The sequence below is a fragment of the Klebsiella variicola genome, from assembly GCF_000828055.2.
GTDB classification, from domain to species: Bacteria; Pseudomonadota; Gammaproteobacteria; order Enterobacterales; family Enterobacteriaceae; genus Klebsiella; species Klebsiella variicola.
Map to the genome: position 1 here is coordinate 3,240,758 of NZ_CP010523.2, position 56,402 is coordinate 3,297,159.

Here is a 56,402-nt window from a genome sequence, read left to right on the forward strand (position 1 = left end):
TTCTACTGTGTAACGATAAGCCTGGAATAAATAGTGTTATTTTTCAAGCCGAACAGCGAAATCATGTCTGATTGTGTTATTGCGTAAACAGGATTGACGCGCCGCTGCCGACCGGCGGTTTCTCCCGCGCAGTGGCATCTATAATGAAATCCTATGTCATTGATTGCCTTCTTTTCCGGCAGTCAAAACCCCGGTCCTTGTCGTTTCAGCGGCAAAGAGGTAGCTTTAAGCCAACAGCTTGCCAAACAGATTCACTTTCGGAGGGCGCGATGACGCTACAACAAGAGATTATTCAGGCGCTGGGCGCAAAGCCGCAGATTGATGTCGCCGGCGAGATCCGCCGCAGCGTCGATTTCCTGAAGTCCTACCTGCAGACCTACCCGTTTATTAAATCGCTGGTGCTGGGTATCAGCGGCGGCCAGGACTCCACCCTGACGGGGAAACTGTGCCAGATGGCGATTAATGAACTGCGTGCCGAAACGGGCGACAGCAGCCTGCAGTTTATTGCCGTTCGGTTGCCCTATGGCGTGCAGGCGGATGAGCAGGACTGCCAGGACGCCATCGCCTTTATCCAGCCTGACCGGGTGCTGACGGTGAATATCAAAGCCTCGGTACTGGCCAGTGAACAGGCGCTCCGCGAAGCGGGGATCGAACTGAGCGACTTTGTTCGCGGTAACGAAAAAGCCCGTGAGCGGATGAAGGCCCAGTACAGCATCGCCGGAATGACCAAAGGGGTGGTGGTCGGCACCGACCATGCGGCGGAAGCGATTACCGGCTTCTTCACCAAATATGGCGACGGCGGCACCGACATCAACCCAATTTTCCGCCTGAACAAACGTCAGGGCAAACAGCTGCTGGCCCATCTCGGCTGCCCGGAACATCTGTATAAGAAGCTGCCGACCGCCGACCTGGAAGACGATCGCCCCTCCCTGCCGGATGAAGTGGCCCTGGGTGTCACCTACGAGAACATCGACGATTATCTGGAAGGCAAAACGCTGGATCCTAGTATCGCCAAAACGATCGAAGGCTGGTATCTGAAAACCGAACACAAGCGTCGGCCACCGATCACCGTCTTTGACGATTTCTGGAAAAAATAGTCCCTCCCCGCCCCGGCCCGCGCCGGGGTTATTTTTTGCGCTTTTCGCCGCAAAAACCGCCTGCTATACTGGATAGATAGACAGTATCAGGAGTTATTGTGGCCAGAAAGCAATCTGCCCCGCGTCTGGAGTTTGAAGCGGCGGCGATCTATGAATATCCCGAACATCTTCGCCCGTGGCTGGAGGCGCTGCCAAAGCTGCCGGGCGTCTATCAGTTTCACGGCGACAGCGACACAATGCCGCTCTATATCGGTAAGAGCGTCAACCTTCGCAGCCGTGTGTTATCTCACCTGCGCACGCCCGAAGAGGCCGCGATGCTGCGTCAGTCGCGGCGTATCACCTGGCAGCGCACCGCAGGCGAGCTGGGAGCGCTGCTGCTGGAGGCGCGGCTGATTAAAGAGCAGCAGCCGCTGTTTAACAAGCGGCTACGGCGTAACAAGCAGCTCTGCGCCTGGCGACTTGCGGACCACCGGCCGCAGATTGTCTATGCCCGCGAGGTTGATTTCTCGCACCAGCAGCATCTCTATGGCCTGTTCGCCAACCGGCGGGCGGCGCTGCAGATGCTGCAGAGCCTTGCCGACGAACAGCGCCTCTGTTATGGCCTGCTTGGTCTGGAACCGCTCAGCCGCGGCCGCGCCTGCTTTCGCTCCGCGCTGGGCCGCTGCGCCGGCGCCTGCTGTGGAAAGGAGAGCGTGGAGGCGCACAGCGAGCGCCTGCTGGCGCAGATGAGTAAACTGCAGCTGGTGTGCTGGCCGTGGGCGGGGCCAGTGGCGCTGGAGGAGCGCGGCCCGGATATGACGCAGTATCACGTCATTCATAACTGGCTGTGGCTGGGCGCCGTCGACTCGCTCGACCAGGCCGCGGAGTTGACCCGTCTGCCCGCCGGATTCGACCAGGATGGTTACAAGATCCTCTGTAAGCCCCTGCTCAGCGGCAACTACCCGCTGCACCCGCTTGGCTGAGAAACCACCAATAAAAAAACCGCCGGCCCTGCCCAACGCCTGATGGCATTATTGGGCAAGACCGGCGGTCTTGATTCAGTTCGCTACATTATTCAGCAGGTGCAGGCATTTTACCTGCCGGCGCGTTGCGTTCTGTCAGATGCTTCTCAAAATTAGCATTGAACTGTTTTTTCTGCTCTGGAGTCAGAATGTTGTAGATCTTGTTCTGCGTTTCCAGGCGGGACAGCGCCATCGCTTTATGCTGCGCTTCCATCTTATCGATCTGCGCTTCCGCTTTCGCCTTATCGAAGGTGTCGCTGGCGATCAGATCGTGCATCGCGCGGCGTTCGTCGAGGGACGGACGCTTCATGTTCTCACGCTGGCTCTTCATGATGTCGCGGATCTGTTGTTTCTGCGCATCGGTCAGGTTCAGGCCTTTAAACATCATGTCATGCTGACCCGGGCCGCCTTTATGATGCATCATCATCGGCTTGCTGTCGCTCGGCGCGGTGGTGGTGTCGGCGGCGTGTGCCAGGTTAGCCGCGCCCAGAGCCAGAGTAGAGGCAACAAACAGTGCAGTGAGTTTCTTCATCATTCAATCCTTACTTTACGTTATTCTTACGGCGCGTTGCCGTGTTGACGAGATTAACTTTACGACGTTAATCGTCAATTAGTCAGAGCAAGAGTAAAACAATGAAAGTGTAAAAAACAGTTTCTCGCCAATTATGGAGAAAATAAGGAATTTAGCCGAAGAATTGCAATAAAAAATAAATAACCCACTGTTTTGCAGAGAAATTATGGAGAGTATAAAGGAGGGGAGATTAAAAACAAAGCATTTTACCAGGAATAATCTGCAAATTTACACTGGCGCACGAAAAAATAAGATGGTGAAAAAAGACGCGCGAAATAAAGCAGGCCGCCCGGCGGACGGCTTGCCCTCAGGATAATTTCTCCAGCATCAGGCCGGCGCGCAGTCCCTTAGCCACTGTCGGATTGGGAAACAGGACATACTCCGGCTCAGGCCCCACCACATACCGCGTCTCGCCCTCCTCCGCCAGCAGCGTGCCGGGTTCGAAGGGGGTGAAGTTCAGCGTCTGATCCGCCATATGCAAGTGGAAATCATCGCTATGGCGGGTGATCTGCTGTACCACCCGGTAGCGCAGCGGCGCCGGGGCGTCGGCAATGGCCAGATCCCCCACCAGCAGCCGGGAAAGCGCGCCTTCGGCGGCGGCAAACTGCGTCAGATCGTTTTCACCCAACGGCAGCGCTTTGCCCAGCTCAAGGGTGCAGGCCAGCGCCGCGAACCGTTCGCAGCTGAAGTGGGTAAAGGTCCCGCCTGGCTGACGATGAAACACCAGCGCCTCCAGCCCGGCGCCGCCCAGCCAGTGAAGAAAATCCTCCTCCCACGGCGTATCGCGGGCCGGGAGCACGCCGAAGCGCGGATGTAGCGAGCCGCGGATCGCGGTATGCAGATCGAGGTGCCAACGAGGACCATCGTGGTCGCGATAGAAGCGGGCCACCGCCTGCTCCAGCCGCTGCGCCCGCTGCGTCTCCTCACTGAGCGGAAACTGCCGCCAGCGCTCGCCAAACATCCGGTTCATATCGCTGTGCAGATAGCGCTTATTCGCCCGCAGCGCCGGTGGGTTGCCAACGATCACCAGCAACCGCCAGCGCAGCGGGAGTGCCTCCCGGACCAGTCGCTGCACCAGGTGGTCGACTATCTCCACCGGTGCCGTTTCGTTGCCATGAATGGCGCAGGAGAGTACCAGCCCGCGCTCGCAGCGCGCATGCGGCGTCAGCTCGAGGATCCCCTCTCCCAACCAGTGCCAGCGAAAGTGCGCCGTCTCGCCGTGAAAATGGTGGGGCAAACGCCCCGCCAGGGTTAATGCCAAAAAATGTTCCACCGCGCCCCCTTATTGCTGAAATGGATAAACCGAACCGAGCTGCAGGATCTGGGTCAACCGATCCAGCGCGTCACGCCCTTCCCGCAGCAGTTGCGGGTCGGCGAGGTCGGCCTGGGTAAGGCGATCGCGATAGTAGCGATCCACCCAGTCATTGAGGGTGGCAAACAGCGTATCGTTCATCAGGACGTGCGGATTGACCGCCTGATACTCCTCGGCCGTCAACACCACCCGCAGGCGCAGGCACGCCGGACCGCCGCCGTTGGCCATACTCTCGCGCAGATCGAACACCTGTAGCGCGGCGATGGGGTTGTCCCCGGCCAGCAGCTCATTGAGGTATTCCCAGACGCCGGCATGCTCCTGCGCTTCGTGGGGCAGGAGCAGCGCCATGCTGCCATCCGCCCTGCTCAGCAGCTGGCTGTTGAACAGATAGGTGGCAACCGCCTCTGCCACCGTGACCCGACTGGCGGGGACCACCAGCGGCGTAAAACCCGGCACCCGCTGCGCCAGCTGCTGGAGAAGCGCGGTCTGGTCGGCAAAGGCCTGCTCATGGCAGAACAGGACCTGACGGTTGCTCACCGCGATAACATCGTTATGAAAAACCCCCGTGTCGATCGCCGTCGGATGCTGGCGGGCGAAGATCAACTGACGGGGATTGACCTGATTGAGGCGCGCTACCGCCTGGCTGGCCTCAAGGGTTTGCCGCGCCGGATAGCGACGCGGGGCCTCCTCGCTCCCCCGGCGGCGGCCATAGACAAAGAGCTGGACGCCGGGGGCGCCATACTCGCCGCCGAGACGGTTATGGTTCGCCGCCCCTTCGTCGCCAAACCAGGCCGAGGCGGGCAGCGCCGGGTGGATGGCAAATCGCGTGCGGTCGGGGAATATCGCCTGCAGCAGCGCCTCTGTGGTCGGTGCTTCGCTGGCGCGGTGGAATTTATCCTGCAGATTCGCCACCGTCAGGTGCACCAGGCCATCCAGCGAATCGGCGGAGGGACAGACCGTCGCCGCGTTCGCCACCCACATTGCCGAGGCCGAACTCACCGCCGACAGCAGATCCGGATCCTGCTGCGCCGCCCGGGCCACCACCTGCTCATCGCTGCCGCTAAAGCCCAGCTGCCTCAGGAGTGGCACATTGGGCCGCTCCTGAGGCGGGATCACTGCCTGCGGGTAGCCGGCGTCGGCGAGGGCTTTCATTTTTTTCAGCCCTTGCTTTGCCGCCAGCTGCGGGTTCGACACCCGGTGGCGGTGCCGGGTGGAAGCCTCGTTGCCAAAGGAGAGCCCGGCGTAGTGATGGGTCAGCCCGGGCAGACCGTCAAAGTTGACTTCGCGGGCGGTCATGACGCCTCCCCGGCCAGAAAGTCGAGCCCCGGGTTCAGGCTGGCGGGCAGCGTCAGGGTCGGCGATTCAAGGCTGGCCATCGGCCAGGCGCAATAATCGGCGGCATACCAGGCCCCCGGACGATGGTTACCGGACGCCCCGGTGCCGCCGAACGGCGCGGTACTCGCCGCCCCGGTCAGCGGTTTGTTCCAGTTGACTATCCCTGCCCGCGCCTCGAGCAGCAGTCGATCAAACTTCTCCCGTTCCGGAGAGATTAACCCACAGGAGAGGCCGAAGCGGGTGGCGTTGGCTAAGGCAATCGCCTCCTCGAACGTGTCGTAGCGCCAGACGCCAAGCAGCGGGCCAAACACCTCTTCATCTTCAACATTGGCCATGTCGCTCATGTCGACAATCCCCGGCGTTAGCAGCGACGTTCCGGCCTGCAATAAACGTGGCTCCAGCAGCGTGACCGCGCCAGCGGCGACCCGCTGCAGCCAGGCCTGATGCACTTTCTGCGCGGCCGGTTCAGAGATAAGCCCGCCGAGAAACGGCTGCGGCTCGGCGTCCCACGCCGCCGGGATCAGCCGCTGGCTCACCGTCACCAGCCGGGAGAGGAAGGCATCGCCCGCCTCGCCGCGCCGGACCAGCAGACGGCGGGCGCAGGTGCAGCGCTGGCCGGCGGTAATAAAGGCGGACTGGATGGTCAGATGCACCGCGGCATCCACGTCCCGCGGATCGTCGACGATCAGCGGGTTATTGCCGCCCATCTCCAGCGCGAGGATCTTCTGCGGCTGCCCGGCCAGCTGGCGATGCAGATGAAAACCGGTGGTTGAGCTGCCGGTAAACAGCAGCCCGTCGATATCCGCCTGACCGCTGAGCGCCTCGCCGGTTTCCCGACCGCCCTGCACCAGGTTGAGCACCCCGGCGGGCAGGCCGGCCTGCTGCCATAGTTTCACCACCGCTTCGCCGCTGCACGGGGTGAGTTCGCTGGGTTTAAAGACCACAGTATTGCCCGCCAGCAGCGCCGGTACGATGTGCCCGTTCGGCAGATGGCCGGGAAAGTTATAGGGGCCAAACACCGCCAGCACGCCGTGCGGCCGGTGACGCAGCGTGGCGGCGCCGTCGGGCAGATCGCTGTGCTGTTCGCCGGTGCGGACGTGGTAGGCCTTCACCGAGATCGCCACCTTGTTGATCATCGCCGTCACTTCCCCGGCCGCCTCCCAGCGCGGCTTTCCGGTCTCGGCGCCGATCATCGCCGTCAGCTCAGCCTTACTGGCCTCCAGCAGGGCGGCAAACTTTTCAACGATCGCCTGACGGTCGGCAAACGGCAGCCGCGCCCAGGCCGGGAACGCCTGGCGGGCAGCCGCCACCGCCTCAGCAACCTGCCCGGCATCCGCCGCTTCGCCCTGCCACACAACCTTCAGGTTAACCGGATCCTGTTTACTGAAACCTGGCCCACGACCGGGCCGCCACTCGCCATTAATCCACAGACTCATGCGGTTTTCTCCTCAGGGATCAGGCGCACCATGCGTACCTGGTCGCCGGCATGACACTTCAGCATATCCAGTTCGCGGGCGCTGAGGGTCAGGGTGTCGCCATCCGGGTCGGCATGCACCAGCAGAGCGCGGAACTGGTGATACTGTTCATTCGCCACCAGGCACAGCGGCCAGTCACCGGGTGGGGTTTCACCGGCCTCGGTGGTCACCAGACGGCTTTTGCGGATCGCCCGCACACTGTCGATGTCGCACTCCAGAGTCGGGCCGCCGTCGAAAATATCGATGTAGTTCAGGTAGCGGAACCCCTCTTTCTCCAGCACCGTCCGGGCCGGGGCGGTCTGCGGATGAACCTTGCCGATCACTGCCTGCGCCTCAGGGGAAAGGAAATCGATATACAGCGGATGCTTGGGCATCAGGGCGGCAATGAAAGCCTTCTGTCCGGTACCGCACAGGTAGTCGGCGCGGGAAAACTCCATGGCGAAAAAGCGTTTGCCCAGGCTCTCCCAGAACGGCGAGTAGCCCTGCTCGTCAATCACCCCGCGCATCTCGGCGACCACCTTCTCATTGAAGCGCTCGCGAAAGGCGGCCATAAATAAGAAGCGCGATTTCGACAGCAGATAGCCATTGCCCTCTTTGCGCCACTGCGGGTCGAGGAACAGGGTACACAGCTCACTGCTGCCGGTATGGTCGTTGCTGAGAAACAGCGTCGGCAACGCCTGATAGACGTTGAGCTCCTTCGAGGCATGGACCTGGGTGCCGACCCGGTAGTTATACCAGGGATCGTTGAGCCCCACCGCCACCTCGATCGCGCAGATGCCCACCACCGCGCCGCTTTCGCTCTCCTCCAGCACAAAGACATAGCCCTGCTCGCTTTTCGGTAGCTCGCCGCGCCAGGTCTGCTGCGAGCGGGCGATCCGCGCCGCGAGGGTCGCTTCATCCACCGGCAGCGAGGTCAGCCCGCCGCCGGTCTCCGCTGCCAGCTTCAGCAGCCCGGGCAAATCGCCCGGCTCCACCGGTCGAATAACCATCATGATGAGACTCCTGCCACGAAACGCGCGCAGGCCCGCTCGACGCGATCCAGCCCGCTATTCACCTCTTCTTCACTGACGTTCAGCGCCGGCGCAAAACGCACCACATTAGCGCCGGCGATCAGGATCATCACCCCCTCTTCCGCCGCCAGGTTGCTGAGCGTTTTCGCCTTCCCGGCCCAGGCGTCGTTCAGTACGCAGCCGAGCAGCAGTCCCAGGCCGCGGATCTCCTTGAACAGATCATAGCGGGCGTTGATCGCCTGCAGACGCTCGCAAAACCACTGGTGGCGCTGTCTGACGCCGGAGAGGACTTCCGGGGTGTTGACGATCGACAGCAGCTCGCCGGCCACCGCCCCGGCCAGCGGGTTGCCGCCGTAGGTGGTGCCGTGGGTACCGACGGTCATCACGCTGGCGCAGGCCTCTGTCGCCAGCAGCGCGCCGATAGGGAAACCGCCGCCCAGCGCTTTGGCGGTGGTCAGCACATCGGGCGTCACGCCGTAGTGCATATAGGCATACAGCTCGCCGGTGCGCCCGACCCCGGTCTGCACTTCATCGAAAATCAGCAGAGCGTTGTGCTGGTCGCAAAGCTGGCGCAGGCCGCGTAAAAATTCGCCGCTGGCCGGCACCACGCCCCCTTCGCCCTGCACCGGCTCGACGATCACCGCGCAGGTCTGGTCATTGATTAAGGCCTTTGCCGACTCGAGATCGTTAAACACCGCATGCTGGATCTGCGGCGGCAGCGGGGCAAAATCCCGGGAGTAGGCCGGCTGACCGCCTGCCGAGACGGTGAACAGCGTCCGCCCGTGGAAAGCGTTCTGAAAGGCGACGATGCCGCTTTTCTCACTGCCAAAGCGATCGTGGGCATATTTACGCGCCAGCTTGAGCGCCGCCTCATTGGCCTCAGCGCCGGAGTTACAGAAGAAGACCCGGTCGGCGAAGGTGGCATCGATAAGCATTTTGGCCAGACGCAGGATCGGCTCATTGGTGTAGCCGTTGCCGGTATGCCAGAATTTGCTGGCCTGGTCAGTCAGGGCTTGCACCAGACGCGGATGGGCGTGCCCCAGCGCGTTCACGGCGATGCCGCCGGCAAAATCGATATACTCTTTGCCCTGCTGATCCCACAGCCGCGACCCGGCGCCCCGCACCGGAATAAACGCCGCTGGCGCGTAGACCGGCATCATCCATTCATCAAAGTGGTTACGCGTAATTGACTGAGACATATCGACCTCTTCCGGTAAATTAAAAGTAGCAATAATGTTAATAAATATGAGTTATTACGCTGTAAATGTAGATTGCACGGTTCGTGCCAGCCAGCGATAAAAATGCATAAACCGGTTGAGATAACGCAGAATCAATGAGTTACAGCCGAACGCTATTCACATAAAATGCATATTTAGTGAATAAGTATCCGATAAAGGGGGATAAACAGTGATTAAAGAAGATAAGTTATGCAACGGTAAGATATAATTCTGTAATTGTGATCCTCTGCGAAATTTATCGTAGATATTTGCCCTTTTTTGGCGCGGCATGCCCGTAAAAGGGGCAACTACGGCACGCTCATGCGCAGCGATTGGCAGAATGACGCATCCGATGGCAGCCAGCCAGGCGAATTTCTGCTACCATCCCTGCACTATTCACCTTGCACAGTGGCAGCGACTATGAAATTCGTCTCTTTTAATATCAACGGCCTGCGCGCCCGCCCACACCAACTGGCCGCCATCGTCGAAAAACACCAGCCGGACGTGATTGGCCTGCAGGAAACCAAAGTTCACGACGATATGTTCCCTCTCGAAGAGGTCGCCAAACTCGGCTATAACGTCTTTTATCATGGACAAAAAGGCCATTATGGCGTCGCGCTGCTGACCAAAGACACGCCGATTGCCGTCCGCCGCGGTTTCCCGGACGATGGCGAAGAGGCTCAGCGCCGCATCATCATGGCGGAGATCCCGTCGCCTTTCGGCAACGTCACGGTGATTAACGGTTATTTCCCACAGGGTGAAAGCCGCGATCATGAAACCAAATTCCCGGCCAAAGCGGCGTTCTATCAGAATCTGCAGAACTATCTGGAGACCGAACTCAACAAAGAGAATCCGGTGCTGATCATGGGCGATATGAACATCAGTCCCACCGATCTCGATATCGGTATTGGTGAAGAGAACCGCAAACGCTGGCTGCGTACCGGCAAATGTTCCTTCCTGCCGGAAGAGCGGGAGTGGATGGATCGCCTGCTGGGCTGGGGCCTGGTGGATACCTGGCGTCAGGCTAATCCGGACAATCAGGAGCACTTCTCGTGGTTCGATTACCGCTCCAAAGGCTTCGACGATAACCGCGGGCTGCGCATCGACCTGCTGCTGGCCAGCCAGCCTCTGGCCCAGCGCTGCGTGGAGACCGGAATCGATTATGAGATCCGCGGAATGGAAAAACCGTCCGACCACGCGCCGGTGTGGGCCACCTTCCGGCCATAATTTACGCCCTTCTCTCGCCTCCCGCCGCGCGGGGGGCAGAATTTCCTGAGCAAAATCAACAAAGCGACGGTAAACCATTGTGACCGTCGTCGGAACAGGATACTGTCGCGCGCACTTTTTGACGTCCACCGCGTCCAGGCTGTACAGGAGACCCCCTCATGAAAAAGAAGCCATCATCCGGCCATTGGTAAAGGGCTGGTACTTCTCGCGCTGGCGACCACGCTGGCCGTTATCAGCCACCGCGCTGGTCTCCACGATCTGCTGACTCACCTGCATCTGTTGCAGGAGACCCTCCGCCATCATGGCGCCTGGAGCTATCTGGTCTATGTTGCGCTATTTATCACTGCCACCCTGTGTCTGATCCCCGGCAGCCTGCTGGTGATCGCCGGCGGGATGCTCTTCGGCCCGCTGACAGGCTCCCTGCTCTCGTTTGCCGCCGCCACCCTCGCCTCCGCGCTGTCGTTTTTAATCGCCCGCTGGCTTGGGCGCGATCTGCTGCAGCGCTATGTGGGCCATACCGCCGTCTTTCAGGCGATTGAGCGCGGTATCGCCCGCAGCGGCTGCGATTTCCTGATCCTCACCCGCCTGGTGCCGCTCTTTCCCTACAACATTCAGAATTACGCCTACGGACTGACGGCGATCCCTTTCTGGCCCTTTACCCTGATCTCCGCCGTGACCACCCTGCCGGGCCTGGTCATCTATTCGGTAATGGCCAGCGAGCTGGCCCGCGAGGGCGTAACTCTCGCCTTCGCGCTCAAACTGAGCCTCGCCGGCGGGCTGCTGTTTGCCCTGGTGCAGATGGGCAAACGGTTTGCCCGCGCCCGCCGTGTGGCAACACCCGGCGAGGAGGTGCGTCATGACCCAACCTGATCGCCGTCACCTGCGCCGCGCCCGGCTGGCCCTTGCCGTGGTGGCCGTCGCAGGGCTGGCCGCCTGGTGGTGGTTCCCCGGCGGGCGTGCCTTTCTGCAGCAGAGTCTGACGGCGTTAGCCTCCCTGGATCCGCAGCAGGTCAGAGGGTTTATCGCCGCCTGGGGGCCGCAGGCCGCGCTGGTCTCATTTGCGCTGATGATCCTCCAGGCGATCGTCGCTCCGCTGCCGGCTTTCCTGATTACCCTGGCGAACGCCGCCCTGTTCGGCGCCTTCTGGGGCGGTGCGCTGTCGTGGTTCAGCGCCATGGTCGGGGCCGGGCTCTGCTTCTGCATCGCCAGAGCGCTGGGGCGCGAAGTGGTGGAAAAACTCACCGGCCGCGCGGTGCTGCGCAGCGTCGACGGCTATTTCACTCGCTTTGGCCCGCAGACGATCCTGGTCTGCCGCCTGCTGCCGTTTGTGCCGTTTGACCCGGTCAGCTATGCCGCCGGACTAACCTCGCTGCGCTTCTGGCCCTTTATGCTGGCCACCGGCGTGGGCCAGCTGCCGGCGACTATCGTCTATTCCTGGGCCGGGAGTCTGCTCACCGGGGGCACCTTCTGGCTGGCCACCGGGCTTTCGCTGCTCTTTGCCCTGGCGGTGGTCATCTCTATCGCCAAAAATATTTACCGTGAACGTCATAAGAGATCGTCGCCATGAGCTTACCCCCGCTGGATTCTGTCCCCCTGATCCTTCGTCCGCAGGCCTGGCTGCACCGCCGGCATTACGGCCAGGTGCTAAGCCCCATTCGCTGGTGGGGACGGATCCCGTGGCTGTTTTACCTGGTTTCTCTGTTCGTGGGCTACATTGAACGCCGCCGCTCGCCGCTGGATCCGGTGCTGCGGTCGCTGGTCAGCGCCCGCATCGCCCAACTGTGCCACTGTGAATTCTGTATCGATATCACCAGCATGACCCTCGCGGCGCGGAGCGGCAGCCAGGACAAGCTCCTGGCGGTCGCCGACTGGCGCAGCAGTACGCTGTTCAGCGAAAAAGAGCGTCTGGCGCTGGCCTATGCCGAAGCCGCCACCCAGACGCCGCCGGAGGTGGATGATGCCCTGCGCAGCGCGATGGCCGCGCATTTTGACGCCAGGGCGCTCACCGAGCTGACCGCCCTGATCGGCCTGCAAAATTTATCAGCGCGGTTCAATGCCGCGATGGCGATCCCGGCCCAGGGGTTGTGTCAGATGCCCACCTCTTCCCCGCAGAATAAGGAGTAACGATGCGCCGTTTGCGTGATTTCAGCCTCTGTCTGTGCCTGCTGCTGCTCTGGCCGCTGGCGGTTAATGCCAACGACAGCTGGCGGCAGATCCAGACGGAAGCCCGCGGGCAGACCGTCTGGTTTAACGCCTGGGGCGGGGACCCGGCCGTCAACCGCTATCTGGCGTGGGTCAGCGAGGAGGTCAAACGCCACTACGCGATCGACCTGCGTATTGTCCCCATCGCCGACGCCGCCGACGCAGTGAAACGCATCCAGAGAGAGGCGCAGGCCGGCCGTCGCCGGGGCGGGTCGGTGGATCTGCTGTGGATCAACGGCGAAAACTTTCGCACGCTTAAGCAGGCCAACCTGCTGCTCACCGGCTGGGCCGAATCGCTGCCCAACTGGCGCTTTGTCGATCTGCAAAAGCCGGTTCGGGAGGACTTTTCTGTCGCCACCGACGGTACGGAGTCGCCGTGGGGCAGCGCCCAGCTGACGTTTATCGCCCGCCGCGGGCAAACGCCGCAGCCACCCACCAGCCCGCAGGCGCTGCTGGCCTTCGCCAGAGCCCATCCCGGCAGCGTGACCTACCCGCGGCCGCCGGACTTCACCGGCACCGCCCTGCTGGAGCAACTGCTGATCGCCCTCACCGACCAGCCGGCCGCCCTGCGCCAGCCGCCGCAGACGGCGACCTTCGCGGCGGTCACCGCCCCGCTGTGGCGCTATCTCGATGCGCTGCACCCGGCCCTGTGGCGGGCGGGCAAGGATTTCCCGGCGTCGCCGGCACGGATGGATACCATGCTCAACAATGGCACCCTCCGCTTATCACTCACGTTTAACCCGCTGCACGCCCGGCAGAAAGCCGCCAGCGGCGAATTACCGACGGACAGCTACAGCTTCGGCTTCACCGCGGGGACCCTCGGCAACGTCCATTTCGTTACCATCCCGGCTAACGCCCGCGCCGTCGCTGGAGCCAAAGTGGTGGCCAATTTCCTGCTCTCGTCTGAAGCGCAGCTGCGCAAGGCCGATGCCGCCGTCTGGGGCGATCCGAGCGTACTGGACCCGCAGCGTCTGCCTGACGGCCAGCGTCAGGCGCTGGCGGCTACCGTGCCGCAGGATCTACCGCCGGTGCTTGCCGAGCCGCACGCGGCATGGGTTGACGCGCTGGAGCAGGAATGGCTGCGCCGCTACGGTACCCACTGATCCTGCTGGCCTGGGGGACGATGGCGGCGATCTATCTGCCGTTGCTCCCCGCCGCCGGGGAACTGGTGGGCGCTGCGCGCTCCCCGGCCCACTGGCGGGCGCTGTTCGCCGACCCGCAGCTGGGCCAGGCGCTGGCCGCCACGCTCGTCTCGACGCTGCTGTCCGTCGGCGGCGCGCTGCTGATCGCCCTGACCGTCGTCGCTGCCCTCTGGCCCTCGCTCCGCTGGCGGCGACTGGCTTCCCGTCTGCCGCTGCTGCTGGCGGTACCCCATCTTGCCCTGGCGACGGCGGCGCTGCTGCTGTTCGCCGAAGGGGGTTGGATCTGGCAGTGGCTGCCGCTTCTGACGCCGCCGGTCGACCGGTATGGCATCGGGCTTGGCCTGACGATGGCCCTGAAAGAGAGCGCCTTTGTGCTGTGGGTGATCTATGGCCTGCTGGGGGAGAAACGCCTCGCCGACCAGGCGACCGCGCTGAAGAGCCTCGGCTACGGCCGCTGGCAGTGCCTGCGCTGGCTGGTGCTGCCCGCCCTGCTGCCCGCCCTCGGCATGGTGCTGCTGGCCGCCACCGCCTGGAGTCTGTCGGCGGTCGATGTCGCCCTGGTGCTGGGGCCCGGCAATCCGCCCACTCTCGCCGTGCTGGCGTGGCAGTGGTTAAGCCAGGGCGATGACCTGCAGCAGGCCAAAGGGGCGCTGGCCAGCCTGTTACTGATGACGATCCTCGGCGGGCTGGCGCTGGTGGCCTGGGGAGGGTGGCGGATACAGCGCCAGTACCAGCCCAATCTGCGCGGTATTCGTCACCCTCATCCTCATGCCCTGCCCGGCCGCCTGCTGGCGGCGCTGCTGCCGCTGAGCGGTCTGCTGGGCGCGCTATTGCTGGCGGGGCTGGCGCGCTCAGCGCCACCGCAGATGGATGCCCTCGGCAACAGCCTTGGCCTGGCGCTGGTGGCCTGCGCCCTCGGCGCGGCTGTCTGCCTGCTGTGGCTGGCCTGCGGCCCGACGCGGGGAGATGGCTGGGTCTGGCTGCCGCTGGTCCTCCCGGCCCTGCCGCTGGCCGCTGGCCAGTACCGGCTGGCGCTGTACGCCTGGCTAGACGGCGAATGGTGGACCGTCCTGTGGGGCCATCTGCTGTGGGTGGTGCCATGGATGCTGTTTATTTTGCGCCCGGCCTGGCGCCAGCGCGATCCGCGGATGGCGGTAATCGCCCGCACGCTCGGCTGGGGGCCCACGCGTATTTTCTGGCTGCTGACCCTGCCCTCGCTGACCCGCCCGCTGCTGACCGCGCTGGCGGTGGGCTTTTCCGTGAGCATCGCGCAGTATCTGCCGACGCTATGGCTGGGGGCAGGCCGTATCCCGACGCTCACCAGTCAGGCGGTGGCGCTCAGCAGCGGCGGCGAGGTGCAGACGCTCGCCGCCCAGGCGCTGTGGCAATTACTGCTGCCGGCGGTATGCTTTACCCTGACGGCCCTTCTCGCCTGGCTGGCGGGCCGCTATCGACGAGGACTTCGCTAGTGCTAACCGTAAACCATCTGACCCTGAGCGTGAAACGTCAGCCGCTGCTGCGGGAGGTGGCCTTTTCGGTGGCGCCTGGAGAAGTGCTGACGCTGATGGGCCCCTCCGGTAGCGGAAAATCGACGCTGTTTGCCTGGATGATTGGCGCCCTGGCCGGCGACTTCCGCGCCGAGGGCGAGCTGTGGCTCAATGGACGTCGCTGCGATACGCTGCCGACGGAGCATCGACGCATCGGCATCCTGTTTCAGGACCCGTTACTGTTCGACCATTTCAGCGTCGGGCAAAATTTACAGCTGGCGCTGCCGGAGAGTGTGCGCGGCGAGGCGCGAAAAGCCGCAGTGGAGCAAGCGCTCAGCCGCGCCGGGCTGCATGGCTTCGCCCCACGCGACCCGGCCACGCTCTCCGGCGGGCAGCGGGCGCGGGTGAGCCTGCTGCGCGCCCTGCTGGCGCGCCCCGAGGCGCTGCTGCTCGATGAACCCTTCAGCCGTCTGGATGCCACCCTGCGCGCCGCGTTCCGCCGCTGGGTTTTTGAGGAACTGGCCCGCCAGGCCATTCCGGCGATCCTGGTGACCCACGATCGCGAGGACGGTCCGCCGGCGGGACGCTGCCTGGCGATGGAGACCTGGCAATGAAGAGCAATAGCGTGCAAACCTGCGTTACCGCAAAGAAATCGGCGCCTGGCGAGCGGAGAATACGCCCTCCACTTTTTACCGTCGGGCATTTCGATGAAACGTGTTTCTCAATTGACCGCACTCGCCCTGCTTATGGGGCTTGCTGCTTCCACCACCTGCGCCGCTGAAACCATGCCAGCGCTCACACTCTCCCACCTGCAACAGCAGCACGGCGTGGCCATTGACACCCGCCTGAGCGCTTATTACAACGGCTGGCCTCAGCGCGCCAACGGCCCCGAAGGTCATGAGCCGCAGGCCCTGAATCTTTCCGCCCGCTGGCTCGGCGCCATGAGCGACGATCAGCTCCGCGCCTGGGCTAAGCAGCACCAGATCCAGCCGGATACCCCCGTCGCGCTGTACGGCAACCCGGAAGATAATGCCAGCGTCGCGGCGCGGCTGAAACAAGCGGGCTTCACCCGGCTCAGTACCCTGAGCGATGCGCTGAGCCAGACCGACCGCCTGCAAAAGCTGCCGCACTTTGAACAGCTGGTCTACCCCCAGTGGCTGCACGACCTGCAGCAGGGAAAACGCGTAGCCGCCGCCCCGACCGGCGACTGGAAAGTGTTCGAAGCCGCCTGGGGAGCGTCGAAACTCTATCTGCTGAGCCATATCCCTGGCGCGGGCTATATCGATACCAATGAGGTGGAAAGTGAACCGCTGTGGAATAAAGTGTCCGACGCACAGCTGAAAGCGATGCTGGCGAAGCACGGCATCCGGCATGACACCACGGTGATCCTCTACGGTCGCGACGTCTACGCCGCAGCGCGGGTGGCGCAGATCATGCTGTACGCCGGGGTCAAAGACGTGCGCCTGCTTGACGGCGGCTGGCAGACCTGGTCCGACGCCGGGCTGCCGGTCGAGCGCGGCATGCCGCCGGCGCAGCAGCCGGCGCAGGACTTCGGCGCGCCGATCCCCGGCCAGCCGCAGCTGATGCTGGATACCGAACAAGCCCGCGGGCTGCTGCATCGTCAGGACGCCTCGCTGGTCAGCGTCCGCTCGTGGCCGGAGTTTATCGGCACCACCAGCGGCTACAGCTATATCAAGCCGAAGGGTGACATCGCCGGCGCCCGCTGGGGCCACGCCGGGAGCGACTCCACGCACATGGAAGACTTCCATAACCCGGACGGCACCATGCGCAGCGCTGACGATATCGCTACCCTGTGGCGCCAGTGGAACATTCTGCCGAGCCAGCAGGTGGCGTTCTATTGCGGGACCGGCTGGCGGGCCTCGGAAACCTTTATGTATGCCCGCGCCATGGGCTGGCCGCACGTCGCGGTGTACGACGGCGGCTGGTACGAATGGAGCAGCAACCCGCACAATCCGGTCGCCCGCGGAGCGCGCGGCCCGGAAAGCAGTCAGTAACTCGCCCCGCCTCAGCGCGTCGCCCCTTTTCGGCGACGCGCGATACCCCGTTTACGCTGTGGTCGTTACCCGCTTTAAGGTCTGGTAGCCACTGCAGATGCGCGTCGCCGTCGTCAGCCAGCACAGCGCGCCAAACAGCCACGCCAGCCAGGCGAAATGCGCCGGAAACAGGCAGCCGAGGACAAACAACAGGATGGTCTCCGTCCCCTCCGTCAGGCCCCCAAGATAGTACAGCGATTTATGGGCGTAGCCGGGATTGGCGATCTGATGCCTGGCCGCCAGTGCGGCAAAAGCGAGAAAGCTGCTGCCGGTGCCGATAAAGGCAAACAGCAGCCAGGCCCCCGCCAGGGCATTGTTCAGCGGATCCGCCAGAATAAAGCCGAACGGCACCAGGGCGTAGAAGAGAAAATCCAGTGCGATATCGAGAAAGCCCCCCGCGTCCGTGAGCCCGCGCCGCCGCGCCAGGGCGCCGTCCAGACCATCCAGCAGGCGGTTGAGGAGAATAGCGACCAGCGCCGCGCTATACCACCCCAGCGCCAGAAAGGGTAGAGCCAGCACGCCGATGGCAAAACCGAGGAGCGTCAGCCCGTCCGGTGAAATACCCGGGCGGTCAAGCGCGCCGGCGACAGCATTAAGCAGGGGTTTGAGGCGCGGATGCAGGTGGCTATCAAGCACGGAGGTCTCCAGCAGGGTTGGCGGTTGTCAGTCAAGGTCTATGGCGGTGATAATAGGCCAGATTCGTCTTATTCACCTTGATGCTTATGCTAAAAATGATTGATGTTGTCGCAGCCATTATTGAACAGGATGGCCAGATTCTGCTGGCGCAGCGTCCGCCCCACGCCGACCAGCCGGGGATGTGGGAGTTCGCTGGCGGCAAAGTGGAGCCTGGTGAAAGCCAGCCGCAGGCGCTGGCCCGCGAGCTACAGGAGGAGATGGGCATCATCGCCCACCCGGCATGCTATATCGCCAGCCATCAGCGGGAAGTCTCCGGCCGCCAGATCCATCTGCACGCCTGGTGGGTGCCGCACTTTCAGGGCATACCGCTGGCCCACTATCACACTCAGCTGCGCTGGTGCCTGCCCGCTGACGCCTTAACCCTCGATCTCGCCCCGGCCGATATTCCTCTGCTGCATGCCTTTATCGCCCAGCGCCCGACCCTTTCCGGCCGCTGATCCGCCCGCCGCCTCGTCATCGTTTTTAGTTATGACGGGCGGACAATTATAAATTTTGTTGTCGGCTTAATTTTTCCTTGCTTGCCTAAGGATTAGCGGTGTTATAGTCGGAAAATCGGTTTTTTCAAGGACCGAATCATAATAAATACATGCAACCACAACCATAAGGGGAACTTATATCTATGGATCAGACGTGCACTCTGGAAGGCTTTCTCACCCGCGTTCAACAGCGCGATCCTCATCAAACCGAATTTGCTCAAGCCGTCCGGGAGGTGATGACCACCCTGTGGCCTTTCCTTGAGGAAAATCCGCGCTATCGTCAGCTTGCTTTGCTGGAACGTCTGGTGGAACCGGAGCGCGTGATCCAGTTCCGCGTGGTGTGGGTGGACGACCGCAATCAGGTCCAGGTCAACCGCGCGTGGCGCGTGCAGTTCAACTCGGCCATCGGCCCGTATAAAGGCGGGATGCGTTTCCACCCGTCGGTTAACCTGTCGATTCTCAAATTCCTTGGCTTCGAGCAGACCTTCAAAAACGCCCTGACCACCCTGCCGATGGGCGGCGGAAAAGGCGGCAGCGATTTCGATCCTAAAGGCAAGAGCGATGGCGAAGTGATGCGCTTCTGCCAGGCGCTGATGACCGAGCTCTATCGCCACCTTGGCCCGGATACCGACGTACCGGCGGGCGATATCGGCGTCGGCGGCCGCGAAGTCGGCTTTATGGCCGGGATGATGCGCAAGCTCTCCAACAACAGCGCCTGCGTCTTCACTGGTAAAGGCCTCTCCTTTGGCGGCAGCCTGATCCGTCCGGAAGCCACCGGTTACGGTCTGATCTACTTCACCGAAGCGATGCTCAAACGTCACGGCCTCGGCTTCGAAGGCGCTCGCGTGGCGGTTTCCGGCTCCGGCAACGTCGCGCAATACGCCATTGAGAAAGCGATGGAGCTTGGCGCGCGGGTGGTCACCGCCTCCGACTCCAACGGCACCGTCGTTGACGAAGCGGGCTTCACCAAAGAAAAACTGGCCCGTCTGATCGACATTAAAGAGCGTGCCCATGGCCGCGTGGCCGACTACGCCCGCGAATTTGGCCTCACCTATCTTGAAGGCCAGCAGCCGTGGTCAGTGCCGGTGGATATCGCCCTGCCTTGCGCGACCCAGAACGAACTGGACGTCGATGCCGCCCGCCAGCTGATTGCCAATGGCGTGAAGGCCGTGGCGGAAGGCGCCAACATGCCGACCACCATCGCCGCAACCGACCTGTTCCTGGAAGCTGACGTGCTGTTTGCCCCGGGCAAAGCGGCCAACGCCGGCGGCGTGGCGACTTCCGGTCTGGAGATGGCGCAGAACGCCGCGCGCATGGGCTGGAAAGCGGAAAAAGTGGATGCCCGTTTGCATCACATCATGCTGGATATCCACCACGCTTGCGTGCAGTACGGCGGCGAAGCGAAGCAGACAAACTACGTGCGCGGTGCGAATATCGCCGGTTTCGTGAAAGTCGCGGATGCCATGCTGGCCCAGGGCGTGATTTAACTTCCCCTGACTCCATCCCGGCGGCTGCCCGCCGGGATGCGTCTCACGACGTCATCGTGATCACCACTTTCCCCAGATGCTGACCACTGTCCAGACAAGCATGGGCCTCGGCAACCTCCGCCATCGGGTAGCTGGCGTAGATCATCGGCTTGCATTTCCCTGCCTCAAGCAGCGGCCAGACGTGGCGCCGCAGCGCCTCGGTAATCTCCTGTTTCTCCGCCGCCGTCCGGCCGCGCATGGTTGAGCCGGTGACGGTGGCTCGTTTGAGCATCAGGGTCTGAATATCAACCTCATGAGCGATTCGTCCGCCCATAAAGCCGATGATCACCAGCCGTCCATCCTTTTTCAGTAGTCCAAGGTTGCGGTTAAAGTAAGGGCCGCCAACGATATCCAGAACGACATCCACGCCTTCATCGTGGGTCAGCTGGCCGATTTTTTCCGCAAAATCATCGGTTTTGTAGTTAATCGCCGTAGCATAGGGACGTAGGGCAGCGATTTTTTCGTCCTGGCCAACGGTGGCATAGACGGTCATCCCCAGCGCGTGGCACAGCAGGACCGCGGTGGTGCCAATCCCGCTGGCGCCGCCGTGGATCAGGATGCTTTCGCCAGGCTGCAGCTTACCCAGCTGGAAGACATTCGCCCAGACGGTGAAGAACGTTTCCGGAATGGCGGCCGCTTCGCTAAAGCTGAGGCCCGCCGGGATCGGCAGCGTCTGGCCTGCCGGCACGGCGCAGTATTCGGCATAGCCGCCGCCGTTGGTGAGCGCACAAACGCGATCGCCGGGCGCAAACGCTGTGACCTGCGCGCCGACCTCAACCACAACGCCCGCCACCTCCAGGCCAGGTACGGGGGTGACGCCCTTGGGCATAGGGTACAGCCCCTGGCGCTGCAGGATATCCGGCCGGTTGACGCCGGCGGCCTTCACCTCAATGAGCACCTCATTCTCCCCAATAGCAGGGATTTCTCCTTCGCGGATCTGCAATACCTCCGGGCCGCCCGGTTGGCTAATAGCGATATATTTCACGGGTCCTCCTTATCGCCGGTGAGAGAAATGAGCAACATTATCGGCAAGCGCGAAGACGCATTCAGGGGGGAAAGTCGTCAAGCCCTGCCCGGCTGTTTAGTGTAGACCATTGACCTGGCTGGCGGAGAAGCGGTGGCCGCGGGGATTCGCATCCTCGCGACCACCGGCGGGTTACTGCGGCGGCGGCGCAGCATCGTCTGCCGCTTTTTTCCCTTTCGGCTTGCCTTTACCTTTAGTGAACGGTTTTTTCGCCCCGGCTGGCGCGGCCAGGCCGCGGAACTGACGCACCGGCGTGCTCCGCGCCTGATCGATCAGCTGGAACAGCGTCCCCACCAGCGGCTGCATAAAGTCCTGATAGCGGCACTGCTTTTCGCTGATCTGCGTCAGGACCGATTCCCAGTGGGCGGTCATATCCGGACGCGCGGCCATCTCCGGCAGGGAGTGAATCAGCGCCCGGCCAGCGTCCGAGGAGTGGATATAACGCCCCTTTTTGGTCAGGAAACCGCGCTTGAACAGCAGCTCGATAATCCCGGCGCGGGTCGCTTCTGTGCCGAGACCGTCGGTGGCGCGGAGGATCTTCTTCAGATCTTTATCCTGCACGAAACGGGCAATCCCGGTCATCGCCGACAGCAGCGTGGCGTCGGTAAAGTGGCGCGGCGGCTGCGTCTGACGCTCCACCACTTCGCCCTTCTCGCACAGCAGTTCATCGTCTTTGGCCACCACCGGCAGCGGCGTGCCGTCGTTCTCTTCATCGCGCTCTTTGCTGCCCAGCAGCGTCCGCCAGCCAGCCTCTGCCAGAAAACGCGCCTTGGCGACAAACTTGCCGTTGGCGATCTCGAGGTCAATCTGGCATTTGCGGAACACCGCGTCCGGGCAGAACTGCATCAGATACTGCCGGGCGATCAGGTGGTAGACCTTCGCTTCGTTATCGGTGAGCTTGACCTGGCTGCTGCGGGCGGTCGGGATAATCGCATGGTGCGCATCGACCTTTTTATCATCCCAGCAGCGGTTGCGGATCTCCGGATCCATTACCGGCTGCGGCAGCAGGTCCGCCGCATGGACGGCAATCGCATTCAGCACCGCATGACGGCCGGCGAAGTGCTCTTCCGGCAGGTAGCGGCTATCCGAACGCGGGTAGGTAATGAGCTTGTGGGTTTCGTACAGCTTCTGGCAGATATCCAGCACGTTTTGCGCGCTGAAGCCGAAACGTTTGGCCGCCTCAATCTGTAGCGCCGACAGCGAGAACGGCAGCGGCGCGGGTTCGGAATCGCGCTTATCGTTATAGCCGGTCACCAGCGCCGGCTGGCCTTCGATGCGCTTAACCACGTGCTCAGCCAGTGGACGATGCAGCAGACGCCCTTCTTCATCCTGATAAGGTTCGCAGGCTTCGCTTGGCACCCAGGTGGCGACAAAACGTTCCTCCTGCGGCGTGACGATATGCGCCTTCACGTCGAAGAAGTCTTTGGCGACGAAGTTTTCAATCTCTTCATCACGGCGAACCACCAGGCCAAGTACCGGGGTCTGCACCCGCCCCACGGACAGTACCCCCTGATAGCCGGCGTTACGCCCCAGCAGAGTATAGGCGCGGGTCATATTGATGCCGTACAGCCAGTCGGCACGCGCCCGCGCCAGCGCCGACACGCAGAGCGGCACGAACTCGCTGTTGGCGCGCAGGCGATTGATCGCCCGCTCCACCGCCTGCGGGTTGAGATCGTTAATCAGACAGCGCTGCACCTGCTGACGCTTCTCCGGCGCCAGCTGCAGGTAATCGAGTACTTCGTCCACCAGCAGCTGCCCCTCACGGTCGGGGTCGCCGGCATGGATCACTTCCTGCGCCTCGCCAAGCAGACGCTTGATCACATTGAGCTGTTTGGTGACCGAGGGTTTGGGTTGTAGCTGCCATTTCTCCGGCACAATCGGCAGGTCGGTGAGATTCCAGCGGGCATAGCGGCTGTCATAGACGTCCGGCTGCGCCTGCTCCAGCAGATGGCCGATACACCAGGTGACCACCTGCCCGTTGCCGCACTCAATATAGCCATCGCCTTTGCGGTGCGGTTTAGGCAACACATCGGCGATAGCCCGACCGAGACTCGGTTTTTCCGCAATAAACAACCGCATCGAATCAACGGATCTCGATCATGGGTCGTCCGCCGCGGGCGGTGACCAGCTCGCCGATGGCGGCCAGCTTAATGCCGAACTCCGCCGCAGCGGCCTGGACTTCGGCTTCCGCTTCCGGAGTCACCGCCAGCAGCAGGCCGCCGGAGGTCTGCGGATCGCACAGCAGGTCCCGCCACTCCGCCGGCATCTCACCCATCAGATGGCCGTAGCTGGCAAAGTTGCGCCCGGTGCCGCCCGGCACCGCGCCGGCGGCAATATAGCCTTCCACCCCCGGCAGTTTTGGGATATCGGCATAGCGCAGCTGCGCCTGCACGCCGGCCCCGCGGCACACCTCGCTGAGATGGCCGAGCAGGCCAAAGCCGGTGACGTCGGTCATCGCCTTCACTCCGTCGATGGCGGCAAACGCGGCGCCGGCGAGGTTCATCTGGCACATGGTTTCCGTCGCCAGTCCCTGATGCTCTGGCTTGAGCAGCGATTTTTTCTCCGCGGTGGTCAGCACACCGATCCCCAGCGGTTTGGTGAGATACAGTTTGCAGCCCGCCTGCGCAGTGCTGTTTTTCTTGATGCGCTCGGTGGGCACCACGCCGGTGACCGCCAGACCGAAGATCGGCTCCGGAGCGTCAATGGAATGGCCGCCTGCCAGCGCGATCCCGGCCTGCTGGCAGGCAAAGCGCCCGCCCTCGACCACTTCACGGGCAATTTCCGGCGCCAGGGTGTTGATCGGCCAGCCAAGGATGGCAATCGCCATAATCGGTTTCCCGCCCATGGCGAAAATATCGCTGATGGCGTTGGTGGCGGCGATGCGGCCAAAGTCGAACGGATTATCGACGATCGGCATAAAGAAATCGGTGGTGCTAACGATTGACGTGCCGTTACCAAGATCGTAGACGGCGGCATCGTCGCTGGTTTCGTTGCCGACAAGCAGGTTCGGATCGACAAACTTCGCCTGCTCGCTATGCAGGATGGTTTCCAGCACCTTCGGGGAAATTTTACAACCACAACCGGCTCCGTGGCTGTATTGCGTTAAACGAATGGCTTGCTCGCTCATGGACATCTCCTGTCATTGCAATCCCGCTATGTTAGCGCCCAAACGCCAGGGTGGTAAGTACGACAGTCTGAAATCGCGTATGGTTGCTCATTAAGCAGACAAAAAGCCGTTTTTGCGAGACACGGCAATTTTTTCCCGACCATTTTCACTTTTACTTAAAGATGACAGAAATGTGACAACACAGAACTGTCTTCTCTGGAATGATTATGACGTAAGGAAATTCTAATGAAAAAGCGTGTTCTTGCTCTTTGCCTGGCCAGTTTCTTCTCCGTTAACGCCTTTGCTCTGGTTCCCCCCGGGAACGATGTCACCACCAAGCCCGATCTCTACTATCTGACCAATGCCCAGGCCATCGACAGCCTGGCGCTGTTGCCGCCGCCGCCGGCGGTGGGCAGTATCGCGTTCTTAAACGATCAGGCGATGTATGAGCAGGGGCGTCTGCTGCGCAATACCGAGCGCGGGAAGCTGGCGGCAGAGGATGCCAACCTCAGCGCGGGCGGCGTGGCCAATGCCTTCTCCAGCGCCTTTGGTTCCCCAATCACCGAGAAAGACGCGCCTCAGCTCCACAAACTGCTGACCAATATGATTGAAGACGCCGGCGATCTGGCGACCCGCGGCGCGAAAGAGAAATACATGCGCATTCGCCCGTTTGCGTTCTATGGCGTCTCCACCTGCAACACCACCGAGCAGGACAAGCTGTCGAAAAACGGCTCTTACCCGTCCGGGCATACCTCTATCGGCTGGGCCACCGCCCTGGTGCTGGCGGAGATCAACCCGCAGCGGCAAAATGAAATTTTGAAGCGCGGCTATGAGCTCGGCGAGAGCCGGGTGATCTGCGGCTATCACTGGCAGAGCGATGTCGATGCGGCGCGCATCGTCGGCTCCGCGGTGGTCGCTACGCTGCACACCAACCCGGCCTTCCAGCAGCAGTTGCAGAAAGCCAAAGACGAATTCGCCAAAACGCAGAAGTAACGTCATCGCCGTCGAACTCCCGGATGCGGCGCCTGGCGCGCCTTGTCCGGGCTACAAAAACCGCGATTGATTCGAATGGTAGGGGTTGTAGGCCGGGTCAGGCGCAAGCCGCCACCCGGCATAGATGCGGCTCCGAGCCTGCTGCCATCGCCCGGCGGCGCTGCGCTTGCGCGGCCAGCCGGACGGTTCCCTCTCCCTCCGGGAGAGGGCCAGGGTGAGGGGAAGCACTGCAGTGTGGTTGTTTATGTTATCTGTGGCTTCAGCGTAGTTTGCGCTCCCGGTTAATCGTCTGCGTTATGTCACTCATGGCGCCGGGGGTACAGGGGGCGGCCAGTCGCCGCCGCCCCCTGTACCCCCGGGCTCCGGCCAGCAAAATCGCCGCTACGCGGTCCCTTCGACTTATCCCTGCAGGCTTCGGGTCGGGCCGAGGCAGCGTCCCTGCAAAACACGGCCCTCAGCCCGCATCCATGCGGGCTGCCCCGGCCTGCCGGGAACGTCTCAGCGATGTTGAGGCCGCCAGCACCGGCAGTTTCAGCAAGAAAAGTGAATAAATTAACGACAGGTCGTACGAACGTAGGCCGGGTCAGGCGCGAGCCGCCACCCGGCACAAAATCGGCTCCGTGCCCGCTGTCCTTGCCCGGCGGCGCTGCGCTTGCGCGGGCCTACAGACAGTCAGAGCCGGATGCGTTGGCCGGGTAAGGCGCAGCCGCCACCCGGCATCACAAGCACCGACTCAGAAGCGCGTCACAAACGGCGCGGTATCCGGCAGGGCAATGGTGGTTGAGGCTTTTAGCTGCGGCGTCCCCAGATAGAGGAAGCCGACAATTTTATCCTGCTCGCGGCACGCGAAGCCGGCCCGCACCACCGGGCTCTCGGTCAATGCTCCGCTGCGCCAGATGCCATTGAATCCCTGGGCCAGGGCCGCCATCTGCATCGCCATCACCGCGCAGCCAGCGGACATCTCCTGCTCCCAGCGCGGCACCTTCGGGTGGTCTTCACAGTGCGCGACCACTGTAATGATCAGCGGCGCGCGGAACGGCGCATTGCGGGCTTTCTCTATTCCCTTCTCATCCTGGCCGGCCTCTGTGGCCCCTTTTTCCAGCAGCTGGCTGAAGCGCTCGCGGCCGTCATCGGCGATAATAAAAAAGCGCCACGGCTGCAGGGTGCCATGATCCGGGGCGCGCAGCCCGGCGCGCAGAATGTTTTCCAGCTGTTCGCCAGCCGGGGCAGGTTCCGCCAGGCGAGAAGCGCTCCGGCGATTAAGCAGTAGATCGAGAGCATCCATCTGTATAACTCCTGTGATGTCATTTTTCATAAAATTAACATGCACAAGGATTTTGTTACAGCGTGGTCGGTGATTCCTGCTGACAACCGACGGCTCACTCTTTAGGATAGCCAGACGCGGCGGCCCCTGCGGCCTGCCCTTTTTAGATAACGTTAGGGAGAAGACATGCGAACCCTTTGGCGACTGATTGCCAGCTTTTTTAAATGGACGTGGCGGATACTCAACTTTATTCGCAAACTGGCTCTGAATGCGATCTTCCTGGTGCTGGTGCTGGTGTGTATCGGTATCTGGAGCCAGTTCAGCACCACTACCAGCGAACATGCCGCGCGCGGCGCGCTGTTGCTGGATATTACCGGCGTGGTGGTGGATAAACCTTCCGCCAGCAGCAAGCTCGGCGTAATTGGCCGCCAACTGTTTGGCGCCAGCTCGGACCGTCTGCAGGAGAACTCTCTGTTCGATATCGTGCAGACCATTCGCCAGGCGAAAGATGACCGCAATATCACCGGTATTGTGCTGGATCTGAAAAACTTCGTTGGCGGCGATCAGCCGTCCATGCAGTACATCGGTAAAGCGCTGCGTGAGTTCCGCGACAGCGGCAAACCGGTCTATGCCGTCGGCAGCAGCTACAGCCAGGGCCAGTACTACCTGGCGAGCTTTGCCAACAAAATCTGGCTCTCACCACAGGGCGAGGTTGACCTGCACGGCTTCGCCACCAATGGGCTGTACTACAAATCACTGCTGGATAAGCTGAAGGTCTCCACCCATGTCTTCCGCGTCGGCACCTATAAATCCGCCGTCGAGCCTTTCATTCGCGATGATATGTCCCCTGCCGCCCGCGAGGCGGACAGCCGCTGGATTGGCGAACTGTGGCAGAACTACCTCAACACCATTGCCGCCAACCGCCAGATCACCGCCCAGCAGCTATTCCCGGGCGCCCAGGGCATTATCGATGGCCTGCGTAAAGTGGGCGGCGATACGGCAAAATATGCGCTGGACAATAAGCTGGTGGATGAGCTGGCGACCTCCACGGAAGTGGAAAAGGCGCTGACCAAACAGTTTGGCTGGAGCAAAACGGATAACAATTACCGGGCGATCAGCTATTACGACTACAACGTGAAGACACCGTCTGACGAAGGTTCCGCCATTGCGGTGATCTTTGCCAACGGCGCCATCATGGATGGCGAGGAGACCCCGGGCAACGTTGGTGGCGATACCACGGCTGCGCAAATTCGCGATGCGCGCCTCGACCCGAAAATTAAGGCCATCGTTCTGCGCGTTAACAGCCCGGGCGGTAGCGTGACCGCCTCAGAAATTATCCGTGAAGAGCTGGCGGCAGCCAAAGCCGCCGGTAAACCGGTAGTGGTCTCGATGGGCGGCATGGCTGCATCTGGCGGCTACTGGATCTCCACCCCAGCGGATTACATCGTCGCGAACCCGAGCACCCTCACCGGCTCCATCGGCATCTTTGGCGTAATCAACACCGTGGAAAATACCCTCGGGTCGATTGGCGTCCATACCGACGGCGTCGCCACGTCGCCGCTGGCGGATGTCTCCAGCACCAAAGCGCTGCCGCCGGAAGTGCAGCAGCTGATGCAGTTGAGCATTGAGAATGGCTATCAGCGCTTTATCACACTGGTGGCTAACGCCCGTAAGAGCACGCCGGAGAAAATCGACCAGATTGCCCAGGGACACGTCTGGACCGGGGAAGATGCCAAAGCCAACGGCCTGGTCGACAGCCTCGGCGACTTCGACGATGCGGTGGCTAAAGCCGCCGAGCTGGCCAAGCTGAAAACCTGGCACCTCAACTACTATCAGGAAGAGCCGACCTTCTTCTCGATGGTGCTGGATAGCCTGACCGGCTCGGTACGCGCCTCGCTGCCGGCGGCCATTCAGGCCTGGCTGCCTGCACCAGTCGCCGCGGCGGCCGAGACGGTGAAAGCGGAGAGCGACAAGCTGGCGGCGTTTAACGACCCGCAGAACCGCTATGCCTTCTGCCTGACCTGCGCCAACATCCGTTAGTACGCAGCGGCTGCCCCGTCTCCCGGGGCAGCCTTTTTCCCGCACCTGCCAACACCGCCACAAAGCCAGCGACCGACACTGTATTTTTTCCTGCGTCTCTTTATACTGCGCCTGTCTACGACCAACCTAAGCGATGCTATGCAAAAAAAATCGATTTACGTTGCCTACACCGGTGGGACCATCGGTATGCAGCGCTCTGAACACGGCTATGTACCCGTTTCCGGCCATCTGCAGCGTCAGTTGGCGCTGATGCCTGAGTTCCATCGTCCGGAGATGCCGGACTTCACGATCCATGAATACCATCCGCTGATGGATTCATCCGATATGACCCCTGAGGACTGGCAGCACATCGCCGACGATATCCGCAGCCATTACGATGAGTATGATGGCTTTGTGATCCTCCATGGTACCGACACCATGGCGTTTACCGCTTCGGCGCTGTCGTTCATGCTGGAAAACCTTGGCAAGCCGGTCATTGTGACAGGGTCACAAATCCCGCTGGCCGAGCTGCGTTCTGATGGTCAGATTAACCTGCTCAACGCCCTCTACGTCGCCGCCAACTATCCGATTAACGAAGTGGCGCTGTTCTTCAACAATCGACTGTTTCGCGGCAACCGCACCACTAAAGCCCACGCCGACGGCTTCGACGCTTTCGCCTCGCCAAACCTCGCGCCGCTGCTGGAAGCCGGGATCCATATTCGCCGTCTCGGTACCCCGCCGGCGCCGCAGGGCCGCGGAGAGCTTATCGTGCACCCCATCACCCCGCAGCCGATTGGCGTGGTGACGATTTACCCCGGCATCTCCGCCGACGTGGTACGCAATTTCCTGCGCCAGCCGGTGAAAGCGCTGATCCTCCGCTCCTATGGCGTCGGCAATGCCCCACAGAATGGCGAGTTTATTCAGGTGCTGGCGGAAGCCAGCCAGCGCGGTATTGTGGTGGTCAATCTGACGCAATGCATGTCCGGGAAAGTGAACATGGGCGGCTATGCCACCGGCAACGCCCTCGCCCAGGCGGGGGTCATCAGTGGTTTCGATATGACGGTGGAAGCGACGCTGACCAAGCTACACTATCTGCTTAGCCAGCAGCTGGATGTTGACGCCATTCGCGCGGCGATGCAGCAAAATCTGCGTGGCGAACTAACCCCCGACGAGGCTTAAGGAGGACGTATGGCACATCGAGCGCTGTTACTGGTTGATTTGCAGAACGACTTTTGCGCCGGCGGCGCGCTGGCGGTTCCTGAAGGCGACAGTACCGTCGAGGTGGCTAATGCGCTTATCGACTGGAGCCTGGCGCGCGGCGAGCCCATCGTCGCCAGCCAGGACTGGCACCCGGCGGATCACGGCAGCTTCGCCAGCCAGCACCAGGTGGCACCCTACACCCAGGGCGAACTCGACGGCCTGGCGCAGACCTTCTGGCCGGATCACTGCGTGCAGCACAGCGAAGGCGCGGCGCTGCATCCGCTGCTCAAACAGCAGGCGATCAACGCCGTGTTCCATAAGGGGCAAAACCGGGTCATTGACAGCTACAGCGCTTTTTTTGACAACGGTCACCGGCAGAAAACTGAACTGGACGGCTGGCTGCGCGGCCAGGGCATCGTGGAACTGACCGTCCTCGGCCTCGCCACCGATTACTGCGTCAAATTCACCGTGCTGGATGCCCTGGCGCTGGGCTATATGGTCAATGTCATCATCGACGGCTGTCGCGGCGTTAACCTGCAGCCGCAGGACAGCAGCCAGGCGTTTATGGAGATGGCCGCCGCGGGCGCCACGCTGTATACCCTCGATGACTGGCGGGAATCTCAGGCCTGATCCCTCCCCCCGGCGCCCTCGCGCCGGGTCTTCTTCTGCCGCCTCGCTATCGTCCATAAATTGAACTCTCTCGCAGTTTCAACAGGTTATTGCTGGTAGTCTGGCAAGGCTGTTTTTTCGCCACGCCATTTCCGTGGCGTGGTTATTTTTTATGTCAAAGAGGAACCACTATGAAACGTTTGCCCTTGCTGGCAGCCTTGCCCTTGCTTTGCGCTTCCGCGCTCTCTGCCCAACCTCTGATGTCCGTCGGCTATTTTAACGGCGGCGGCGACGTCACTGCCGGGCCCGGCGGCGATATCGATAAGCTGGACGTCCGGCAGATCACCCATCTCAACTACTCGTTTGGTCTTATCTATAACGATGAAAAAGACGAGACTAATGCGGCCCTGAAGGATCCCGCTCATCTGCACGAGATCTGGCTGTCGCCGAAGGTGCAGGCGGATCTGCAAAAGCTCCCGGCCCTGCGTAAACAGAACCCGGACCTCAAGGTCCTGCTGTCGGTCGGCGGCTGGGGGGCGCGCGGTTTCTCCGGCGCGGCGGCAAGCAAAGAAACCCGTAAGGTGTTTATTCAGTCTGCGCAGGAAATTGTTGAAAAATATGGTCTGGATGGGATTGACCTCGACTGGGAGTTTCCGGTCAACGGCGCCTGGGGGCTGGTTGCCAGTCAACCGGCCGATCGCGATAACTTTACCGCGCTGTTAAAAGAGCTGCGCGCAGCGTTTGGTACCAGGAAACTGGTCACTATTGCCGTGGGGGCTAACGCAGAAAGTCCGAAAAGTTGGGTGGACGTTAAAGCGATTGCGCCATCGCTCGACTACATCAACCTGATGACCTACGACATGGCCTACGGCACGCAGTACTTCAACTCGAACCTGTATGACTCCAGCCACTGGCCAACGGTCGCTGCGGCGGATAAATACAGCGCCGATTTTGTGGTCAACAATTACCTGGCCGCCGGGCTTAAACCCAGCCAGATGAACCTCGGGATTGGTTTTTATGGCCGGGTACCGAAACGGGCAGTTGAACCGGGGATTGACTGGACGAAAGCGGATGCGCAAAACAATCCGGTCACCCAGCCCTATTTTGGGCCACAGGAGGTCGCGCTGTTTGCCTCGCTGGGTTATGACCTGAGCAAAGACACCTACGTAAAATACAACGATATCGTGGGCAAACTGCTCAACGATCCGCAAAAACGTTTTACCGAGCACTGGGACGATGAAGCGAAGGTTCCGTGGCTGTCAGTGCAGTCCGCGGAGGGCAAGCCGCTGTTCGCCCTGTCCTATGAGAACCCGCGATCGGTGGCCATTAAGGCGGACTATATCAAGGCGAAGGGCCTCGCCGGGGCCATGTTCTGGGAATATGGCGCCGATGACCAGAATCAGTTGGCCCGTCAGTTGGCGGAATCGCTGGGGATCAAACACTAGTCACGCCCCTTCCCCTCGGGCTGCGTGACGCAGACAACATCGCCTGCAATGCAGGTATATCGCGCAGCCCGGGATAGGTTATGATGCCAGTTATCCGCTGCGCCACGCGCTGGCGCAGCTTAACCGTTTGACAGGAGGCAGGGGGCCATGGCCTATATCCCCAAAAATTACGCGCGTCTGGAAGTGGGTTACCGCGAAAAGGCGCTCAAGCTTTTTCCCTGGGTGTGCGGACGCTGCTCACGGGAGTTTGTCTACTCCAATCTGCGCGAGCTGACGGTGCACCACATCGATCACGACCACTCCAATAACCCGGAAGATGGGAGTAACTGGGAGATGTTGTGCCTGTATTGTCACGATCACGAACATTCCAAGTACACCGAAGCCGATCAGTATGGCTCCACGGTGGTGGCGGGCGAAGATGCGCAAAAGAGCGTCGGTGAGGCCACCTACAACCCGTTTGCCGATCTGAAAGCGATGATGAACAAAAAGTAAGCATGCCGATCTGGCCGCTGCGCGCGGTCGTTCACGCTGATGCTGTCCGGCGCGGGGTGACCCCGACGCCGGAACCACGCGCCGCCGGCTGGCGCTTTATTGCAGCTTAACGGTGGCGATCGGCTTTGGCACGATGCCGAAATCTTCCTTCAGCTGCTGTTTACTCTTCATCACCATCTGCCCGCGGGTGTCGATGGTCATGTGCTGGGCTTCGGTGTTATACCGGGCCTGCCACAGCATCACCAGCTGCAGGCTATTTTCCTTTTGCTCCGGCGTCAGCGCCACGCCATCCGGCCATTTTCCCAGCTCCACCGCCGTCGCCAGACGCTGGTAAACTTCCGGCGTCATACTGTCGATAATTTGCTCAATATCCATCTTCCGCTCCACTCCGCTTGGAATAATTTGCTGAATCGTTTCTTCAACCCTTAATCTGCTCGCCATTCTGCTCATCAGTGAAGCTCAGCGACGCCGAATTCACACAATAGCGCTCGCCGGTCGGCTGTGGGCCATCCGGAAATACGTGGCCGAGATGGGCGTCACAATTTCCACAACGGATTTCAATGCGCTGCATGCCGTGCGAATTGTCGGTCAGATAGCGAATGGCCTCATCGCTCACCGGCTCATAGAAGCTCGGCCAGCCGCAACCGGAGTCGTATTTGGTTTGGGAGTTAAACAGCGGCGCATCGCACACCAGGCAGTGATACACGCCATTTTTCTTGTTGTGCAGCAGCCGTCCGGTGAAAGGCGGTTCGGTGCCGTGATGCTGCGTCACGTAAAACTGCATTTCGCTTAAGCCGTTTTTCAGCTCTTCCGGGGAGGGTGTATTCGCCATGGGCTTACATCTCGCTTTGCAATGGACAACTTTCGCTCCAATTCTAACAAAACATTAACAATGAAGCGTGCACTTTTGTTCTAAACTTATGCGGTGCCAACAGGCAGCCAGATAATTGTGACTTAAATCACGTTTTTATCTTAAATGCCCTTTAAAATTCCGCGCGCAGCCCCCATATGGAATTGGGCTCAAAGGGAGAGTGAGGCAAATCAATCGCGCAAGGTGTGCTCAGGATTGATTTGTCGCAATGATTGACACGATTCCGCTTGACGCTGCGTAAGGTTTTTGTAATTTTACAGGCAACCTTTTATTCACTAACAAATAGCTGGTGGAATATATGACTATCAAAGTAGGTATCAACGGTTTTGGCCGTATCGGTCGCATTGTTTTCCGTGCTGCTCAGAAACGTTCTGACATCGAGATCGTTGCAATCAACGACCTGTTAGACGCAGAGTACATGGCTTACATGCTGAAGTATGACTCCACTCACGGTCGTTTCGACGGTACCGTTGAAGTGAAAGACGGTCATCTGGTCGTTAACGGTAAAAAAATCCGTGTTACCGCTGAACGTGACCCGGCTAACCTGAAGTGGGACGAAGTTGGTGTTGACGTTGTTGCTGAAGCAACCGGTATCTTCCTGACCGACGAAACCGCTCGTAAACACATCACCGCTGGCGCGAAAAAAGTCGTTCTGACTGGCCCGTCCAAAGACAACACCCCGATGTTCGTTCGCGGCGCTAACTTCGAAACTTACGCTGGCCAGGACATCGTTTCCAACGCTTCCTGCACCACCAACTGCCTGGCACCGCTGGCTAAAGTTATCAACGACAACTTCGGTATCGTTGAAGGCCTGATGACCACCGTCCACGCGACCACCGCGACTCAGAAAACCGTTGATGGCCCGTCTCACAAAGACTGGCGCGGCGGCCGCGGCGCAGCTCAGAACATCATCCCGTCCTCTACCGGTGCTGCTAAAGCAGTAGGTAAAGTACTGCCAGAACTGAACGGCAAACTGACCGGTATGGCGTTCCGCGTTCCGACTCCGAACGTATCCGTTGTTGACCTGACCGTTCGTCTGGAAAAAGCAGCGTCCTACGAAGAAATCAAGAAAGCCATCAAAGCCGCTTCTGAAGGCGCAATGAAAGGCGTTCTGGGTTACACCGAAGACGACGTTGTTTCTACCGACTTCAACGGCGAAGTTTGCACTTCCGTGTTCGATGCTAAAGCAGGTATCGCACTGAACGACAACTTCGTGAAACTGGTTTCCTGGTACGACAACGAAACTGGCTACTCCAACAAAGTTCTGGACCTGATTGCTCACATCTCCAAATAAGTTGAGATGAAAAAGTAATCTGTAAGAGCGACTTCGGTCGCTCTTTTTTTTGTCTGCAGAGATAGGATTGCACAATGATAAATAAAATTTTTGCTCTCCCGGTGAATGAAACCATTTCTCCCGTGATCTCCCGTCGCCAGCTGGACGACCTGGAGCTGATTGTCATCGACCATCCGCAGGTGAAAGCCTCTGTGGCGCTGCAGGGAGCGCACCTGCTCTCCTGGAAACCCGCCGGTGAAGAAGAAGTCTTGTGGCTGAGCAACAACACCCCATTTAAACAGGGCGTCGCCCTGCGCGGCGGCGTGCCGATTTGCTGGCCCTGGTTTGGCCCTTCCGCGCAGCAGGGTCTGCCGTCGCACGGCTTTGCCCGCAATCTGCCATGGACCCTGGAAGGTCATGACGAAGACGACAGCGGCGTCATGTTGACCTTTGCGCTCCAGCACAGCGCCGAAACCATGAAGCTCTGGCCGCACGAATTCACCCTCTATGCCCGCTTTAAGCTGGGCAAAACCTGCGAAATCGAGCTGGAAGCCCACGGTGAATTCGAGACCACCTCTGCCCTGCATACCTACTTCAACGTCGGCGATATCGCGGCGGTGAAAGTGAGTGGTCTTGGCGAGCGCTATATCGATAAAGTGAAGAATGCCGAAGAAGGCGTCCTGAGCAACGGCGTGCAGACCTTCCCGGACCGCACCGACCGCGTCTACCTTAACGCTGACAGCTGCAGCGTGATCCATGACGATGCGCTTAACCGCACTATCGACGTCGTGCATCATCATCAGCACAACGTGGTGGCCTGGAACCCGGGCCCGGCGCTGTCCGTCAGCATGGGCGACATGCCGGACGATGGTTACAAAACCTTCGTTTGCGTCGAAACCTGTTGCGTGACCCAGCCGCAGAAAGCCAGCGAAGAGACCCCCTCTCGCCTGGCGCAGACCATCAGCCTGAAAAAACGCTAACAGCAAAAAGCCCCGTTCCCGACGGGGCTTTTTTCTCCGCTGGCTGAGGTGCTGATTAAACCATATCCAGCCGGGTTTTTCGCTGCGGTGGTGGATAGAGGCGATCCAGCTGCGCGAGCTCTTCCGCACTGAGGACGATATCGAGCGCGGCAGCATTCTGCACCACATGCTCAATACTGGCCGCTTTCGGGATCGCCAGCACTCCCGGATGACGAATCACCCAGGCGAGCAGCAGCTGCGCGACTGTCACCCCCCGCGCGTTAGCCATATTAATGATATCGGTATGCTGAAAAAGTCCATCGCGTAAGCGCCCCGCCTGCGCCAGCGGGCAGTAGGCCATCACCGGCAGAGTGTGCTGCTGGCACCAGGGCAGGAGATCGTATTCAATGCCCCGCGATGCGAGATGATAGAGCACCTGGTTGGTCGCGCAGCGTTCGCCACCCGCCGTCCGCCACAGCGCCTGCATATCGTCGGTGTCCAGATTAGAGACGCCCCAGCGGCGGATCTTGCCCTCGGCCACCAGCCTCTCCATCGCCTCGACCGTCTCCTGCAGCGGGATATCCCCGCGCCAGTGCAGGAGATACATATCGAGATAGTCGGTCTGCAGCCGGCGCAGGCTGTTTTCACAGGCGCGGCGCATCGCCGTTCCGCCGGCGTGCCAGGGATAGACTTTGGACACCAGCACCACGCGATCGCGCAGGCCGCGGATCGCCTGCCCGACGACCTCTTCCGCCCCACCGTCGGCATACATTTCCGCCGTATCGATCACCGTCAGTCCGTGGTCGATGCCCGCGCGCAGTGCAGCCACTTCCTGCGGACGCTGGGCGCTGTTTTCGCCCATATACCACGTGCCCAGCCCGATGGCCGGAACCGCCGCCTGCTCGCCAAAGCGTACTGTTTTTTTCACCGTCTCCTCCTCTTTAGCTTTCTGCACCACCATAAAGCAAAACAGGGCGTGAAGCCCTGTTTTGATGCATAAAGCGCACTGTAATGATGCACAATCAGAAGGTGTAGGTAATCCCGGTTGAGATCAGGCCGCTCCAGGATTTGTCCACCATCGGGCTGTCGGTAATTTCATCCGACAGACGGGTATAGCGTGCAATGCCGTATACGCTCCAGTCGCCGAGGAAGCGATAGTTAGCCGACAGCTCCAGATACGGGTTCCAACTGCTGTCCGGATCGTAGCTGCGCATGCCGCTGCGACGGGACTCATGCTGCGAGACACCATAGTAGTATTCGTTCTGATTGTCGCTGTTCCACTCCACGCCAATGCCCGGCGTCAGCGTCAGGTTACCATTGGTGTAGCGGTACAGCCAGGCGAGATCCCAGTTGATACCATTACTGTTATCCAGCGTATCGCCTGCAATCGTCGTGCGCAGGAAACCATAGGGCGTGTTGTGGACATAAGACAGACCGGCCATCACGGTCGATTTACGTTTATCCAGTTGACGCATTTGCGCGCTGTCGCTGTCGCCCGGCTTGAAGTACATCGGCGACCAGTAGGCCGTTATTGACAGCTTATCGTTGGTGTCGTTCCACAGGTAGTAGCCCCCGCCCAGACCGTGGAACCAGAAGTTATCGCTCTCATAACTAATGACCGGCACCGGGTAGACATCCGCATCATATTGCTTATACGGATGTTCGACGATGCCTACGCCAGCCCCAAGAGTGAACTTCCCGTCGGCATGCGCCGCGCTGGCGGACGTCGCAATCAGCACGCCGAGTGCCAGAAGTTTGATTTTAGTCACAATCCATATTCCCGTTGTCAAATTATCAGCCCGTGCAGTTTACCGTCGTAGACCTCATGCCTCAAATTCTTTACCCGACATGACACAAATCGTTCACTTTCCCACCCTTCTCTTACCATGAGGTGACAGCCCGGTGACAGCTTCGCGTCCTGGCGTGTCAAAAAGCGTCATTTTCAGGATGAGTTATTGATATGTCATTGAAATTGATTTTCTGCGGCATGCAAGATTTCTAAATGCATCTACGCTTAAATTTAGAAGGTGTAATTGCAGGGCACATTCACGCTACTCCACCCGCAACCTGGCATAAGGGTTGCTGGATATCTGGAGAGCGACGTTCAGCTTATGTCTTCCGGGGGCCCCCACTACTCATATGAACGGCTCTCAACCTGTGCTAAAAAACGAAAGGACGGCATGCCATGAATATATTCGATCACTATCGCCAGCGCTATGAAGCTGCCAAGGACGAAGAGTTCACACTGCAGGAGTTTCTTACCATCTGCCGGCAAGATCGCAGTGCCTATGCCAATGCGGCAGAACGTCTGTTGATGGCCATTGGTGAACCCGTCATGGTTGATACGGCTCTCGAGCCGCGGCTATCCCGTCTCTTTTCAAACCGGGTCATCGCACGCTATCCGGCCTTTGAAGAGTTTTACGGTATGGAAGACGCCATTGAGCAGATCGTTTCCTATCTCAAGCATGCCGCCCAGGGGCTGGAAGAGAAGAAACAGATCCTCTATCTGCTGGGGCCGGTGGGCGGTGGTAAATCGTCGCTGGCTGAACGGCTGAAAGCGTTGATGCAGCGCGTGCCCATCTATGTGCTGAGCGCCAACGGCGAGCGTAGCCCGGTCAACGATCACCCGCTGTGCCTGTTTAATCCGCAGGAGGATGCCCAGATCCTTCAGAAAGAGTATGGCGTGCCCACCCGCTACCTCGGCACCATCATGTCGCCGTGGGCGGCCAAGCGCCTGCACGAGTTTGGCGGCGATATTACTAAATTCCGCGTGGTCAAAGTCTGGCCATCGATTCTTGAGCAGGTCGCCATCGCCAAAACCGAACCCGGTGATGAAAACAACCAGGATATTTCGGCGCTGGTCGGTAAAGTGGATATCCGTAAACTGGAACACTATGCGCAAAACGACCCGGACGCTTATGGCTACTCCGGTGCGTTGTGCCGTGCCAACCAGGGGATTATGGAATTCGTCGAGATGTTTAAAGCGCCGATTAAGGTGCTACATCCGCTGCTGACCGCCACCCAGGAAGGGAACTACAACGGGACCGAAGGGATCTCTGCCCTGCCGTTTAACGGGATAATCCTCGCCCACTCCAACGAATCGGAATGGGTGACCTTCCGTAATAACAAGAACAATGAGGCCTTCCTCGACCGCGTCTATATCGTCAAGGTGCCTTATTGCCTGCGTATCTCCGAAGAGATCCGCATCTATGAAAAATTGCTCAACAGCAGCGAGCTGACCCACGCGCCGTGCGCCCCGGGCACCCTGGAAACGCTGGCGCGCTTCTCGATTCTGTCGCGTCTGAAAGAGCCGGAAAACTCAAGCATCTACTCGAAGATGCGGGTCTATGATGGCGAAAGCCTGAAAGATACCGACCCGAAAGCGAAATCCTATCAGGAGTATCGCGATTACGCCGGGGTGGATGAAGGGATGAACGGGCTCTCCACCCGTTTTGCCTTTAAGATCCTGTCACGGGTGTTTAACTTCGACCATGTCGAGGTGGCCGCCAACCCGGTGCATCTGTTCTATGTCCTGGAGCAGCAGATTGAGCGCGAACAGTTCCCACAGGAGAACGCCGAGCGCTACCTGGAATTCCTCAAAGGCTATCTGATCCCGAAATACGCCGAGTTTATCGGCAAAGAGATCCAGACCGCTTATCTGGAATCCTACTCCGAGTACGGGCAGAACATTTTCGATCGCTATGTCACCTACGCCGACTTCTGGATCCAGGATCAGGAGTATCGCGATCCGGATACCGGTCAGCTGTTTGACCGTGAGTCGTTGAATGCTGAGCTGGAGAAAATTGAGAAGCCGGCCGGGATCAGCAACCCGAAAGACTTCCGTAACGAAATCGTCAACTTTGTGCTGCGCGCCAGAGCCAACAACAGCGGACGTAATCCGAACTGGACCAGCTACGAGAAACTGCGCACGGTTATCGAGAAGAAAATGTTCTCTAATACCGAGGAGCTGTTGCCGGTCATTTCGTTTAATGCCAAAACATCAACCGATGAGCAGAAAAAACACGACGACTTTGTCGACCGCATGATGGAAAAAGGCTACACCCGCAAACAGGTTCGCCTGCTCTGCGAGTGGTACCTGCGGGTTCGTAAATCGTCCTGATGCGTCAAGCCCGGCGGCACGCCGCCGGGTCAACTGCAGCTGAATGATGATAAGCAAAGTTGGCTAATGCAGTACAGGAGGGCATATGACCTGGTTCATAGACCGACGCCTGAACGGGAAAAACAAAAGCGCCGTCAATCGCCAGCGCTTTTTGCGCCGTTATAAGGCGCAGATTAAACAGTCGATTTCCGAGGCTATCAACAAGCGCTCGGTGACCGATATTGAGAGCGGAGAATCCGTCTCGATCCCGACGGACGATATCAACGAGCCGATGTTTCATCAGGGTCGCGGCGGCCTGCGCAACCGCGTCCACCCGGGCAACGATCATTTTGTGCAAAACGACCGGATTGAGCGCCCGCAGGGCGGTGGCGGCGGCGGTGGCGGCGGTCAGGGGCAAGCCAGCGCCGACGGCGAAGGGAAGGATGAGTTTGTCTTCCAGATTTCGAAAGATGAGTACCTGGATCTATTATTTGAAGATCTCGCCCTGCCGAACCTGAAGAAGAATCAGCACCGGCAGCTTAACGAGTTTAAAACCCATCGCGCGGGCTTTACCTCGAATGGGGTGCCAGCCAACATCAGCGTAGTGCGTTCGCTGCAGAACTCGCTGGCCCGGCGTACGGCGATGACCGCTGGCAAGCGCCGTGAACTGCGCGCCCTGGAGGAGGATCTGGAGACCATCAGCCGCAGCGAACCGGTGCAGCTGCTGGAGGAGGAGCGCCTGCGCAAAGAGATTGCTGAGCTGCGCGCCAAAATTGAACGGGTGCCGTTTATCGACACCTTTGACTTGCGCTACAAAAATTATGAAAAACGGCCGGAGCCCTCCAGCCAGGCAGTGATGTTCTGCCTGATGGACGTCTCAGGCTCGATGGACCAGGCCACCAAAGACATGGCCAAGCGCTTTTATATCCTGCTGTATCTGTTCCTCAGCCGGACCTATAAAAACGTCGATGTGGTCTATATCCGCCACCATACCCAGGCAAAAGAGGTGGATGAACACGAATTCTTCTATTCTCAGGAAACCGGCGGCACCATCGTCTCCAGCGCCCTGAAGCTGATGGATGAAGTGGTGCAGGCCCGTTATGACCCGGCGCAGTGGAATATCTACGCCGCCCAGGCGTCGGATGGCGACAACTGGGCCGATGACTCCCCGCTGTGCCACGAACTGCTGGCGAAGAAAATCCTGCCGGTGGTGCGTTATTACAGCTACATCGAAATTACCCGCCGGGCGCATCAAACCCTGTGGCGCGAGTATGAACATCTGCAGGCGACCTTTGATAATTTCGCCATGCAGCATATCCGCGACCAGGAAGATATCTACCCGGTATTCCGCGAACTGTTTCACAAGCAGTCATCTAAAAGTGAAGCTTAATTAAATACTCAGCCAGTGAGTCGAGTGACTTGCTGGCTGTTTTCCTCAGACACAAGGCCCGATGGCACATCCATACATCATGTAAAATGGAAACAACGGGGCCATGGCGACGGCGCCAAGCGAGCTAATCGTTTTGGTCTTATCATTGATTGATACCACAACGGGGTGCGCTAACTGGTAGGCGGCGGCCAGATCTGACGCGTCCGATGCAGTCCAAAATCCTGTCGCTTTAAACAACACCCCGAGGCGATCGTTATCAATTTGCACCGCATGATACTGATTCACCAGCTCGCTATGCTGCCCGGCATCCAGTTTGCGCTGATCCATCACCACCAGATATTCCGCCGTCACCTCATGTTGTTCCACGACAAAGTTAACCCGCACGCCGGAAGCCTGTTGATGAAAGCGTTCATAAAAGGTCTTATAACGCTGATATTCCTGAGGCACACCGTCACGGACAAAGCGGTAACTGTATTTCGCTGAGCTGGCGACAATACCGGACTCTGTGGGTTTCATCGCCACAATGGTATCCCGAGGCGGCAAGTTTGGCGTGCTGGTACATCCTGCGAGTATCGCCACCACCACCAGCGATAAGACATATTTCATCATTTTCAGCCGTTCCTGTTCGCGATTTTCTCTATGACATCTGGCGTTTTTTTAACACTCCAGGTACAAATCCCTAACCCTGTGTATCATAACTGCCTAATCTGCTTCAAACATTCGCGCGATCGTCAGCGTTGAACTGTTTCTACTCTCAGGAGCCTGCTATGACCCCTTTTTATCAATTGACGGCTACCCGCCTGCGCGGCCAGCCCCTCTCAATGTCTGACTATGCTGGCAAGGTGGTTCTGGTGGTGAATACGGCCAGCCATTGTGGCTTCACACCGCAATACGCTGGCCTGGAAGCGCTCTACAAAAAGTACGCGGCTCAGGGGCTGGTAGTGCTTGGTTTCCCGTGCAACCAGTTTGGTAAGCAGGAACCCGGCGGTGCGGATGAAATCGAGCAGACCTGTCACGTTAACTACGGCGTGAGCTTCCCGATGTTTGAGAAAGTGGACGTCAACGGCCCCGCCGCACACCCGCTGTTTCGTTATCTGAAACAAGCGTTGCCCGGCGTACTCGGCGGACGGATCAAGTGGAATTTCACCAAGTTCCTCATCGCTCGCGACGGCACACCCCTCACGCGTTTTGCGCCGTTGACGACGCCGGAGAAAATGGAGGCCTCCATTGTCGCGGCCCTCACGCGCTGAGTGTTCCCGTCATGCCACGTTCACCCAGCGGCGGCTGGCTGCCCATACAAGGTAGACGTCGCTCTCACGCGGCCAGCAACCGTCTGTTGCTGGCCGATCTTCCACCTGCCCGGTCATCAGCCTACAGTGGCGACACGGCCTCAACTTCATGCTGAAACACGTAGGGGTCGGAGAGGAGTTCGAATGCGTCGTCGTCCGGATAAGTGACCGCGACGTGATAGTCTTCGCCTGCGAAGGCTTTGACCGCCGCAAGATCCTGCCAGTAGGTGGCGAGAAAAAAATGCGCCCATTCGCCCTGGTTTTCCTGGCGCACCAGCGCGCCTCTGTTACCGGGGATACCCCGGGCGTGATCCACGCCGGTCTGCTCAAGGTGGCGGGCAAACCCCTCGGCATGTTGCAATGGCACACAGCCGTGCCAGGTCCTGACAATCATTTGCGTTCTCCTGTGGTGATAAACGTCTCACCTTAACATCAGAAACCACCTGTTGGGGAGCGGCACGATACCGTGGACGGTTCTGAATGGGGGAGCGCCTTACCCTCAGCTCCCCACAGCGATCTCCGGCAGTCGCGCCTCAATCAAGGCGATCACGCTTCTGACCCGCGGCGGAATAAAACGGGCATCGGGATAGACGGCATACAGGAAACGGTCCGGTAATCGCCAGTCAGCCAGGATCGGCACCAGCCTTCCAGCCCTGAGTGCCCTGGCCGCCAGCGGTCGCTGCATCCCTCCGATGCCGATACCGGATTCCAGCGCCTGCAACAGCGCATCGCTGGTGTTGGCCCGAAAAACGGTCTTAACCTGCACGTCTCTCGTCTCGTCTGCGGAAATTATCCGCAGCGGAGCATCAAGCGGGATGCCGCTAAACCGAACGTGTGGATACTCCGCCAGGTCGTCCACGGACTGGACGGCGTAATGACCTGGTGCCGCAAAGAGCGCCGTTTCAATCCGCGCCAGAACCCGCGCAGCATGGGATGGCGGCGGCTCATGGCCGAGACGCAGCGCCACATCCACCCCTTCGGTAATCAGATCGGCGATCCGATCGTCGAGCGACAGCATCAGGTGCAGTTCAGGATACTGTTTCTGCAGCGCCAGCAGATGCGGCAGCAGAAGACTGCCGAGACCGCTTGGCAGCTGGACATGCACTCGTCCCTGAAACTGAGGCTCCGCCGGGTTGAGCCGCCTTTCCGCCTCCTGCATGGCGTTCAGCACCCGCTGCATATCACGCCGGTAATGCTCCCCCTGCTCGGTAAGCATCATGGCCCGCGTCGTACGATGGAGTAACACCACGCCAAGCTCCTGTTCGAGCGCGGCGATCTGCTGACTGACGGCAGATTGCTTCATCCCGAGCTGCCGGGCGGCTGCGGAAAATGAGCCGGCTTCGGCAACGCGCAGAAAGGTGGCGATGGCGGTGAGCTTATTATTCATTTCATGATTCTGCTGATAAGTGTCATCCGTTTCATGGGATAGGTGGCAAAAAAATAATCTAGCACACTGTGTCGGTCACCTTCCCAGGAGAAACACCATGAACAAGACATCCTCTCAGGTCGCACTGGTCGCTGGCAGCAGCGGCATCGTTGGCCGCCAGTTGGTCAACACCCTGTTACATCGTGGATGGGAGGTTATCGGCCTCAGCCACCGCGCTCTGTCGCAACCGGGGGCGATCCCGATGATTCACGTCGATTTACGCGATGCCCGGCACAGTGCGCAAGCGCTCCAGCCGCTGTCCACCGTGACCCACATTTTTTACAGTGCCTGGATGAATGCCGGAAACTGGAGCGAGATGGTGGAGCCGAACGTTACCATGCTGCGTAATCTGGTCAGCCACGTCGAACAAAACGCCCCGCTGCAGGCGGTCAGCCTGATGCAGGGGTATAAAGTGTATGGCGCCCATCTTGGCCCCTTTAAAACCCCGGCGCGGGAAAGCGACCCCGGCGTACCCGGGGCTGAATTTAACGCCGCTCAACTTGCGTGGCTCCGCCACTTTCAACAAGGCAAAACCTGGCACTGGAGCGCTATCAGGCCCGGCGTGGTGGGCAGCCCGGTGCCGGGTAACGCCATGAATCTTGCGTTGAGCATCGCGCTGTACGCGTCACTGTGCAAAGCCCTGGGTTTACCGCTGCGCTTTCCCGGCACGTTAACCACCTGGCACAGCATTGTCGATCATACTGACGCCGATCTGCTGGCGGAGGCCACGCTGTGGGCCGCCACCTCACCGGCGGGGGAAAACGAGGCCTTCAACGTCAATAATGGTGATATCTGGCGCTGGTGCGAGCTGTGGCCGCGCATCGCGCAGTGGTTTGAACTGGAATGCGCCCCGCCCGTCAGGCTCTCATTTCATCAGCTATTCAATGACTACCGTGCCGTCTGGCACGAGCTGGCCGGAGAGCGGCTGGTGGAAGCGGACATTCTGCGTCTGAGCGACGGTCAGTTTGCCGATTTCGTGTTCGGCTGGCAGTACGATATGTTTGGCGATGGCAGTAAACTGCGCCGGGCTGGCTTCCAGCGGATGCAGGCCACAGACGAGATGTTTTTCAGCCTGTTTTCGCAGCTGAGAACGGCGCGGGTGATCCCCTGAGCGTTAGCGTCAGGGCAACGCCAGCCGGTCTTGATGGTCCGCAAAGAGGGTGATGAGATGGTCGGCGATAACCCGCACGCGTCTGGACCCGGCCAGGTCGGAATGCATCACCAGCCAAAGTGTCTGATCCGCACCGATCTCCGGCTGCAGGCACTGCAGCCCGTTGGCCCGCGCCATAAAGTGCGGCAGGACGCCCAGCCCAAGCCCCGCTGATACCGCGGAAACCTGGGCCACGAGCGTATTGGCTTCGACTTTACACGGTCGCCCTCGCAGGGTGCGCGTGATCCATTGGGCGGCCGGCAGGTGCTGGTGAGTCTCCGGCCATCCCACAAAGTCCGACTCGCTCAGCGACAGGCCGTCCGCGCCGGCCAGATAGCTGGCGGCGCCATAGACGCCAAACCCCACCGTCCCCAGCCGCTTTAAGGTCAAATGCCCGGCGTCAGGCTTGACCATGCGGATCGCCAGATCGGCATCCCGACGATGCAGGTTCACCGGCTGCACGCCGCTCAGCACCTCCACCCGCAGGTCAGGATAGTGGTCCAGGAGCCCTTTCAGGGAGGGCAGAATAAAATGCGTGGCCAGGTTGTCCGAGGTAGCCAGGCGGACAACCCCGGCGACATGCCCCTGCAGTTGCGCCGCCTCGCCGAACGCCAGGCCTGCGTATTCCAGCGCCTCCGCCCGCGCGAGCAGGGCTTCGCCATCGTCGGTCAGGCGATAGCCGCTCTGATGGCGGCTGAAAAGCGGGACTTTCAGCGACTGTTCCAGCCGATCCAGCCTGCGGGACACCGTGGCAATCCCCATGTTCATCTTGTCGGCGGCGCCGCTTAGCGTTCCCGCCCGGGCGATGGCGAGGAAGATGCGCGCATCATCCCAGTTAAACTCTGCTGTCATCTACTTTCCAATTATGGAAAACGGTTCTCCGTTTTCTGCTCTTTTTTATCGTTTTCGCAGGGATGATACTGCACGCCACTCGCGGAGACAAACTGGCCATCCGATCGCCGGTTCTCTCCTCACCTGAACGTCCGTGCACCATGCGCGGCTTCCCCCCTCTTAGGATACGCCTGACATGAAAGAGATTGCTTTACCCCTTAACCCAACCCCGGCGCGCGTCTGGATAGCCGTCATTGCGCTCGGGATCTGCGCCTTTTCGATCGTCACCAGCGAACTGGCGCCGGTGGGCATGCTCAGCGCCCTGGCGGCGGATTTTCACCAGACGGAATCCGGTATGGGGCTTGCCGTCACCGCCTACGGCTGGGTGGGCGCCCTGGCGGCCCTGCTTTCCGGCGCGATGCCGGCGCGTATTTCACGCAAGGCGCTGCTGGTCGGGCTGATGCTGACCCTGGCGCTTTCCTGCCTCGCCGCGACCCGGTCTTATTCCATGTTCGCCCTGATGAGCGCCCGCATGATTGGCGCCCTGGCGCATGGCGCCTTCTGGGCCTTAATTGGCATCGTCGCCGCGCAGCTGGTCCCGCCACACCGGCTGGGGCTGGCTACGGCAATCATTTTTGGCAGCGTGTCGGCGGCAAGCGTAGTGGGGGTACCGCTGGCGAGCTTTATCGCCACCCTGGCGGGCTGGCGACACGCGTTTTTGGCGGTGGCCCTGCTGTCACTGGCCGCAGCGGCAGTGCTATGCTCGACGCTGCCCGCGCTGGCCGCGTCCACCCCCGTCAGGCTGGGTGTTTATCGCGATATCTTCCGTAATCCGCTGCTCTGCGGCCTGTATGGCGCCACGGCCTGCATCATTACCGCTCACTTTGCCGCCTTCACCTACGTTGAACCGCTGCTGATAACACTGCAGGGAGTACCGGCGACCGCTCTCTCCGGCCTGCTGCTGTTGTCAGGGGTTTCCGGGCTGGTGGGTAACGTTATCGCGGGTAAGCTTATCGACCGTCATCTGAAGGGGCTGATTTTTGCTTCACTGCTGCTGAGCGGGGGCGTGCTGGCGATCCTCGGCACCGGACGGCTTGCGCCCCTGCCTTTCTGTTTTAGCGGGCTGCTGTTAGCCCTGTGGGGCGCCGGTATCGCGATCGTGTTCGTCGGCTTACAGACCTGGCTGCTGCGCAGCGCAGGCGCGGTCGCCCAGCCGGCGTCAGCCATTTACGTGGCTATTTTTAATGCCGCCATCGGCACCGGGGCGCTTGTCGGCGGCCAGCTGATCGCCACTGCGGGCTTGTCAGGCATGGTGTGGCTGGCGGCGGGGATCATGGCGTGCAGTACGCTGCTGATCGCCCTGCTGAAAGCGCCCTCAGTCGGCTAAAGGCTGCCCTGCAAAACCGCGTTTTCACGATCCAGGGTGAAGACCTGCCATGCGACCCGGGTCGCGCTCAGGGTAAAAATGGCCGTCGCCAGCGTATTTTCGTCATCCGGATCTTCCGCAGACAGCCGGTAAATCGGTAACAGCGGATCCTGCTGGTCGGAGAGCATCGCTTTCGCTGTTACCCCATCCAGCGACGGGTTCGTCGCCAGCCACGCGTCCAGGCGCTGCTGGCGTGAGCCGGAGCTCCCGGTCACGATCTGTTCAATGGTCTCAAGCTGGGGATGGATCAGATGGTTGGCATGCCCAAAGGTGGCGGTCAGCTGGCGCACTGAGCTGCCGGAGCCGGTAGCTTCCACGCTAAACAGACGGCTATCGCCCATTTGACCCAGTGTGTGGTGAAACGCGCCCGCGCGCGGTGTCGCGGTCAGCAGGGTAATGGCCTCATCTAACGTGGTGGCATTCAGCGATGCGCGGGCCAGTATCTGGCGCGGCATCCCCTCCGGACGATGCACAGCACGAATATTGTTGACCGTATTGACTATCCCTTTCTCATTCACCGCGAAGGTGTGCCCGCACAGGGAGCCGGGGTAGGCGAAGCTGGTGAAGGCGAGGCCCACATCCGGTGTCACGTGGACGATGGCGCAGTCACCGCGCAGCTGCGGGAAGCCATCTTCATTATGCGCAATAATTAACTCGCCCTCAGCGCTTATCCCCGCCAGGGTAGTGCAGCCATCCGACGTCGAACGCACCAGATCGCCGCGACAGTTCCAGGCAAACACCTCATCCACCGGCGCCTGCAGCCCCTCCGCCATGCCCTCCAGCTCCTGCCAGATCTGCGGCCACTGAGCCTGGACGGCTGCGCGCATGCGCTGGGTTTGCTCCGCCGTTTTCAGGGCGGTTACAGTTTGCCACAGCGCTGTTTGCCTGATTTTAGTATGCCAGGCCTCACGACCAAACGCGCCAAGCTGCTGACCGACCGCATAGGCGGAACCACGGATTGCGATTTTTTTCATATTGTTATCATTCACTTATGTTCAGGATACGTGTTGCAAAAACTCTTGCAGACGCGGATTGCTGCTGGCAGTGAGCAGCACCTCAGGTGAACCATCTTCGGCAATGGTGCCGCCATCAATAAAGATCAACCGGGAAGCCACCTCTCTGGCAAAGCCAATCTCATGGGTCACAATCACCATCGTCATGCCCTCTTCGGCCAGCGAGCGCATGACCTTTAACACCTCATGCCGCAGTTCGGGATCGAGAGCGGATGTTGGCTCATCAAATAACATCATTTTGGGTTTTACCGCCAGGGCACGAGCTATCGCCACGCGTTGCTGCTGCCCCCCCGAGAGCTCTGCCGGATAGTGGTTGGCGCGTTCACGCAGACCCACGCGGTCCAGCAACGCCAGCGCCTGCTCCCGCGCCGCGGCCTTACTCTGCTTACGCACGCGAACCGGACCGAACATGACATTCTCAAGGGCGGTCAGATGCGGGAACAAATGAAACTGTTGAAACACCATACCGGCTTCGCGGCGAATATCACACTCATTCGCGTGCGGATCCGTAATATGCATGCCCGCCACCAGCAGCGTTCCCGAAGAGATCTCCTCCAGCTTGTTAATGCAGCGCAACAGGGTCGATTTTCCCGAGCCGGACGGGCCAATGATCACCACCACCTCGCCCGCTTCAATCTTTAAATTGATATCGTGCAGCACCTGAGTGGCGCCGAAGTTTTTCGCCACCGCGCTAAATTCAACCATGCTCATAAAATATGGATCCTTTTCTCAAGTTGTTTCAGCAGGAAGCTCAGGCACAATGTCAAAAACAGATAAATCATCGCCACCGCCGTCCACACCTCCAGCGCCCGAAAGTTACCGGCAATAATCTCTTGTCCCTGGCGGGTTAATTCTGCCACGCCAATCACAATAAAGAGCGAGGTATCTTTTATACTGATAATCCACTGATTGCCTAATGCCGGGATCATTCGCCGAAAAGCCAGCGGCATAATGACATGTAATAGGGTGCTGCGTGGCGATAACCCCATCGCCAGGCTGGCTTCTTTAAAACCTTTATTGATCGACAGAATCGCGCCCCGGGTGATCTCCGCTATATAAGCGCCGGAGTTAATCACAATGGTAATAATTGCGGCAGGAACCGGGTCAATACGCACTGGCAACACCATCGGCAGGGCGAAGTAGATAAACATCACCTGCACCATGATCGGCGTTCCACGGATTAATTCCACAAACACCAGCGATACCGTTTTTGATATTGTCCCGCCTAATGCGCGGCAGGTTCCCGCCAGCAAGCCAATGATTAACCCACCTAACAAACCGGACAAAGAGATAATCAGCGTCAGCTGCAAGCCCTGCATCAGCAGCGGTAAAGCATCCCAAATATAGCGACTGTCAAAATTCATCATTCTACCCGTCAAGAAGAAATGAGGTCGGATCGCTCCGACCTGGCAGGGTTATTTCGGCTGTTTAGCAAACCACTTTACGTAAATCTTGTCGTAGGTGCCATCGGCACGCAGGGCCTGCAGAGCCTGGTTCACTTTTGGCGTCAGGCTGCTGTTTTTCTGCATCGCAAAGCCATATTGCTGTGGCAGAATGCTGTCCGTCTCACCGGTGGATTTGACCTTGCCATTACCCGCCGTCTTCACATAGTAAAGGACATTTGGCGAATCGTGAACGACGGCATCGAGATTGCCGGCCTGCAGATCAAGGTAGGCGTTATCGATATTCGGAAACTCGATATAATTCGCTTTATATTTGCTTTTCATAAAGCTGGCCGCCGCCGTCCCCTGCTTAAGGCCAACTTTTTTCCCGGTCAAATCACTGAATTTGGCAATGGAATTATCAGTACTTTTCACGGCTATTAACAGGTCGGCATTATAATACCCATCACTGAAATCCACGACCTGTTTACGCGCATCGGTAATGGTTATGCCGGCCATCGCCACGTCCAGATTACGCGACTGCAGCCCGGGGATGAGGCCGCCGAAATCCATCGGCCTTAATTCGTAGCTGATATGCATTTTCTTTGCGATAGCGTCCCACAAATCGATATCAAAGCCGACATATTTATCACCTTGTTTAAATTCAAAAGGGACAAAAGCGGTATCCACGCCCACTGTTATTTTGTCCTGGGCTGCTGTCACAAAACTGGCAGAACAAATAACCAAAGCCAGCGTCAGTTTTAATTTATTAAATAGTCCAGTCATAATTACCCTCAGCGTCAATGAAATGGCATGCAATGAATATCAGCCTGCGATATATATCGCCGGAAGAACCAATAACAACACTTGATATGCAGGGCGCATTATTATGCGCCCGAATGAAAAGGCTAACTTATTCAGAAAATAGAGAGTCGGTGGTATCCGGTACGGGCGTCTGGGCGCTGTTCATCACCATGGAGAGAAAACTGTAATAACCGTTTATCCCAATCAGATCCACCACGCCCTTCTCACCCCATAAATCAACGGCTTGTTGCCAGGTGCTATCACTCACCTTTTGCTGCTGATGCAGTTGCTGACAGAAGTCATAGATCACCTGCTCATCGGGCCGGAGATCGTCTGGCGGGCGCCGTTGCTTAATCGCCCGCACCGCCGCGGCAGAGATGCCCTTCTCACGTGCTATTGGCGCATGGATCGCCCACTCTACCGGCTGTGACCAGTGCCGTGCTGTCAGCAAAATCGCCAGTTCAGAAAGACGCTGACCCAGCGCGCTGCGATAACGTAAATACTCCCCCATACGCTGGGCATGCGCCATCAGCTCGGGACTACGCAGCAGCGGCTCAAAAGGCGGCAGTAAGGCGCCGCGCGGCCCATTGATGATCTCTTCCGCTAACTGACGTTGCCGCTCGTCCCATTCCTGTTCCGCCAGGGGCGGTAAACGATTGATCATAATTTTCCCGTCTCTTCGCGGATCACGCTGTTCAGCGTATCGACCACAAAGTCGATCTGCGCCGGGGTGATGATAAACGGCGGCGCGATCAGGATGTGATCGCCATACTGACCATCGATCGTGCCGCCCATGGGGTAGACCATCAACCCACGCGCCATACAATTTGCTTTGATCGCAGCATGCAGCTTCAGGGCAGGATCGAACGGGGTTTTGTTGTCTTTATCGCGCACCAGCTCGACGCCGGCAAACAGGCCGCGTCCGCGCGTATCGCCGACATGCGGTAACTCACCCAGCACCTCGCGCAGGGCCTGTTGCAGATAGGCGCCCTGCTGTTTGACGGCAGCCAGTAAATTATCGCGCGCAATCACCTGCTGCACCGCCAGCGCTGCCGACGCGGCGGTAGCATGACAAATGTAAGTGTGGCCATGCTGGAACAACCCGCTGCCCGCCTTCAGCGCGGAAACAATGGTCTCACTCGCCAGTACCGCCCCAATCGGCTGATAACCCCCGCCGAGTCCCTTGGCGATGGTCACTAAATCAGGCACCACGTCGTCTTGCTCAAACGCGTGCAGCGTCCCGGTCCGCCCCATACCGCACATGACCTCATCGGCGATATAGAGGATGCCGTATTTATCGCACAGGCGGCGCACCCCCTTCAGATAGCCCGGCGTCGGCGGCGTGGCCCCCGTCGTCGCCCCCACCACCGTTTCCGCACAGAAACCGATAATCGTTTCCGGGCCGGCCTCAAGAATGGCTTGCTCCAGCTCATTGAGCAGACGTTCGGTATACTGTTGCTGGGTCTCGTCAGCCCGGCGATCGCGGTACTCATTGCAGGCTGAGACGCGGATAACATCCATTAATAAGGGGGCAAACTGGCGACGGCGCCATTCGTTACCGCCCACCGCCAGCGCGCCCAGCGTATTGCCGTGATAGCTCTGTTTACGGGCGATAAATCGGGTGCGCGATGGCTGGCCGATCTCCACAAAGTACTGCCGCGCCATCTTCAGCGCCGTCTCTATTGCTTCGGATCCGCCCGAGACAAAGTAGGCATAGTTAAGCTCGCCGGGTGCCGTGCGGGTGAGATGTTCGGCCAGCTGTTCCACGACATCACTGGTAAAAAAACTGGTATGCGCATAGGCCAGCTGATCGATCTGGCGGTGCATCGCCGCCAGCACATCAGGGTGTGCGTGTCCGAGGCAGGAAACCGCCGCCCCGCCGCAGGCATCAAGATACGGCTTTCCCTGGGCATCAAAGATATAGGCCCCCTGGGCACGTGAGGCCACGATCGGCGTGCTACGCAGGCTGCGGTGAATGACATGACTCATACTGGGTTCTGCTCCTGAATCCGCTACATTAATTGAGCGTATCTTGCAGGATCCATTTGGATCACGTCAACGAAATAAAGATATAAATGCATCCATAATTCTTATACCAGATACATTTGAATCATTTATCAGGATTTACCGGGGATCACATAGACGCCAGAATCGATAAGATAGCGTTCGGCACTTTCAATTTTACTCACCGCCTCACGGCCGTGGCGCACCACCAGCATCGCCAGTAAACACTCCGCCAGCCCCATGCCGGAGACCACGGAAGGGAAAAATGACGGACTGTCGATGGAAAACAGCAGCGTGCAGTCTGCCGCCTGCGCTAAGGGGGAAACCGGCGAGTCGGTAATGGCGAGGATCTTCGCCCCTGCCTGCCGGGCTGCCCGTAAAACATCCAGTGATTCGCGTGAATAGGGCGCAAAGCTGGTGAGTAAGACGCAATCCCGGTTGGTCAGTTCGCGGGTGAAAACTTCGATATTGCTGGCCAGGCCATCGATTAACGATACCTGCCGGTTGAACAGTCGATAGACATAAAACAGCGACCACGCGATCGGAAAGCTGGCGCGGAATCCGCAGATATAGACATTCTCCGCGCTATCGAGCAAGGTCACCGCCTGCTCCATCTCCTGCGCATTTTCGTTTTGCGTAAAAGTCAGATTCGCCTGATGCGCCTGAAAAACCTCTTTATACAGCTGCGTTTGCGTGCCGCGGGCCATCATTTTTTCCGCTTTTGATACGTACGTATCATTGCGCAGCCCCAGGTCGTCAATGAAATCGCTTTTCAGCTCGCTCCAGCCGCGGTAACCCAGCCGCTGCGCCAGACGCAGCAGCGTCGCCGGTTTTACCCCGGCTTCCGCCGCGAAGGCACGCATCGATAACACCACCAGTTGGCTGGCATTTTGCAGTGAGAACTCGGCGGCGCGTTGCAGCTCGGGCGACAACCCGCCGAATTCATTAATGATTTTTTCCCTGAGATTCATGGCAGCTACTTACTGGTTTTAAGTGAAAGCTATCTAATCATATTTGAGATCAAGACTCTATAGGTGGCTAACGACCCCGCGGGCCACATCCGTTCCCCCTTCTCATTGCTGGCGTGCTTTACTTCAAATATGGCGCAAGAGGAATGTCACTGGCGGGTGGGAAAAGGTATGCTCTTATCAGGGGGCGTTGCACATCAAAGCCCTGTTCACTGCTGGAAATTTCACCATGGCACGCAACCGCACTTTTTCTCTCAATCTCCGTTGGCGAGCGCTGCTCAAAGACGCAGGGATGGAGCCTGAACATCTCCTCCGCCAGGCCGGTTTGCCGGACGACACCTTTTCAGACATCAATCGCGGTCTGACTACCGATGAGTATCTGCGTTTCTGGCGCGTGCTGGAAAAAGAAAGCGACGATCAGGCCTTTCCTTTGCCCTTTGTAGAAAGGGTCTCTGCGGAAGTGTTTGATCCCCCGCTGTTCGCCGCCTTGTGTAGTACCCACATGATGCAGGCGGTCCAGCGGCTGGCCAAGTATAAACTGCTTATTGCCCCCATGGTGCTGGAGACGACGGTCGTGCAGAACGGCACGCTGACAGTGTCTCCGCGCTGGCTGGGAGCAACAGAAATCCCTGCCTCTCTGGAAGTGGCAGAGCTGGCATTTTTACTTCGTCTGAACCGACTGGCCACCCGCGAACCGGTTCAGGCCGTGAAAGTAACGCTCTCACAGCCCCTCACCCGCCAGCAGACCCACCACTTTTCAGCCTTCTTCGGCACGACCATACAGCGTGGAAAGCGGGCGACCATCAGCTTTGCCGCCGCTGATGCCCTGCGGCCCTTTTTGACGGTGAACGAGGGTATGTGGCAGGTCTTTGAGCCGGAGCTGCAGCGTCGTCTCAGCCAGCTTAGCGATCAGGCCTCAACGGCTGAACGTGTTCATGCAGTCCTGCTGGAGCTTCTGCCGGGCAACGACGCCTCTATCGACAATACGGCGCAACGTCTGGGAATGAGCAAACGCACCCTGCAGCGCAGGCTGGAGCAGGAGGGAGAGAATTATCGCGCCCTTGTTCACGCTTGTCGCGAAGCGCTGGCTCGCCACTATCTTCTCAATACCACGCTTTCCGGTTATGAGATCGCCTTTCTGCTCGGTTTTGAAGATCCGAATTCCTTCTATCGGGCTTTTATGGCGTGGACCGGCCAGACGCCAGAAACCCTCAGAGACATGATGCGCCTCAACTAAGCGCGCGTCATGGCGCGCTTTGCCAGTATTGTGGCGTACCGTGCCAGCGACACCGCGCCTGACAGCAGGCACACTCAGCGCAGTCTACTTGCCGAGGTGCTTATGTTTATTCAGGAAAAGAAAACCGCGTTGGTCACCGGCGCATCGTCAGGGATGGGGAAAGCCATTGCCCGTCGTCTTATCCAGGAGGGTTACCAGGTTTACGTTGCTGCCCGGCAGCTCGGGAAAATGGACGATCTGGCTTCGCTAGGGGCCCAATGCCTGCAGATGGATCTCTCACGACAGGACGATCGGCTGGCGGTCGTGAACACCATTCTGTCTCAGACCGGAGGGGTCGATGTACTGGTCAATAATGCCGGTTTTGGCCTGTATGGCCCGGTCGAAGAGATCGGTATCGATGAGGCTCGCTACCAGTTTGAGGTCAATCTCTTCGGCGCGGCGCATCTCACGCAACTACTGCTTCCCGCGATGCGCGCCCGCCGTCGCGGATATATTGTCAATATCTCTTCCATGGGCGGGAAGATGTATAGCGTCCTCGGCGCATGGTACCACGCCACCAAACATGCACTTGAGGGGTGGTCAGACTGCCTGCGGCTGGAAGTTGCCGACTTCGGCATCAAGGTGGTTATCATCGAACCTGGAGTGATTGAAACCGGCTTCGGCGATGCGGCCAGTGAAAGTATTGTCAAACGTTCGGCCACAGGACCGTATGGTCAGTTGGTAAAAGGGGTCGCCCTGTCGATCCAAAAAACGTACGGCCATGGCACCGGCAGCGACCCGCAGACGATCGCCGAGGTGGTCCTGGTCGCGGTGAAGGCCTCAAATCCACGCCCCCGTTATGCCGTCGGTAAGTATGCCAAACTGCTTATCCGGATGCGTGTCTGGCTGGGCGACCGTCTTTTCGATCGTATTATCCTCAGCCAGATGCGCTGAGGTCATGTTCTGCTCACCTTCGCCTCGCGCTGGAGGGGGATGACTCTCCCAGCCAGTCGATAAAAAACGCCATAAACGCCGACACCTGTGGCGGCTGCAGCTTTCGCTGGGGAAAGACAAACTGCAGCCCAACCTCCTTGCGGTCTAAGGGGCTGAATCCGGTGAAGCGCTCGGCAAATAGCACCTGAAGCCGTCCCTCCTCGACATCCCTCTTCACATCCCACCATGATTTACCGGCGATCCCCGCCCCGCTGAGCGCCCACTGCCGCAGCAGTGCCCCATCGTCGCAGACCATCGCCGGCGTCACCCGCACCACGCGCTCCTTTCCCGCCTCCTCGAAGCGCCATTCATTCATCACCACACCGTGCCGCTCCAGCGCCAGACAGCGGTGATGGTGCAACTCGTCGAGGGCGGCAGGCGTTCCGTGAGTGGCAAGATAAGCCTCCGAAGCCACCAGCACCCGGTGGTTGGGGCGGATATGGCGGATCGCCAAACTACTGTCTGGCAGGTTACCGACGCGAATGCTCATATCCAGCCGGTTGGCGACCAGATCCTCCACGCGCTCACCTAAGAACACGGAAAACGTGACCTCCGGGTGACGGCGGGAAAAGTCGACGATGGCCGGGCTAAGATACTGTCGGCCAAAGTCGGAGGGGGCGGAAAGACGAATATTGCCGCTCAGCACCCCTTCCTTTTGCGTCAGCAACGATTCGGCGTGACGGGCCTCCTCCAGTACGCGCCGCGCGGCATGATAAAAATCTTCCCCCGCCCTGGTCAGGGTGATCGCGCGCGTGGAACGATGGAACAGGCGGGTCTGGTAGCGCTCCTCCATCGCCTTCAGGCGGGCCGTCATGGTGGCCGGTGAGAGCGATAACCGTCTGCCGGCGGCGGAGAGTCCCCCCGCCTCGGCGACAGCCACCAGCAGCGCCATATCTTCCAGCTTGCCCATTTTTCGTATTTCCTGAAAAGTGAATCTGATTTTAGCCTAATTATCAAAATCAGATCCCGACTGTAAAGTGATTTTCATTCCACTCGCAAGGGACACCCGTATGAACAGCCTCTCACTTTTCGATCGTTACCGCATCGGCACGCTGCCGTTGAAAAACCGCATCGTCATGGCTCCCATGACCCGGGCGCGCGCCCTGCAGCCCGGAAATATCCCCTCCGCGCTGATGGCGGAATATTACCGCCAGCGCGCCAGCGCCGGATTGATCGTCACGGAGGCGACGCAAATCTCTCCTGAGGGACAGGGATACTCCTGGACGCCTGGCCTGCATTCCGCTGAGCAGATTGCCGGCTGGCAGCTGACGACCGGGGCCGTTCACCAGGCTGGCGGCGTTATCTTTTCTCAGCTCTGGCACGTGGGG

55 protein-coding genes (1 of these 55 cut by a window edge) are annotated in these 56,402 nt (G+C 59.7%); 28 read left to right on the forward strand and 27 right to left on the reverse strand.

Features of this window, described 5'->3' with window-relative positions; translation table 11 throughout:
* Window positions 1-269 precede the first annotated feature (269 nt).
* Together nadE and cho are read left to right on the forward strand one after the other, a co-directional pair.
* The gene (nadE, locus tag SP68_RS15255) at window positions 270-1,097 is read left to right on the forward strand and encodes an ammonia-dependent NAD(+) synthetase (RefSeq protein ID WP_008807746.1); all 828 of its coding nucleotides are present in this window, start codon (window positions 270-272) and stop codon (window positions 1,095-1,097) included.
* A gap of 98 nt (window positions 1,098-1,195) precedes the next feature.
* Window positions 1,196-2,059 (forward strand): excinuclease Cho, encoded by an 864-nt coding sequence (gene cho / locus SP68_RS15260; protein WP_022065122.1) that lies wholly within the window; start codon window positions 1,196-1,198, stop codon window positions 2,057-2,059.
* An 88-nt stretch (window positions 2,060-2,147) separates the two neighbouring features.
* On the opposite strand, the gene spy is transcribed toward cho, so the two are convergent.
* From spy to astC, 6 genes are all read right to left on the reverse strand, one after another.
* Window positions 2,148-2,633 carry an ATP-independent periplasmic protein-refolding chaperone Spy gene (gene spy, locus SP68_RS15265; RefSeq protein ID WP_008807744.1) on the reverse strand — a complete coding sequence of 162 codons (486 nt, stop codon included), beginning with the start codon at window positions 2,631-2,633 and terminating at the stop codon, window positions 2,148-2,150.
* 343 nt (window positions 2,634-2,976) lie between these two features.
* Window positions 2,977-3,942 (reverse strand): succinylglutamate desuccinylase, encoded by a 966-nt coding sequence (gene astE, locus SP68_RS15270; RefSeq protein ID WP_022065123.1) that lies wholly within the window; start codon window positions 3,940-3,942, stop codon window positions 2,977-2,979.
* Between the two features lie 9 nt (window positions 3,943-3,951).
* On the reverse strand, window positions 3,952-5,277 hold the full coding sequence (gene astB / locus SP68_RS15275; protein ID WP_022065124.1) for an N-succinylarginine dihydrolase: 1,326 nt from the start codon (window positions 5,275-5,277) through the stop codon (window positions 3,952-3,954).
* Window positions 5,274-6,752 (reverse strand): succinylglutamate-semialdehyde dehydrogenase, encoded by a 1,479-nt coding sequence (gene astD / locus SP68_RS15280; RefSeq protein ID WP_022065125.1) that lies wholly within the window; start codon window positions 6,750-6,752, stop codon window positions 5,274-5,276. The genes astB and astD overlap by 4 nt, the downstream gene beginning before the upstream one ends.
* Window positions 6,749-7,783, reverse strand: coding sequence for an arginine N-succinyltransferase (gene astA, locus SP68_RS15285; protein WP_022065126.1), 1,035 nt, complete (start codon window positions 7,781-7,783; stop codon window positions 6,749-6,751). The genes astD and astA overlap by 4 nt, the downstream gene beginning before the upstream one ends.
* On the reverse strand, window positions 7,780-9,000 hold the full coding sequence (gene astC, locus SP68_RS15290) for a succinylornithine/acetylornithine transaminase (RefSeq protein ID WP_040975823.1): 1,221 nt from the start codon (window positions 8,998-9,000) through the stop codon (window positions 7,780-7,782). Before astC ends, astA begins: the two co-directional genes overlap by 4 nt.
* A 438-nt stretch (window positions 9,001-9,438) precedes the next feature.
* Between astC and xthA the strand changes: the two genes are divergently transcribed.
* The 8 genes from xthA (at window position 9,439) to SP68_RS15330 (ending at window position 17,091) form a co-directional block, all read left to right on the forward strand.
* On the forward strand, window positions 9,439-10,245 hold the full coding sequence (gene xthA / locus SP68_RS15295; protein WP_012968464.1) for an exodeoxyribonuclease III: 807 nt from the start codon (window positions 9,439-9,441) through the stop codon (window positions 10,243-10,245).
* Window positions 10,246-10,467: 222 nt separating this feature from the next.
* The gene (locus SP68_RS15300; protein WP_226613127.1) at window positions 10,468-11,115 is read left to right on the forward strand and encodes a TVP38/TMEM64 family protein; all 648 of its coding nucleotides are present in this window, start codon (window positions 10,468-10,470) and stop codon (window positions 11,113-11,115) included.
* Complete coding sequence (locus SP68_RS15305) at window positions 11,102-11,812, forward strand: TVP38/TMEM64 family protein (RefSeq protein WP_008807737.1); 711 nt, start codon at window positions 11,102-11,104, stop codon at window positions 11,810-11,812. Before SP68_RS15300 ends, SP68_RS15305 begins: the two co-directional genes overlap by 14 nt.
* Window positions 11,809-12,369 carry a carboxymuconolactone decarboxylase family protein gene (locus SP68_RS15310; protein WP_008807736.1) on the forward strand — a complete coding sequence of 187 codons (561 nt, stop codon included), beginning with the start codon at window positions 11,809-11,811 and terminating at the stop codon, window positions 12,367-12,369. The genes SP68_RS15305 and SP68_RS15310 overlap by 4 nt, the downstream gene beginning before the upstream one ends.
* A 2-nt stretch (window positions 12,370-12,371) precedes the next feature.
* Window positions 12,372-13,550: an ABC transporter substrate-binding protein gene (locus SP68_RS15315; RefSeq protein WP_040975819.1), complete on the forward strand. Its 1,179-nt coding sequence runs from the start codon at window positions 12,372-12,374 to the stop codon at window positions 13,548-13,550.
* On the forward strand, window positions 13,523-15,058 hold the full coding sequence (locus SP68_RS15320) for an ABC transporter permease subunit (RefSeq protein ID WP_040975817.1): 1,536 nt from the start codon (window positions 13,523-13,525) through the stop codon (window positions 15,056-15,058). Before SP68_RS15315 ends, SP68_RS15320 begins: the two co-directional genes overlap by 28 nt.
* A complete protein-coding gene (locus tag SP68_RS15325) occupies window positions 15,058-15,690 on the forward strand; it encodes an ATP-binding cassette domain-containing protein (RefSeq protein ID WP_023297432.1) in 633 nt (210 codons plus the stop codon). The genes SP68_RS15320 and SP68_RS15325 overlap by 1 nt, the downstream gene beginning before the upstream one ends.
* A 93-nt stretch (window positions 15,691-15,783) precedes the next feature.
* Entirely contained in the window at window positions 15,784-17,091 is a 1,308-nt protein-coding gene (locus tag SP68_RS15330; protein ID WP_040975815.1) for a sulfurtransferase, read from the forward strand.
* Window positions 17,092-17,142: 51 nt separating this feature from the next.
* Here SP68_RS15330 and SP68_RS15335 read toward each other — a convergent pair whose 3' ends face one another.
* Window positions 17,143-17,766 (reverse strand): CDP-alcohol phosphatidyltransferase family protein, encoded by a 624-nt coding sequence (locus SP68_RS15335; RefSeq protein ID WP_040975813.1) that lies wholly within the window; start codon window positions 17,764-17,766, stop codon window positions 17,143-17,145.
* Between the two features lie 86 nt (window positions 17,767-17,852).
* Here SP68_RS15335 and SP68_RS15340 point away from each other — a divergent pair, with 86 nt between their 5' ends.
* Window positions 17,853-18,263 carry a pyrimidine (deoxy)nucleoside triphosphate diphosphatase gene (locus SP68_RS15340; RefSeq protein ID WP_016160747.1) on the forward strand — a complete coding sequence of 137 codons (411 nt, stop codon included), beginning with the start codon at window positions 17,853-17,855 and terminating at the stop codon, window positions 18,261-18,263.
* Between the two features lie 182 nt (window positions 18,264-18,445).
* Window positions 18,446-19,789, forward strand: coding sequence for an NADP-specific glutamate dehydrogenase (gdhA, locus tag SP68_RS15345; RefSeq protein WP_008807617.1), 1,344 nt, complete (start codon window positions 18,446-18,448; stop codon window positions 19,787-19,789).
* Window positions 19,790-19,832: 43 nt separating this feature from the next.
* On the opposite strand, the gene SP68_RS15350 is transcribed toward gdhA, so the two are convergent.
* The 3 genes from SP68_RS15350 to selD all read right to left on the reverse strand — a co-directional run bounded on the left by SP68_RS15350 (window position 19,833) and on the right by selD (window position 23,979).
* The gene (locus SP68_RS15350) at window positions 19,833-20,813 is read right to left on the reverse strand and encodes an NAD(P)H-quinone oxidoreductase (RefSeq protein WP_022065256.1); all 981 of its coding nucleotides are present in this window, start codon (window positions 20,811-20,813) and stop codon (window positions 19,833-19,835) included.
* Window positions 20,814-20,984: 171 nt separating this feature from the next.
* Complete coding sequence (locus SP68_RS15355; protein ID WP_016160745.1) at window positions 20,985-22,931, reverse strand: DNA topoisomerase III; 1,947 nt, start codon at window positions 22,929-22,931, stop codon at window positions 20,985-20,987.
* A gap of 4 nt (window positions 22,932-22,935) precedes the next feature.
* Window positions 22,936-23,979: a selenide, water dikinase SelD gene (gene selD / locus SP68_RS15360; RefSeq protein ID WP_012542093.1), complete on the reverse strand. Its 1,044-nt coding sequence runs from the start codon at window positions 23,977-23,979 to the stop codon at window positions 22,936-22,938.
* 225 nt (window positions 23,980-24,204) lie between these two features.
* Here selD and phoC point away from each other — a divergent pair, with 225 nt between their 5' ends.
* Window positions 24,205-24,951 (forward strand): acid phosphatase PhoC, encoded by a 747-nt coding sequence (gene phoC / locus SP68_RS15365; RefSeq protein WP_008807621.1) that lies wholly within the window; start codon window positions 24,205-24,207, stop codon window positions 24,949-24,951.
* A gap of 733 nt (window positions 24,952-25,684) precedes the next feature.
* Here the strand turns inward: phoC and SP68_RS15370 are convergent.
* A complete protein-coding gene (locus SP68_RS15370; RefSeq protein WP_022065511.1) occupies window positions 25,685-26,236 on the reverse strand; it encodes an NAD(P)H nitroreductase in 552 nt (183 codons plus the stop codon).
* A gap of 165 nt (window positions 26,237-26,401) precedes the next feature.
* Between SP68_RS15370 and sppA the strand changes: the two genes are divergently transcribed.
* The 5 genes from sppA (at window position 26,402) to yajD (ending at window position 31,980) form a co-directional block, all read left to right on the forward strand.
* Complete coding sequence (gene sppA, locus SP68_RS15375; RefSeq protein WP_008807623.1) at window positions 26,402-28,255, forward strand: signal peptide peptidase SppA; 1,854 nt, start codon at window positions 26,402-26,404, stop codon at window positions 28,253-28,255.
* A gap of 138 nt (window positions 28,256-28,393) precedes the next feature.
* Entirely contained in the window at window positions 28,394-29,413 is a 1,020-nt protein-coding gene (ansA, locus tag SP68_RS15380) for an asparaginase (protein ID WP_008807624.1), read from the forward strand.
* Window positions 29,414-29,422: 9 nt separating this feature from the next.
* Window positions 29,423-30,064 (forward strand): bifunctional nicotinamidase/pyrazinamidase, encoded by a 642-nt coding sequence (gene pncA, locus SP68_RS15385; protein WP_012542094.1) that lies wholly within the window; start codon window positions 29,423-29,425, stop codon window positions 30,062-30,064.
* Window positions 30,065-30,234: 170 nt separating this feature from the next.
* The gene (gene chiD / locus SP68_RS15390) at window positions 30,235-31,488 is read left to right on the forward strand and encodes a chitinase ChiD (RefSeq protein ID WP_012968474.1); all 1,254 of its coding nucleotides are present in this window, start codon (window positions 30,235-30,237) and stop codon (window positions 31,486-31,488) included.
* A 147-nt stretch (window positions 31,489-31,635) separates the two neighbouring features.
* Entirely contained in the window at window positions 31,636-31,980 is a 345-nt protein-coding gene (yajD, locus tag SP68_RS15395) for an HNH nuclease YajD (RefSeq protein ID WP_002901254.1), read from the forward strand.
* A gap of 96 nt (window positions 31,981-32,076) precedes the next feature.
* Here yajD and SP68_RS15400 read toward each other — a convergent pair whose 3' ends face one another.
* Both SP68_RS15400 and msrB read right to left on the reverse strand, forming a co-directional pair.
* The gene (locus tag SP68_RS15400; protein ID WP_012542095.1) at window positions 32,077-32,355 is read right to left on the reverse strand and encodes a YeaC family protein; all 279 of its coding nucleotides are present in this window, start codon (window positions 32,353-32,355) and stop codon (window positions 32,077-32,079) included.
* Window positions 32,356-32,398: 43 nt separating this feature from the next.
* Window positions 32,399-32,812, reverse strand: a complete 414-nt coding sequence (gene msrB / locus SP68_RS15405) for a peptide-methionine (R)-S-oxide reductase MsrB (RefSeq protein WP_040975806.1) — start codon at window positions 32,810-32,812, stop codon at window positions 32,399-32,401.
* Between the two features lie 337 nt (window positions 32,813-33,149).
* Between msrB and gapA the strand changes: the two genes are divergently transcribed.
* Both gapA and SP68_RS15415 read left to right on the forward strand, forming a co-directional pair.
* On the forward strand, window positions 33,150-34,145 hold the full coding sequence (gapA, locus tag SP68_RS15410) for a glyceraldehyde-3-phosphate dehydrogenase (RefSeq protein WP_008807628.1): 996 nt from the start codon (window positions 33,150-33,152) through the stop codon (window positions 34,143-34,145).
* Window positions 34,146-34,219: 74 nt separating this feature from the next.
* Window positions 34,220-35,104 carry a D-hexose-6-phosphate mutarotase gene (locus SP68_RS15415; RefSeq protein ID WP_008807629.1) on the forward strand — a complete coding sequence of 295 codons (885 nt, stop codon included), beginning with the start codon at window positions 34,220-34,222 and terminating at the stop codon, window positions 35,102-35,104.
* 55 nt (window positions 35,105-35,159) lie between these two features.
* Here SP68_RS15415 and SP68_RS15420 read toward each other — a convergent pair whose 3' ends face one another.
* The gene (locus SP68_RS15420) at window positions 35,160-36,011 is read right to left on the reverse strand and encodes an aldo/keto reductase (RefSeq protein WP_008807630.1); all 852 of its coding nucleotides are present in this window, start codon (window positions 36,009-36,011) and stop codon (window positions 35,160-35,162) included.
* A 94-nt stretch (window positions 36,012-36,105) separates the two neighbouring features.
* Window positions 36,106-36,852, reverse strand: coding sequence for a MipA/OmpV family protein (locus tag SP68_RS15425; protein WP_008807631.1), 747 nt, complete (start codon window positions 36,850-36,852; stop codon window positions 36,106-36,108).
* 416 nt (window positions 36,853-37,268) lie between these two features.
* On the opposite strand from SP68_RS15425, the gene yeaG reads away from it, so the two are divergent.
* Together yeaG and SP68_RS15435 are read left to right on the forward strand one after the other, a co-directional pair.
* Window positions 37,269-39,203, forward strand: a complete 1,935-nt coding sequence (yeaG, locus tag SP68_RS15430; RefSeq protein ID WP_008807632.1) for a protein kinase YeaG — start codon at window positions 37,269-37,271, stop codon at window positions 39,201-39,203.
* 85 nt (window positions 39,204-39,288) lie between these two features.
* The gene (locus tag SP68_RS15435; RefSeq protein ID WP_012968476.1) at window positions 39,289-40,572 is read left to right on the forward strand and encodes a YeaH/YhbH family protein; all 1,284 of its coding nucleotides are present in this window, start codon (window positions 39,289-39,291) and stop codon (window positions 40,570-40,572) included.
* Window positions 40,573-40,617: 45 nt separating this feature from the next.
* On the opposite strand, the gene SP68_RS15440 is transcribed toward SP68_RS15435, so the two are convergent.
* Window positions 40,618-41,181, reverse strand: coding sequence for a hypothetical protein (locus SP68_RS15440; protein ID WP_008807634.1), 564 nt, complete (start codon window positions 41,179-41,181; stop codon window positions 40,618-40,620).
* Window positions 41,182-41,339: 158 nt separating this feature from the next.
* Here SP68_RS15440 and SP68_RS15445 point away from each other — a divergent pair, with 158 nt between their 5' ends.
* Window positions 41,340-41,822: a glutathione peroxidase gene (locus SP68_RS15445; RefSeq protein WP_012542099.1), complete on the forward strand. Its 483-nt coding sequence runs from the start codon at window positions 41,340-41,342 to the stop codon at window positions 41,820-41,822.
* 121 nt (window positions 41,823-41,943) lie between these two features.
* Here SP68_RS15445 and SP68_RS15450 read toward each other — a convergent pair whose 3' ends face one another.
* Both SP68_RS15450 and SP68_RS15455 read right to left on the reverse strand, forming a co-directional pair.
* Window positions 41,944-42,255: a hypothetical protein gene (locus tag SP68_RS15450; protein WP_012968478.1), complete on the reverse strand. Its 312-nt coding sequence runs from the start codon at window positions 42,253-42,255 to the stop codon at window positions 41,944-41,946.
* 105 nt (window positions 42,256-42,360) lie between these two features.
* Window positions 42,361-43,248: a LysR family transcriptional regulator gene (locus tag SP68_RS15455; protein ID WP_022065503.1), complete on the reverse strand. Its 888-nt coding sequence runs from the start codon at window positions 43,246-43,248 to the stop codon at window positions 42,361-42,363.
* A gap of 97 nt (window positions 43,249-43,345) precedes the next feature.
* On the opposite strand from SP68_RS15455, the gene SP68_RS15460 reads away from it, so the two are divergent.
* The gene (locus SP68_RS15460; protein WP_022065502.1) at window positions 43,346-44,398 is read left to right on the forward strand and encodes an SDR family oxidoreductase; all 1,053 of its coding nucleotides are present in this window, start codon (window positions 43,346-43,348) and stop codon (window positions 44,396-44,398) included.
* Between the two features lie 9 nt (window positions 44,399-44,407).
* On the opposite strand, the gene SP68_RS15465 is transcribed toward SP68_RS15460, so the two are convergent.
* A complete protein-coding gene (locus SP68_RS15465; RefSeq protein ID WP_022065501.1) occupies window positions 44,408-45,289 on the reverse strand; it encodes a LysR family transcriptional regulator in 882 nt (293 codons plus the stop codon).
* 175 nt (window positions 45,290-45,464) lie between these two features.
* On the opposite strand from SP68_RS15465, the gene SP68_RS15470 reads away from it, so the two are divergent.
* Entirely contained in the window at window positions 45,465-46,655 is a 1,191-nt protein-coding gene (locus tag SP68_RS15470; protein ID WP_022065500.1) for an MFS transporter, read from the forward strand.
* On the opposite strand, the gene SP68_RS15475 is transcribed toward SP68_RS15470, so the two are convergent.
* The 7 genes from SP68_RS15475 to SP68_RS15505 form a co-directional block, all read right to left on the reverse strand.
* On the reverse strand, window positions 46,652-47,668 hold the full coding sequence (locus SP68_RS15475; protein WP_022065499.1) for an acyl-CoA--6-aminopenicillanic acid acyltransferase: 1,017 nt from the start codon (window positions 47,666-47,668) through the stop codon (window positions 46,652-46,654). The two genes, SP68_RS15470 and SP68_RS15475, sit on opposite strands and share 4 nt — an antisense overlap.
* A gap of 21 nt (window positions 47,669-47,689) precedes the next feature.
* A complete protein-coding gene (glnQ, locus tag SP68_RS15480) occupies window positions 47,690-48,412 on the reverse strand; it encodes a glutamine ABC transporter ATP-binding protein GlnQ (protein ID WP_012542105.1) in 723 nt (240 codons plus the stop codon).
* A 2-nt stretch (window positions 48,413-48,414) separates the two neighbouring features.
* Complete coding sequence (glnP, locus tag SP68_RS15485) at window positions 48,415-49,071, reverse strand: glutamine ABC transporter permease GlnP (RefSeq protein WP_012542106.1); 657 nt, start codon at window positions 49,069-49,071, stop codon at window positions 48,415-48,417.
* A 51-nt stretch (window positions 49,072-49,122) separates the two neighbouring features.
* The gene (glnH, locus tag SP68_RS15490) at window positions 49,123-49,875 is read right to left on the reverse strand and encodes a glutamine ABC transporter substrate-binding protein GlnH (RefSeq protein ID WP_008807644.1); all 753 of its coding nucleotides are present in this window, start codon (window positions 49,873-49,875) and stop codon (window positions 49,123-49,125) included.
* A gap of 127 nt (window positions 49,876-50,002) precedes the next feature.
* The gene (locus SP68_RS15495; protein ID WP_012968484.1) at window positions 50,003-50,557 is read right to left on the reverse strand and encodes a carboxymuconolactone decarboxylase family protein; all 555 of its coding nucleotides are present in this window, start codon (window positions 50,555-50,557) and stop codon (window positions 50,003-50,005) included.
* Window positions 50,554-51,882, reverse strand: a complete 1,329-nt coding sequence (locus tag SP68_RS15500) for an aspartate aminotransferase family protein (protein WP_016160729.1) — start codon at window positions 51,880-51,882, stop codon at window positions 50,554-50,556. The genes SP68_RS15495 and SP68_RS15500 overlap by 4 nt, the downstream gene beginning before the upstream one ends.
* Before the next feature lie 128 nt (window positions 51,883-52,010).
* Window positions 52,011-52,868 carry a MurR/RpiR family transcriptional regulator gene (locus tag SP68_RS15505; protein ID WP_008807647.1) on the reverse strand — a complete coding sequence of 286 codons (858 nt, stop codon included), beginning with the start codon at window positions 52,866-52,868 and terminating at the stop codon, window positions 52,011-52,013.
* A 226-nt stretch (window positions 52,869-53,094) separates the two neighbouring features.
* On the opposite strand from SP68_RS15505, the gene SP68_RS15510 reads away from it, so the two are divergent.
* A complete protein-coding gene (locus SP68_RS15510; RefSeq protein ID WP_038422354.1) occupies window positions 53,095-54,102 on the forward strand; it encodes an AraC family transcriptional regulator in 1,008 nt (335 codons plus the stop codon).
* Window positions 54,103-54,204: 102 nt separating this feature from the next.
* Window positions 54,205-55,035 (forward strand): oxidoreductase, encoded by an 831-nt coding sequence (locus SP68_RS15515; RefSeq protein WP_012968487.1) that lies wholly within the window; start codon window positions 54,205-54,207, stop codon window positions 55,033-55,035.
* Window positions 55,036-55,048: 13 nt separating this feature from the next.
* On the opposite strand, the gene SP68_RS15520 is transcribed toward SP68_RS15515, so the two are convergent.
* The gene (locus tag SP68_RS15520; protein WP_012968488.1) at window positions 55,049-55,984 is read right to left on the reverse strand and encodes a LysR family transcriptional regulator; all 936 of its coding nucleotides are present in this window, start codon (window positions 55,982-55,984) and stop codon (window positions 55,049-55,051) included.
* Between the two features lie 100 nt (window positions 55,985-56,084).
* Here SP68_RS15520 and SP68_RS15525 point away from each other — a divergent pair, with 100 nt between their 5' ends.
* A protein-coding gene (locus SP68_RS15525; RefSeq protein ID WP_022065495.1) for an alkene reductase crosses the window boundary here: on the forward strand, window positions 56,085-56,402 show its start. Its footprint extends 792 nt past the window's final position; 318 of the gene's 1,110 nt are visible here — the first part of the coding sequence; it begins with the start codon at window positions 56,085-56,087; its stop codon lies off the right edge, out of view.

Excerpts from the sequence above, each read along its gene's own strand:
- nadE (WP_008807746.1), top strand. The coding sequence starts at position 270 with ATGACGCTACAACAAGAGATTATTCAGGCGCTGGGCGCAAAGCCGCAG.
- spy (WP_008807744.1), bottom strand. The coding sequence starts at position 2,633 with ATGATGAAGAAACTCACTGCACTGTTTGTTGCCTCTACTCTGGCTCTG.
- astB (WP_022065124.1), bottom strand. The coding sequence starts at position 5,277 with ATGACCGCCCGCGAAGTCAACTTTGACGGTCTGCCCGGGCTGACCCAT.
- astD (WP_022065125.1), bottom strand. The coding sequence starts at position 6,752 with ATGAGTCTGTGGATTAATGGCGAGTGGCGGCCCGGTCGTGGGCCAGGT.
- astA (WP_022065126.1), bottom strand. The coding sequence starts at position 7,783 with ATGATGGTTATTCGACCGGTGGAGCCGGGCGATTTGCCCGGGCTGCTG.
- astC (WP_040975823.1), bottom strand. The coding sequence starts at position 9,000 with ATGTCTCAGTCAATTACGCGTAACCACTTTGATGAATGGATGATGCCG.
- xthA (WP_012968464.1), top strand. The coding sequence starts at position 9,439 with ATGAAATTCGTCTCTTTTAATATCAACGGCCTGCGCGCCCGCCCACAC.
- SP68_RS15305 (WP_008807737.1), top strand. The coding sequence starts at position 11,102 with ATGACCCAACCTGATCGCCGTCACCTGCGCCGCGCCCGGCTGGCCCTT.
- SP68_RS15310 (WP_008807736.1), top strand. The coding sequence starts at position 11,809 with ATGAGCTTACCCCCGCTGGATTCTGTCCCCCTGATCCTTCGTCCGCAG.
- SP68_RS15315 (WP_040975819.1), top strand. The coding sequence starts at position 12,372 with ATGCGCCGTTTGCGTGATTTCAGCCTCTGTCTGTGCCTGCTGCTGCTC.
- SP68_RS15320 (WP_040975817.1), top strand. The coding sequence starts at position 13,523 with ATGGCTGCGCCGCTACGGTACCCACTGATCCTGCTGGCCTGGGGGACG.
- SP68_RS15330 (WP_040975815.1), top strand. The coding sequence starts at position 15,784 with ATGAAACGTGTTTCTCAATTGACCGCACTCGCCCTGCTTATGGGGCTT.
- SP68_RS15340 (WP_016160747.1), top strand. The coding sequence starts at position 17,853 with ATGCTAAAAATGATTGATGTTGTCGCAGCCATTATTGAACAGGATGGC.
- gdhA (WP_008807617.1), top strand. The coding sequence starts at position 18,446 with ATGGATCAGACGTGCACTCTGGAAGGCTTTCTCACCCGCGTTCAACAG.
- SP68_RS15355 (WP_016160745.1), bottom strand. The coding sequence starts at position 22,931 with ATGCGGTTGTTTATTGCGGAAAAACCGAGTCTCGGTCGGGCTATCGCC.
- selD (WP_012542093.1), bottom strand. The coding sequence starts at position 23,979 with ATGAGCGAGCAAGCCATTCGTTTAACGCAATACAGCCACGGAGCCGGT.
- phoC (WP_008807621.1), top strand. The coding sequence starts at position 24,205 with ATGAAAAAGCGTGTTCTTGCTCTTTGCCTGGCCAGTTTCTTCTCCGTT.
- SP68_RS15370 (WP_022065511.1), bottom strand. The coding sequence starts at position 26,236 with ATGGATGCTCTCGATCTACTGCTTAATCGCCGGAGCGCTTCTCGCCTG.
- sppA (WP_008807623.1), top strand. The coding sequence starts at position 26,402 with ATGCGAACCCTTTGGCGACTGATTGCCAGCTTTTTTAAATGGACGTGG.
- ansA (WP_008807624.1), top strand. The coding sequence starts at position 28,394 with ATGCAAAAAAAATCGATTTACGTTGCCTACACCGGTGGGACCATCGGT.
- pncA (WP_012542094.1), top strand. The coding sequence starts at position 29,423 with ATGGCACATCGAGCGCTGTTACTGGTTGATTTGCAGAACGACTTTTGC.
- chiD (WP_012968474.1), top strand. The coding sequence starts at position 30,235 with ATGAAACGTTTGCCCTTGCTGGCAGCCTTGCCCTTGCTTTGCGCTTCC.
- yajD (WP_002901254.1), top strand. The coding sequence starts at position 31,636 with ATGGCCTATATCCCCAAAAATTACGCGCGTCTGGAAGTGGGTTACCGC.
- SP68_RS15400 (WP_012542095.1), bottom strand. The coding sequence starts at position 32,355 with ATGGATATTGAGCAAATTATCGACAGTATGACGCCGGAAGTTTACCAG.
- msrB (WP_040975806.1), bottom strand. The coding sequence starts at position 32,812 with ATGGCGAATACACCCTCCCCGGAAGAGCTGAAAAACGGCTTAAGCGAA.
- gapA (WP_008807628.1), top strand. The coding sequence starts at position 33,150 with ATGACTATCAAAGTAGGTATCAACGGTTTTGGCCGTATCGGTCGCATT.
- SP68_RS15415 (WP_008807629.1), top strand. The coding sequence starts at position 34,220 with ATGATAAATAAAATTTTTGCTCTCCCGGTGAATGAAACCATTTCTCCC.
- yeaG (WP_008807632.1), top strand. The coding sequence starts at position 37,269 with ATGAATATATTCGATCACTATCGCCAGCGCTATGAAGCTGCCAAGGAC.
- SP68_RS15435 (WP_012968476.1), top strand. The coding sequence starts at position 39,289 with ATGACCTGGTTCATAGACCGACGCCTGAACGGGAAAAACAAAAGCGCC.
- SP68_RS15440 (WP_008807634.1), bottom strand. The coding sequence starts at position 41,181 with ATGATGAAATATGTCTTATCGCTGGTGGTGGTGGCGATACTCGCAGGA.
- SP68_RS15445 (WP_012542099.1), top strand. The coding sequence starts at position 41,340 with ATGACCCCTTTTTATCAATTGACGGCTACCCGCCTGCGCGGCCAGCCC.
- SP68_RS15450 (WP_012968478.1), bottom strand. The coding sequence starts at position 42,255 with ATGATTGTCAGGACCTGGCACGGCTGTGTGCCATTGCAACATGCCGAG.
- SP68_RS15455 (WP_022065503.1), bottom strand. The coding sequence starts at position 43,248 with ATGAATAATAAGCTCACCGCCATCGCCACCTTTCTGCGCGTTGCCGAA.
- SP68_RS15460 (WP_022065502.1), top strand. The coding sequence starts at position 43,346 with ATGAACAAGACATCCTCTCAGGTCGCACTGGTCGCTGGCAGCAGCGGC.
- SP68_RS15465 (WP_022065501.1), bottom strand. The coding sequence starts at position 45,289 with ATGACAGCAGAGTTTAACTGGGATGATGCGCGCATCTTCCTCGCCATC.
- SP68_RS15470 (WP_022065500.1), top strand. The coding sequence starts at position 45,465 with ATGAAAGAGATTGCTTTACCCCTTAACCCAACCCCGGCGCGCGTCTGG.
- SP68_RS15475 (WP_022065499.1), bottom strand. The coding sequence starts at position 47,668 with ATGAAAAAAATCGCAATCCGTGGTTCCGCCTATGCGGTCGGTCAGCAG.
- glnQ (WP_012542105.1), bottom strand. The coding sequence starts at position 48,412 with ATGGTTGAATTTAGCGCGGTGGCGAAAAACTTCGGCGCCACTCAGGTG.
- glnP (WP_012542106.1), bottom strand. The coding sequence starts at position 49,071 with ATGAATTTTGACAGTCGCTATATTTGGGATGCTTTACCGCTGCTGATG.
- glnH (WP_008807644.1), bottom strand. The coding sequence starts at position 49,875 with ATGACTGGACTATTTAATAAATTAAAACTGACGCTGGCTTTGGTTATT.
- SP68_RS15495 (WP_012968484.1), bottom strand. The coding sequence starts at position 50,557 with ATGATCAATCGTTTACCGCCCCTGGCGGAACAGGAATGGGACGAGCGG.
- SP68_RS15500 (WP_016160729.1), bottom strand. The coding sequence starts at position 51,882 with ATGAGTCATGTCATTCACCGCAGCCTGCGTAGCACGCCGATCGTGGCC.
- SP68_RS15505 (WP_008807647.1), bottom strand. The coding sequence starts at position 52,868 with ATGAATCTCAGGGAAAAAATCATTAATGAATTCGGCGGGTTGTCGCCC.
- SP68_RS15510 (WP_038422354.1), top strand. The coding sequence starts at position 53,095 with ATGGCACGCAACCGCACTTTTTCTCTCAATCTCCGTTGGCGAGCGCTG.
- SP68_RS15515 (WP_012968487.1), top strand. The coding sequence starts at position 54,205 with ATGTTTATTCAGGAAAAGAAAACCGCGTTGGTCACCGGCGCATCGTCA.
- SP68_RS15520 (WP_012968488.1), bottom strand. The coding sequence starts at position 55,984 with ATGGGCAAGCTGGAAGATATGGCGCTGCTGGTGGCTGTCGCCGAGGCG.